At 41.7% G+C, this 57,671-nt stretch carries 61 protein-coding genes and 1 pseudogene (1 of these 62 running past the window's edge); 60 read left to right on the top strand and 2 right to left on the bottom strand.

Going from position 1 to position 57,671, the window contains the following annotated elements; all coding sequences use genetic code 11:
• The 3 genes in view from FYJ53_RS18890 to FYJ53_RS18880 are tightly spaced (at most 9 nt apart) and all read left to right on the top strand, a layout consistent with a single transcriptional unit that may run on beyond the window.
• Nucleotides 1–554 carry the 3' portion of a hypothetical protein gene (locus tag FYJ53_RS18890; RefSeq protein WP_154557636.1) on the top strand. Its footprint begins 541 nt before the window's first position, so only the last 554 of its 1,095 coding nucleotides appear in the window; its start codon lies off the left edge, out of view; the stop codon is at nt 552–554.
• A gap of 9 nt (nt 555–563) precedes the next feature.
• Nucleotides 564–1,346: a hypothetical protein gene (locus FYJ53_RS18885; protein WP_058694803.1), complete on the top strand. Its 783-nt coding sequence runs from the start codon at nt 564–566 to the stop codon at nt 1,344–1,346.
• Nucleotides 1,343–1,792 (top strand): hypothetical protein, encoded by a 450-nt coding sequence (locus FYJ53_RS18880; RefSeq protein WP_090415045.1) that lies wholly within the window; start codon nt 1,343–1,345, stop codon nt 1,790–1,792. Before FYJ53_RS18885 ends, FYJ53_RS18880 begins: the two co-directional genes overlap by 4 nt.
• Nucleotides 1,793–1,858: 66 nt before the next feature.
• On the opposite strand, the gene FYJ53_RS18875 is transcribed toward FYJ53_RS18880, so the two are convergent.
• A complete protein-coding gene (locus FYJ53_RS18875) occupies nt 1,859–2,227 on the bottom strand; it encodes a helix-turn-helix transcriptional regulator (protein WP_013380218.1) in 369 nt (122 codons plus the stop codon).
• Between the two features lie 155 nt (nt 2,228–2,382).
• Between FYJ53_RS18875 and FYJ53_RS18870 the strand changes: the two genes are divergently transcribed.
• The 32 genes from FYJ53_RS18870 to FYJ53_RS18715 all read left to right on the top strand — a co-directional run bounded on the left by FYJ53_RS18870 (nt 2,383) and on the right by FYJ53_RS18715 (nt 32,932).
• Nucleotides 2,383–2,547, top strand: coding sequence for a hypothetical protein (locus FYJ53_RS18870; protein ID WP_154557635.1), 165 nt, complete (start codon nt 2,383–2,385; stop codon nt 2,545–2,547).
• An 11-nt stretch (nt 2,548–2,558) separates the two neighbouring features.
• Entirely contained in the window at nt 2,559–3,380 is an 822-nt protein-coding gene (locus FYJ53_RS18865) for a hypothetical protein (protein WP_123876053.1), read from the top strand.
• 86 nt (nt 3,381–3,466) lie between these two features.
• On the top strand, nt 3,467–5,866 hold the full coding sequence (locus FYJ53_RS18860; RefSeq protein ID WP_154557634.1) for a type IA DNA topoisomerase: 2,400 nt from the start codon (nt 3,467–3,469) through the stop codon (nt 5,864–5,866).
• A gap of 69 nt (nt 5,867–5,935) precedes the next feature.
• Nucleotides 5,936–6,268: a nucleotidyltransferase family protein gene (locus tag FYJ53_RS18855; RefSeq protein ID WP_013380223.1), complete on the top strand. Its 333-nt coding sequence runs from the start codon at nt 5,936–5,938 to the stop codon at nt 6,266–6,268.
• Nucleotides 6,252–6,665 (top strand): DUF86 domain-containing protein, encoded by a 414-nt coding sequence (locus FYJ53_RS18850; protein WP_013380224.1) that lies wholly within the window; start codon nt 6,252–6,254, stop codon nt 6,663–6,665. Before FYJ53_RS18855 ends, FYJ53_RS18850 begins: the two co-directional genes overlap by 17 nt.
• A gap of 66 nt (nt 6,666–6,731) precedes the next feature.
• Nucleotides 6,732–7,046 carry a single-stranded DNA-binding protein gene (locus FYJ53_RS18845; protein ID WP_013380225.1) on the top strand — a complete coding sequence of 105 codons (315 nt, stop codon included), beginning with the start codon at nt 6,732–6,734 and terminating at the stop codon, nt 7,044–7,046.
• 47 nt (nt 7,047–7,093) lie between these two features.
• Nucleotides 7,094–9,211, top strand: a complete 2,118-nt coding sequence (locus FYJ53_RS18840; RefSeq protein ID WP_154557633.1) for a VirD4-like conjugal transfer protein, CD1115 family — start codon at nt 7,094–7,096, stop codon at nt 9,209–9,211.
• Nucleotides 9,212–9,300: 89 nt separating this feature from the next.
• Nucleotides 9,301–9,558 (top strand): hypothetical protein, encoded by a 258-nt coding sequence (locus tag FYJ53_RS18835; RefSeq protein WP_154557632.1) that lies wholly within the window; start codon nt 9,301–9,303, stop codon nt 9,556–9,558.
• Between the two features lie 102 nt (nt 9,559–9,660).
• A complete protein-coding gene (locus tag FYJ53_RS18830) occupies nt 9,661–10,587 on the top strand; it encodes a conjugal transfer protein TrbL family protein (RefSeq protein WP_154557631.1) in 927 nt (308 codons plus the stop codon).
• Between the two features lie 13 nt (nt 10,588–10,600).
• Nucleotides 10,601–10,885 carry a hypothetical protein gene (locus FYJ53_RS18825; RefSeq protein ID WP_013380229.1) on the top strand — a complete coding sequence of 95 codons (285 nt, stop codon included), beginning with the start codon at nt 10,601–10,603 and terminating at the stop codon, nt 10,883–10,885.
• A gap of 8 nt (nt 10,886–10,893) precedes the next feature.
• Nucleotides 10,894–11,262 carry a hypothetical protein gene (locus FYJ53_RS18820; protein WP_154557630.1) on the top strand — a complete coding sequence of 123 codons (369 nt, stop codon included), beginning with the start codon at nt 10,894–10,896 and terminating at the stop codon, nt 11,260–11,262.
• Nucleotides 11,237–12,706: a hypothetical protein gene (locus FYJ53_RS18815; protein ID WP_154557629.1), complete on the top strand. Its 1,470-nt coding sequence runs from the start codon at nt 11,237–11,239 to the stop codon at nt 12,704–12,706. Before FYJ53_RS18820 ends, FYJ53_RS18815 begins: the two co-directional genes overlap by 26 nt.
• Nucleotides 12,707–12,724: 18 nt before the next feature.
• Nucleotides 12,725–14,650, top strand: coding sequence for a DUF6674 family protein (locus FYJ53_RS18810; protein WP_154557628.1), 1,926 nt, complete (start codon nt 12,725–12,727; stop codon nt 14,648–14,650).
• 12 nt (nt 14,651–14,662) lie between these two features.
• Nucleotides 14,663–15,349: a hypothetical protein gene (locus tag FYJ53_RS18805; RefSeq protein WP_154557627.1), complete on the top strand. Its 687-nt coding sequence runs from the start codon at nt 14,663–14,665 to the stop codon at nt 15,347–15,349.
• A complete protein-coding gene (locus FYJ53_RS18800) occupies nt 15,350–17,269 on the top strand; it encodes a VirB4 family type IV secretion system protein (protein ID WP_154557626.1) in 1,920 nt (639 codons plus the stop codon). It abuts the gene before it with no gap.
• 112 nt (nt 17,270–17,381) lie between these two features.
• Nucleotides 17,382–18,341 (top strand): peptidoglycan DD-metalloendopeptidase family protein, encoded by a 960-nt coding sequence (locus FYJ53_RS21330; protein WP_207709053.1) that lies wholly within the window; start codon nt 17,382–17,384, stop codon nt 18,339–18,341.
• 13 nt (nt 18,342–18,354) lie between these two features.
• A complete protein-coding gene (locus FYJ53_RS18790; RefSeq protein WP_154557625.1) occupies nt 18,355–18,984 on the top strand; it encodes a hypothetical protein in 630 nt (209 codons plus the stop codon).
• A gap of 12 nt (nt 18,985–18,996) precedes the next feature.
• A complete protein-coding gene (locus tag FYJ53_RS18785; protein ID WP_154557624.1) occupies nt 18,997–19,524 on the top strand; it encodes a hypothetical protein in 528 nt (175 codons plus the stop codon).
• Complete coding sequence (locus tag FYJ53_RS18780) at nt 19,514–20,371, top strand: MBL fold metallo-hydrolase (RefSeq protein WP_195840277.1); 858 nt, start codon at nt 19,514–19,516, stop codon at nt 20,369–20,371. Before FYJ53_RS18785 ends, FYJ53_RS18780 begins: the two co-directional genes overlap by 11 nt.
• A 129-nt stretch (nt 20,372–20,500) precedes the next feature.
• Complete coding sequence (locus FYJ53_RS18775; protein WP_052237243.1) at nt 20,501–21,355, top strand: Fic family protein; 855 nt, start codon at nt 20,501–20,503, stop codon at nt 21,353–21,355.
• A gap of 245 nt (nt 21,356–21,600) precedes the next feature.
• Nucleotides 21,601–21,843 (top strand): helix-turn-helix domain-containing protein, encoded by a 243-nt coding sequence (locus FYJ53_RS18770; RefSeq protein ID WP_013380241.1) that lies wholly within the window; start codon nt 21,601–21,603, stop codon nt 21,841–21,843.
• 74 nt (nt 21,844–21,917) lie between these two features.
• Nucleotides 21,918–23,120 (top strand): tyrosine-type recombinase/integrase, encoded by a 1,203-nt coding sequence (locus FYJ53_RS18765; protein ID WP_154557622.1) that lies wholly within the window; start codon nt 21,918–21,920, stop codon nt 23,118–23,120.
• A gap of 265 nt (nt 23,121–23,385) precedes the next feature.
• Nucleotides 23,386–24,948: a hydroxylamine reductase gene (gene hcp, locus FYJ53_RS18760; RefSeq protein WP_148430354.1), complete on the top strand. Its 1,563-nt coding sequence runs from the start codon at nt 23,386–23,388 to the stop codon at nt 24,946–24,948.
• 650 nt (nt 24,949–25,598) lie between these two features.
• Nucleotides 25,599–26,348 (top strand): GntR family transcriptional regulator, encoded by a 750-nt coding sequence (locus FYJ53_RS18755; protein WP_013380245.1) that lies wholly within the window; start codon nt 25,599–25,601, stop codon nt 26,346–26,348.
• A 109-nt stretch (nt 26,349–26,457) separates the two neighbouring features.
• Nucleotides 26,458–27,138, top strand: coding sequence for a deoxyribose-phosphate aldolase (gene deoC / locus FYJ53_RS18750; protein ID WP_013380246.1), 681 nt, complete (start codon nt 26,458–26,460; stop codon nt 27,136–27,138).
• A gap of 25 nt (nt 27,139–27,163) precedes the next feature.
• On the top strand, nt 27,164–28,690 hold the full coding sequence (gene xylB / locus FYJ53_RS18745; RefSeq protein WP_154557621.1) for a xylulokinase: 1,527 nt from the start codon (nt 27,164–27,166) through the stop codon (nt 28,688–28,690).
• 132 nt (nt 28,691–28,822) lie between these two features.
• Nucleotides 28,823–29,296 carry a YbaK/EbsC family protein gene (locus tag FYJ53_RS18740; protein WP_013380248.1) on the top strand — a complete coding sequence of 158 codons (474 nt, stop codon included), beginning with the start codon at nt 28,823–28,825 and terminating at the stop codon, nt 29,294–29,296.
• Between the two features lie 2 nt (nt 29,297–29,298).
• A complete protein-coding gene (locus FYJ53_RS18735; protein ID WP_154557620.1) occupies nt 29,299–30,045 on the top strand; it encodes a bifunctional 2-polyprenyl-6-hydroxyphenol methylase/3-demethylubiquinol 3-O-methyltransferase UbiG in 747 nt (248 codons plus the stop codon).
• A 199-nt stretch (nt 30,046–30,244) separates the two neighbouring features.
• Nucleotides 30,245–31,081: an Mrp/NBP35 family ATP-binding protein gene (locus FYJ53_RS18730; RefSeq protein WP_133966047.1), complete on the top strand. Its 837-nt coding sequence runs from the start codon at nt 30,245–30,247 to the stop codon at nt 31,079–31,081.
• A 67-nt stretch (nt 31,082–31,148) separates the two neighbouring features.
• Entirely contained in the window at nt 31,149–31,871 is a 723-nt protein-coding gene (locus tag FYJ53_RS18725) for an AzlC family ABC transporter permease (protein WP_013380251.1), read from the top strand.
• Nucleotides 31,868–32,197, top strand: coding sequence for a branched-chain amino acid transporter permease (locus FYJ53_RS18720; RefSeq protein ID WP_090415064.1), 330 nt, complete (start codon nt 31,868–31,870; stop codon nt 32,195–32,197). Before FYJ53_RS18725 ends, FYJ53_RS18720 begins: the two co-directional genes overlap by 4 nt.
• 30 nt (nt 32,198–32,227) lie before the next feature.
• Nucleotides 32,228–32,932 (top strand): ABC transporter ATP-binding protein, encoded by a 705-nt coding sequence (locus FYJ53_RS18715; RefSeq protein ID WP_013380253.1) that lies wholly within the window; start codon nt 32,228–32,230, stop codon nt 32,930–32,932.
• A gap of 36 nt (nt 32,933–32,968) precedes the next feature.
• Here the strand turns inward: FYJ53_RS18715 and FYJ53_RS18710 are convergent, their stop codons facing one another.
• A complete protein-coding gene (locus FYJ53_RS18710; RefSeq protein ID WP_013380254.1) occupies nt 32,969–33,703 on the bottom strand; it encodes a FadR/GntR family transcriptional regulator in 735 nt (244 codons plus the stop codon).
• Between the two features lie 265 nt (nt 33,704–33,968).
• Here FYJ53_RS18710 and lctB point away from each other — a divergent pair, with 265 nt between their 5' ends.
• The 25 genes and pseudogenes from lctB to FYJ53_RS18585 all read left to right on the top strand — a co-directional run bounded on the left by lctB (nt 33,969) and on the right by FYJ53_RS18585 (nt 57,522).
• On the top strand, nt 33,969–34,760 hold the full coding sequence (lctB, locus tag FYJ53_RS18705) for a lactate dehydrogenase subunit LctB (protein WP_013380255.1): 792 nt from the start codon (nt 33,969–33,971) through the stop codon (nt 34,758–34,760).
• A gap of 15 nt (nt 34,761–34,775) precedes the next feature.
• Nucleotides 34,776–35,999 (top strand): lactate dehydrogenase subunit LctC, encoded by a 1,224-nt coding sequence (gene lctC, locus FYJ53_RS18700; RefSeq protein ID WP_038352355.1) that lies wholly within the window; start codon nt 34,776–34,778, stop codon nt 35,997–35,999.
• 2 nt (nt 36,000–36,001) lie between these two features.
• The gene (gene lctD / locus FYJ53_RS18695) at nt 36,002–37,402 is read left to right on the top strand and encodes a lactate dehydrogenase subunit LctD (protein ID WP_013380257.1); all 1,401 of its coding nucleotides are present in this window, start codon (nt 36,002–36,004) and stop codon (nt 37,400–37,402) included.
• A gap of 12 nt (nt 37,403–37,414) precedes the next feature.
• Nucleotides 37,415–38,941: an L-lactate permease gene (locus FYJ53_RS18690; protein WP_038352356.1), complete on the top strand. Its 1,527-nt coding sequence runs from the start codon at nt 37,415–37,417 to the stop codon at nt 38,939–38,941.
• A gap of 172 nt (nt 38,942–39,113) precedes the next feature.
• Entirely contained in the window at nt 39,114–39,491 is a 378-nt protein-coding gene (locus FYJ53_RS18685) for a TrkA family potassium uptake protein (RefSeq protein WP_013380259.1), read from the top strand.
• Between the two features lie 26 nt (nt 39,492–39,517).
• Nucleotides 39,518–40,477, top strand: coding sequence for a 4-hydroxy-tetrahydrodipicolinate synthase (gene dapA / locus FYJ53_RS18680; RefSeq protein ID WP_038352357.1), 960 nt, complete (start codon nt 39,518–39,520; stop codon nt 40,475–40,477).
• Nucleotides 40,478–40,537: 60 nt separating this feature from the next.
• Entirely contained in the window at nt 40,538–40,882 is a 345-nt protein-coding gene (locus tag FYJ53_RS18675) for an iron chaperone (RefSeq protein WP_038352358.1), read from the top strand.
• A 503-nt stretch (nt 40,883–41,385) separates the two neighbouring features.
• Nucleotides 41,386–42,633: a hypothetical protein gene (locus FYJ53_RS18670; RefSeq protein WP_154557619.1), complete on the top strand. Its 1,248-nt coding sequence runs from the start codon at nt 41,386–41,388 to the stop codon at nt 42,631–42,633.
• A 318-nt stretch (nt 42,634–42,951) separates the two neighbouring features.
• The gene (locus FYJ53_RS18665) at nt 42,952–44,088 is read left to right on the top strand and encodes a DegT/DnrJ/EryC1/StrS aminotransferase family protein (RefSeq protein WP_154557618.1); all 1,137 of its coding nucleotides are present in this window, start codon (nt 42,952–42,954) and stop codon (nt 44,086–44,088) included.
• Nucleotides 44,089–44,111: 23 nt separating this feature from the next.
• The gene (locus FYJ53_RS18660) at nt 44,112–44,732 is read left to right on the top strand and encodes a sugar transferase (protein ID WP_154557617.1); all 621 of its coding nucleotides are present in this window, start codon (nt 44,112–44,114) and stop codon (nt 44,730–44,732) included.
• Nucleotides 44,725–45,339, top strand: coding sequence for an acetyltransferase (locus tag FYJ53_RS18655; RefSeq protein WP_154557616.1), 615 nt, complete (start codon nt 44,725–44,727; stop codon nt 45,337–45,339). Before FYJ53_RS18660 ends, FYJ53_RS18655 begins: the two co-directional genes overlap by 8 nt.
• On the top strand, nt 45,336–46,445 hold the full coding sequence (locus FYJ53_RS18650; protein ID WP_154557615.1) for a glycosyltransferase family 4 protein: 1,110 nt from the start codon (nt 45,336–45,338) through the stop codon (nt 46,443–46,445). Before FYJ53_RS18655 ends, FYJ53_RS18650 begins: the two co-directional genes overlap by 4 nt.
• Nucleotides 46,432–47,750 (top strand): annotated as a pseudogene (locus tag FYJ53_RS18645) (nucleotide sugar dehydrogenase). The gene FYJ53_RS18650 and the pseudogene FYJ53_RS18645 overlap by 14 nt, the downstream one beginning before the upstream one ends.
• Nucleotides 47,751–47,756: 6 nt before the next feature.
• Complete coding sequence (locus FYJ53_RS18640) at nt 47,757–48,740, top strand: glycosyltransferase family 2 protein (RefSeq protein WP_154557614.1); 984 nt, start codon at nt 47,757–47,759, stop codon at nt 48,738–48,740.
• A 79-nt stretch (nt 48,741–48,819) separates the two neighbouring features.
• Nucleotides 48,820–50,127 carry a lipopolysaccharide biosynthesis protein gene (locus FYJ53_RS18635; RefSeq protein WP_154557613.1) on the top strand — a complete coding sequence of 436 codons (1,308 nt, stop codon included), beginning with the start codon at nt 48,820–48,822 and terminating at the stop codon, nt 50,125–50,127.
• 23 nt (nt 50,128–50,150) lie between these two features.
• Nucleotides 50,151–51,305, top strand: coding sequence for a hypothetical protein (locus FYJ53_RS18630; protein WP_154557612.1), 1,155 nt, complete (start codon nt 50,151–50,153; stop codon nt 51,303–51,305).
• A 15-nt stretch (nt 51,306–51,320) separates the two neighbouring features.
• Nucleotides 51,321–52,505 carry a glycosyltransferase family 4 protein gene (locus FYJ53_RS18625; protein WP_195840276.1) on the top strand — a complete coding sequence of 395 codons (1,185 nt, stop codon included), beginning with the start codon at nt 51,321–51,323 and terminating at the stop codon, nt 52,503–52,505.
• A gap of 1 nt (nt 52,506) precedes the next feature.
• On the top strand, nt 52,507–53,742 hold the full coding sequence (locus FYJ53_RS18620; protein WP_154557610.1) for an O-antigen ligase: 1,236 nt from the start codon (nt 52,507–52,509) through the stop codon (nt 53,740–53,742).
• A gap of 169 nt (nt 53,743–53,911) precedes the next feature.
• Entirely contained in the window at nt 53,912–54,337 is a 426-nt protein-coding gene (locus FYJ53_RS18615; RefSeq protein ID WP_133966018.1) for a hypothetical protein, read from the top strand.
• Between the two features lie 28 nt (nt 54,338–54,365).
• Complete coding sequence (locus FYJ53_RS18610; protein ID WP_133966016.1) at nt 54,366–54,584, top strand: hypothetical protein; 219 nt, start codon at nt 54,366–54,368, stop codon at nt 54,582–54,584.
• 167 nt (nt 54,585–54,751) lie between these two features.
• Nucleotides 54,752–55,309 carry a hypothetical protein gene (locus FYJ53_RS18605; RefSeq protein ID WP_013380288.1) on the top strand — a complete coding sequence of 186 codons (558 nt, stop codon included), beginning with the start codon at nt 54,752–54,754 and terminating at the stop codon, nt 55,307–55,309.
• Between the two features lies 1 nt (nt 55,310).
• Complete coding sequence (locus FYJ53_RS18600) at nt 55,311–56,153, top strand: phage antirepressor KilAC domain-containing protein (RefSeq protein ID WP_154557609.1); 843 nt, start codon at nt 55,311–55,313, stop codon at nt 56,151–56,153.
• Between the two features lie 155 nt (nt 56,154–56,308).
• Nucleotides 56,309–56,551: a hypothetical protein gene (locus tag FYJ53_RS18595; RefSeq protein WP_123876058.1), complete on the top strand. Its 243-nt coding sequence runs from the start codon at nt 56,309–56,311 to the stop codon at nt 56,549–56,551.
• A 150-nt stretch (nt 56,552–56,701) separates the two neighbouring features.
• Nucleotides 56,702–56,917, top strand: a complete 216-nt coding sequence (locus tag FYJ53_RS18590; RefSeq protein ID WP_154557608.1) for a hypothetical protein — start codon at nt 56,702–56,704, stop codon at nt 56,915–56,917.
• 26 nt (nt 56,918–56,943) lie between these two features.
• Entirely contained in the window at nt 56,944–57,522 is a 579-nt protein-coding gene (locus FYJ53_RS18585; RefSeq protein ID WP_154557607.1) for an RNA polymerase sigma factor, read from the top strand.
• Nucleotides 57,523–57,671 lie beyond the last annotated feature (149 nt).

Below are 57,671 nucleotides of genomic sequence, written 5' to 3'. Positions count from 1 at the left end.
TGGCCTATTTTGAACCGTGGGAAAGCGGCACGAAGACTTTGGACTTTACAGAAAATGCAAAGTATGATTTTGAACCGGCTTTTAGTTTAGTCGGGGAAGAGGTGGATTATTTTACCAATTATACTGCGATCCACGCATTAAGCCCTGAATTGGCGCAGGAGTATTTAGATATTCTGGCATGTGATGCGTTGTTTTTCAATTTTGACCGCCACACACACAATTATGGCTTTTTGAGGGATTCAGACACTGGCTTATATTTAAAAATGGCCCCTAATTTTGATAATAATCTGGCCCTTATTGCCAATGGCTATCCTTCGCAGGTATCCATAAAGAGGAAAAATGATCTTTTTATCAACGATTTTTTAGATTTACTGGATCAGACAAACAGTACATATTATTTACCTGAATTATCGGAATCAATGATTGATGAAGCTTTTGAATTAGTAGGAATGAACGTACATTACGACACAATTAAAGCCTTTATCTTAAATGGTTATGATCGACTTGCAAAAGAACTGCCAACTAAAGCAGCAGAGGAAGAACCGGAGCGTTAAGAGTGAAAAATGAGGATGCAATTGTTATGTAAAGCTCATAGAGTCTGCGAAATCGATCAGGAAACGGGCGATATTTTTATTTTTAATCAAGCATTAATGCCTTTAAATCTAAGTCTTTCAGATTTCCATGGCACCATTAAACAAAGGATCTCGAATATCAATTCTTTTGACGCCTGGTGTGCCGAACGGGTATTGTCAATTGACCGAAGATATGCAAAGCGAATACTCAATGAACTCGGGTTAACTCAGAGCCAGTCTACAGAGGATAAAGCAAGAATTTCACGGCTATACCGTTGTCTTTCACTGCAAGATAGTTATTGGGTGAAAAAAGAAGACGAGAAGGTTTCATGGAAAGATGTAAATTTATTTTCAAATTCTTTTTCTAACGCTTTTGTATCTGTTTCGTTACTTGGCAGGAGCTTGACACTCAGAAATAAGGATTTATACAGTCGTATGCCGGATATTACGACAAATGGAAGATACGCCAAAGCATGGAATCGTGTGGATGATCAGATCATTATGTATAAAGCTGATGACATCGAAGGCAATGAAACGATAAGGGAGGTAAACGCCAGCAAGATTCTGGATTGCTTCGGCGTTGATCATGTTTCGTATGAGCTCGCTTGTTTTGATGGCCATCGCGTCAGCATGTGTGAGTGCATGACTAACGAAGATCGTTCCATTGTGCCATATCGCCATTTTATTGCAGCTTGCAAGCGTAAAGGAATTGATGATGTGGATGACATTATTAATGAAGTGAAAAAATTGATGCCACAGGTTACTACACCATGAACATCATGACCTATCTGATTGGGAACAGTGATAATCACGATGGTAATTGGGGATTTTTCAGAGATAATGATACAGGTAAACTTTTGAGAATTCATTCACTCTTTGATTTCAATTGCGCATTTGAAAATTATGATAAAAAAGATGGTGGATGGTGCATTCCAGAATTAAAAAAAATTGTGATGGACGAATCAAATGAGTTGTTTTATGAGCCTGACCCTTTGAGTAAAACGCTTCAGGAGGCGTCTTTAGAGGCGGTCAATTATGTTGATATTGAAATGAAGTACCCGATTAGAAAAGATTACTTTTTAAACGATGTTGACTACGAGGTATTTAGAACACGATGTGATGAACTTGGGGTTGAAGTAAAGCTTGAAAGAGAATCGGATAATCGCGAACCTGATATTGATATAGCATTCAATCGCTATGAAGAGGAAGAAGAACGTTAGTAAAAGCACAGGAGGAGTCCTGTGCTTTTTGTATGCGTATAAAACATTGAGGAGGAAGAAAGATAGTCATTTTTTTTCGCTGAACATTTCCATGAATTTGACGATTGATATACGGTCTTGGGGTGATAAATCAATGAAAGCCTGGATCAAACGGATATCGGACGTAGTAAGATGATGTTTTTGTTGAAGTCTGATCAGTAAAGATTCCGTAACACCATATCCGCCTTGTGATTTTTCCCAAATAGGCTCTTTTCCATAGAGTAAGTAATCTCGTCGGATATGAAAAACGGAGCAAATCGTAACAATTGTTCGTTCTGTCGGTCGAGCTTCTTCGCTTTCAATACGACCGACCGTGGCACGGGAAAGGCCAATGCGTTTGCCGAACTCCTCCTGCGACATATTCAGCATCTTGCGAATTTTTTTAATATTATTCATTAATCAATCCTCCACTCAAGCAAATTAAGTTCATTTTTGCACAAGAAAATTGATCTGTCAAATAGTTTGCATTCTTTTAGAAAGGAATGTATAATAATGAGCATAACCATATTAAAAGTGTTGCAAAACTGGCCTTTTTGAGGAAAGGGGGACTTATGAATAAAGAAATCGAATATTTGGAAGTTGAAGCATTCTTTGAAAAATATAAATCCTTGCCAGTTGAAAAACAAAAACTTGTGATGGAATACCAGCAAATGTTAATTAATAAAAAAGAAAAAAATAAGGAACAACATGAAACTGGTGATGTAGGGTCAGAATGAAGGTAAAGGAAATGAAAAAACGTAAAATTTGTTTAATGCTTGTATGTCTGTTTGGAATTTTGATTGCGATGAGCGGATGTAATGCTAGCAGCATTGAAGGGAACTGGTATGAAAACAGTAATCCGGACAAAAATCGTATCGAGTTTAAAGATGAAGGAAAAGCTATGTTTATGGCCAATGGATATAGCGATGAAATTACTTATTCTTTAAGCGAAGATAAAAAAACAGTTTATTTAGAACGAGAGGGGATTTTATTTGATCAGAGTGGTACATTAGCCATGCAGGATGATGGATCGTTAAAAGACATAAATTCTGGATATGCTTATTTTAAAAATATTGAAGATGCGCGTAAAAGCCATGACAAAATTATTGATGAACGATACAATAACGCGTATAAACTAATAACGGAAAATGTATGGCGGACAGATTCTATCAGAGATAACAACAACACGATGCCGGATTGCTATGGCGTATTAGAAGTAAAGAATGACGGCACATACGCCGGTATGGTCTATTCATCCAATGAGGGCGCGGTGCTGGTTCGTGAAGTGGGAACTTATCAGGCGGATAGAGTTGATGAAATCAATGAATTGAAATACAGCCCTGATACAAAGCGTATTTATCTGACTTTTACACCCACTTCGATTGAAGACAGTGGTCTTCAAAACTACCTAGAGAATATTAATGCAGGGCGTAATTTTCAAATGTACATCTATAGTCAACCGGACAGTTTCTTTGTGAGCCCTGGAAAAAAGGAGAATTTAGAAATGGTGGATCAAGGAACCTACTACAATGTTTATTTGAGATCTAAGCAGTATCACTCAGGAAACTAGTTGACTGTCAAGCCAGACATGTGTCTGGCTTTTTTTATTATGAAGGAGGCATTTATTTTGGCGAGACGAAATGAGGGAGATCTTTATTGAAAGATTTAATATTAGCAGAAAAGCCAACCGTGGCAGTGAATATTGCAAAAGCTGTCGGTATGACCAGTCGAAAAGACGGCTATTTTGAAAATAGTCAGTATGTGATTACTTTTGCGGTGGGACATCTTTTAGAATTGTATGATGTAAAAGATTATCATCCTGAATATGGTGAAAAATGGGAAATATCGCATTATCCGTTTGTTCCAGATACATTTAAGTACAAAATAGCAGAATCAACGAGAAAACAGTTTAAGATCGTCAAAGACCTTATCTTATCCGATGAGATCCAGGAGATTATTTCTGCGACCGATAATGACCGTGAAGGACAGTTAATTGCAGATCTGATTTTTCGTTATCTTGGCGTAAAAAAGCCCATACGACGGCTCATAACCAATGAATGGACAACAGATGCCATACGCTACGGATTAAAAAATACGGTACCGAATAAATCGAAGCAGAGTCTTTTCTATGCGGGACTTGTAAGGCAGCAAATGGACTGGCTCCTGGGGATTAATTTAACCAGTGTGGCGACACTGAAGCTTTTAAAAAATGGAACCGGTAAAGATACGCTTCACATCGGAAGGGTCATCCTTCCTACGCTTAAACTTGTTTATGACCGGGAAATGAATGTAAAAAACTTCAAATCCATTCCGATTTACTACTTAAATGCCTATGTTAAGGATGTATCAGGTGAGGAAATCATCTTCCGATATATTGAAGGTGATGAGAAAATCTATAAATTTGATCATGACAGCCATCTGGTTCAGATCCTGCGATTAATAAACACCGAAACGGCTGTTGTCGTGGGTTATGAATGTTCGGAAAAAAAGATGAATCCTCAAAGGCTTTTCAGTTTACCAACACTACAGGGGCATATTACAACGAAGTATGAAGGCTGGAGTTCGGACAAGGTTTTAAAAATCGCACAAAAACTGTATGAGAATAAATTGATTACATATCCCCGAACAGATAGCGTTTATCTGGATGAAACCCTGAAGGAAAACATGTCAATGGTACTGAATATCCATAAAATAGAGAGCCAATATGCTGAGATGCTCCAATTTAAGGATACTAAGCGAATCTTTAACAGTGAAAAGGTTGAAAGCCATAGCGCAATCACAATAACAAAAGAGAAACCCAGAGGACTTTCGCAGGACGAACATATTGTATATGAAGCGATCCGAAATCGCTTTTTAGAACAGTTTATGCCATTAGCCATTGATGAAGAAGTTGAGGTAACACTTGCTTTTGAAGGTAAAGTACCGTCAGAGGATGGTGCTTTTTTATTTTCGGCAAAATCTATTGTAGAAAGAAGTCCAGGCTGGCGGCTTATTGAGAATAGAAACGCCACAAAAAAAGAGACGTTGCTTACGAGGATGCGAGAAAATGAAAGTGTCACGATTGACAGAGTAATGGTAAACAAAGGCGAAACAAAGCCCAATCCGCTTCATACAGAGGAAACGCTGATAAAAGCAATGTTACAGTGTGGTAAAAAATACAAAACAGAGGATGAACTGGAAACATCGATACTTTCCGGATTTACCATTGGAGCATCATCATCGAGAGCAGCTGTGATCAAAAAGCTTTTTGATTCAGATTACGTCATAAAGAAAGGAAAATCACTGGTCACAACAGATCGTGGAAAGTCTTTGATTCAGGCATTTCCGGTAAAGTCTCTTTTTAATGTTGAGACAACCGGGAAAATGGAAATGAGACTAAAAGATATTGAAGATGGGAAAGCAGATCCCAGGGCTTACCTTGAAGACGTTAAAATTAAAACAAAGGAGTATGTACAAATGATTTTAGAAACAGAACAATCCGTATTGAATGCTGGGGAAGATATTTCAATTAAAGAGCTGCGCTGCCCGAAGTGTGGAAAGCCCTTACATAAAACAAAAAGTGGCGTGGGTTGTACCGGCTATGAAAAGGAAGGGAACGGGTGCGATTTTTTTATCGCCAATCCTTTTGCCGGTAAGACACTGTCAAATCGGCAGATAGCACTGCTAGTAATTAACAAAAAAACACCGATTATCCGGGGTTTTAAGAGTAAAAAAGATACTAAATTCGATGCAATGCTGGTTCTGAATCATCAATATGAAATTAAATTTGAATTTCAAAAAAGCGAAACAGATTTAGCCTGTCCCTTATGCGGAAAGCCGCTGAAAAGAAATAAAGCAGGAATGGGGTGTTCAGGTTGGAAAGAGGGCTGTAAATTTATAATTTTCAACCCTTATTGTGGTAAAAGATTATCAGACAATCAGATTGAGCAGCTAATAAAAAGAGGGCATACCGGCGAGATCAAGGGATTCAAAAAGAAGTCGGGAAATGGTACTTTCAGCGCAATTCTTTATTTAGATGATTCAGATCAGTATAAGGTGAAAATGAAATTTGAATAATCAGTTGTAGAAGCGATTGTAACGTGATATGATGAAGAAAATATTACTTCCAAAGGACGTGAACAACAAATGAATGATGTTTTGTATTCAATAGATGAAATACGAAGAAAAGCGAGGCCGATTCTAAAAAAACATGGTGTTAAACGTGCTTTTCTGTTTGGCTCCTATGCTCGAGGAGAAGCAAATGCAGAAAGTGATATTGATATTAAAATCGAAAAAGGGAAAATAGAAACTTTATTTGAACTTGGGGCTTTATATGAGGATCTCAATGATGCGTTTAATACAGATGTGGATCTGGTTACAGATGAAGCATTATCACATCCAATGAATAAAGATATTACGGAGAAGATTAATAGAAACATTATAAAGGAAGAACAACTCATCTATGAAGAAGAATATTGATGTATTGGAACATATTTCAAAATATTGTGAGCAGATCGAAGAGACAAAGGATCGATTTGGGCGGAAATTTGTAGACTTTGAAAATGACAGAGACTATAAAAATTCGATATGTATGAGTCTGATCCAAATTGGAGAGTTATCAGGACATCTTTCAAAAGATTTTAGAGAAAACACGAAAAAAATTATTCCTTGGCAAGCCATAAAAGGAATGCGAAACTTGTTTGCACATAACTATAATGCTGCGGATTTATCAACAGTTTGGGCTACCACAGAACAAGATATTCCAAAGCTTAGTATGTTCTGTAAAAAAAACATCACTATGTACTACTTCATGGTTCAGGATCAAGAAGAATTGATTGATGAAATAGTAAGTGATGATTTTGACGAAGAAAGATAAATAAGGCATAAAGATTCAGGCTCTTGAGTTATCAAGGGTCTTTTTTATTTAAAAGGAGTTGATCGTATGGATAATTACAATGAGGTTAAGCTGTCTGGTGAAATTATTACGGATATTGAAGTGCAAACCTCAAATGCTGGTAAGAAACTCTGTAATTTTTCATTGGCATTAGGCGGCGATGAAAAAGATCATTCCACAAATTTAGGAATGGTAGTGCCAATTTATGCAATGGAAGAAACCGCAGAAGCACTGATTGAGGAGGCTCAGAAGGGAAAATATTTGATTGTTACAAATGGAGAAATTAGTGTGGGATCATATGATACCGGAAAAGAAAAAAGGTTTATGACAACCATTTTAGTCCGAAACTTTCAAATAATATAATAATTCTAAATAAATTCAGAAATAAGCTTTAAGGAGTAACAGATTTAATGAAAAATCACGCAAAGGAAAAAATACGGTTAGGGATCGTATTTTTCATATTAGGCACCCTTGCAATGCCTTGGATCGTTACGTTTACTGATGTCATGATATCGGGAACAGTAACTTCCATCACACTATCAGATTTTTCCTATTTTGAAGCAGTTCAAAAGATTCTATATAAAGAACCTTGTGGGCTGCTTTTTTTATTGTCAGAATGCATCTTGTTAATGACGGTCATTATGTGCGTTATCAAAATGGATACAGAACTTCGATCAGATATGTATCAAGTGACAGATCGAATATCAATCCCCATTCCTTCAGGGGAATATCAGCATGGGAGCGCATGGTTCTTAAGTAAAAAGGAGTACGGCAGAGCATTCGGGGCACACGAGATTGATCCCAACAATCGAACCATTCGTTTGTTGTTAAAGGAAGGCAGAAAAGATTTTGAGGAAATAGAAAATGGTATGATTCCAGACTTTGAAAAAATCAAAAAGATAGATGCAATACAGGAAATATTCGACGAAGCAGGGCTTGTTATCGGGAGAACGCTAAAAGGCAAAAAAGAGGTTATCTATTCAATCGACCATGATTCTCACTTTTTAGCATTGGGTGCAACGCGAAGTGGGAAAACACGCTGCATTGTTCTGCAATCCATCGGTTTGTTGGCCTTATCGGGTGAGTCGATGCTGATAACCGACGTGAAAGGGGAGCTGGCAGATTATACACGTCCTTATTTGGAGCGTCTGGGTTATGAAGTATATATTCTTGACTATAAAGAACCAGAAAAGAGCAACAAATATAACGTGCTTCAATTTGTGATTGAGGCGGCGAGAGACGGTGATTTTGATACTGCGGAAGAACGTGCAGCGGATTTGGCGAAAATGCTGGTACCAGACAATGACAAGTCTGAACCAATATGGTCAAATGGAGAGAGAGCAGTCATTGAAATGGCCATCCTGTCCGTGGTTTTGGAAAATATAGATCATCCCGAGTACCAGAATCTTTATAATATCTATCGGTTTATCGCGGAAATGAATAATCAAGTCGTCATTAATAAGAACCGCATTTCTATCCTGGATCTTTTCATGGAAGACCTGAAACGAAAGAACCCACATCATAAAGCCGTTTTGGCATATGCGACCATTCAGGCGGGAGCCGGATCACCGAAAACAGTGAGTTCTTTTCTTGTCTCAGCAATGACGACACTGAAAATTTTCTCAACCGGAAAGATGAATGCCATGTCCAATACTTCGGATTTTTCCATGAGTGAGCTGGGCGACAAAAAAACTGCGGTTTTTATCATCTTACCTGATCAGAAGGATACCTATTATAAAATTGCGACAGCGGTCGTCGCCAATGCCTATGATGGATTGATCCGTAAAGCAGATCAGCAAGGAGGGCGTTTAGATCGTCGTATCCGATTCCTTTTAGATGAATTCGGCAATTTTGCAAAATTAAATGCGTTTTCAAACATGGAAACTGCCGGTGGATCAAGGGGGGTTCTTTTTGGTATTTTTCTTCAGGACTTTGCACAAACCGACGAAAAATACGGCCATGAGACATCTCGTATCGTTCGGTCTAACTGTGAAACGTGGGCTTATCTGAGAAGCGATGACCCAGAAACACTTAAGAGAATTTCCGATAAGCTTGCGAACTATACCTGTACCGTCTATAATGCATCGTCAAATGCGGGGAACAGAAGCTTTAGCCGCTCTAATTCATCCAATAAAATGACTAGAAAGTTACTGGAAATAAATGAATTGCAGGAAATCGATCGCCCCTATCTCTTGATTACGAGTCGCGTAAAGCCAGCTATTATGGAATCACCTGACTTAAGCGAGTGGTATTTTAATACAATGTTTGGAATGGGCGACAAAGAACATAATATCAAACTCCGAAAATACCGCAATCAAGCTCGCAGGGTTATGGATATTTCTGGAGAGCTCTATTCATGGGGAATATGGAATTCCTACCGGGATATTCAAATGCTGAAGAGTATCAGCTATTTAGAAATGACTGAGCAGAGTTTTGATCCTATAAAGTATCGGGTCGATGAAATCTATCGGACTGAATTGAATAAAAACTACTTTCCAGCAAGTGATATTTCACCTGATACTGATTAAATAATGGCGATGAAAGTTAATCTGGAGCCATTCAATCAAGTGCCAAATCGGCACTTTTTTTATTATCTGAGAAAAGGAGGTGAAAAAAATTGCTTAGTGAAAATATATTGGTAACAGGAACAACTAGACTGGCCAATGATGCTCTGACTGTTTTGATGGGACTTATCTTTGTCATTTGTGCGTGTGTTTTTGTCTATTGTATGATTCGAAGATCGCATTCAGACGAAATGGATCAGAAGAAATGGGAAAAAAGAGCAGGTGTTGATGTGGTTAGTCTACTTGGTGGTGAGCTAACAGTTATATTACTTAAATTAGTGCTGTCCTACTATAATATTAATATTCCTTAATAAAATTAGTATGGTTCCACATTAATATTCTTATGATCCATAGGAATTTGAAAAGCTCCAGGAAAATGCACCCTGGAGCTTTTAGGAAAGTGAGGAGTAACGTTGGATTGGTTAGGAAAACTCATAACAAATCAATTTGTCAATTCTGGTGACGCCCAAAACTCAATAATACAAGTATTTAAGGATCTTGCATCTGGAGTTGGACTTGTAAAGACCATTATGTATCCAGAAGTTTCACTGGGGGACTCAATCAATTCCTTGTTTGGAAATATTTATGGATTGATTCTCGGCATTGCAATTGCATTGATCGTGCTCAAAGTAGTACATAAAGCGACTAAAACATATGGTCTTGGTGATGATGATCCATCTCAAGACCCGATTTTTCTTTTTAAGAAAATGTTACAGGCGGTTATTGTTGCCGTGGGATTTAACAGTATTCTGTATTTTGTTTTATTTGGAATTGTGGCGGGAACTGTAAGCACGATCTCAGGCATGGTAATTGGCAGCTTGGGTCAAGCTTTTCAGGATAGCTTTCTTTCCGGCGATTGGACAGAAACATTATTTAATTTAATCAAAAACATAGCGGATATTTTTTCAGCGCCATTTACGTCGATATTACTGATTTTGTACATTATTTCGTGCATTATCATGTATTTTAAATTCATTATGCGTTCCTGTGAACTGGTCTTCCTGCGCATAGGCTTTCCGATCAGCTGTGTTGGAATCATCGATTCAGACTATGGTGTTTTTAAACCCTATATTAAGAAATTTTTTCAGGCAGCAACGTCAATTATTATTCAAATCGGATTACTCCACTTGTCGTTGGGTTTAATCCTGATGCCGATTGTCGATGCAAATACTTCAATTACAATGACCAATACAATATGGGCCTGTTGTTGCTTATGGACAGCATTTTCAGTGCCGCACATTTTGCAGGAATTCTTGTTGTGGGGTGGTGGATCGTCTGGATTCTCGTCGACAATAAACACTGGCGCAAATGTTATTCGCGCCGTCAATATTTTTAAATAGAAGGTGATGATTATTGGACCCGAACTATGAATTGGTAAAAAACAGTCAGTTCTTTTTTGGTGCTGGCACTGTGCAGGATGGGATTATGCTTTTAGCCAGAGCACTTCTCTTTCTGTTCGACGTTATAATCGTGGTGCGAATTGTTTATCTTTTTATGGAAAGATCGCAAGGAGACGAAAATGGGCAAATTATGAAGCAAATTGTGAATTGCTTCAAAGCGGCGATTATAGCAAATGTACTTGGAGGATTAGCTCTTATTAGCGAGATACTCCAGTATTATTACCACATAAACATTTGAGGTGACACATGGAAAATAAAATTGAAGATCGAAAAAAATTGTATATTCCAGCAAGAATTAAGGTGGAAAATGAACCGCTTAAGGGCTTTAGCAGCCGATCACTGAAATGGTTTCTTATCTCAGGGATCATTGCTTCTGTTTTCTGTTTAATTGTAGGGCTCATAAGCAAGGAGTTTTCATATGGCATTTTATTGTGGATGTTTACCATTGGAGCTTTAGCGGTCGCTTTTCATGAAAATGAGCTAAACATGAATATGGTTGATTATTTTATTGTTTTGTTCCGGTTTGCAGGTGAGCAGCAGAAATATGAGTATTTTTTTTATGATACTTTAGATGATATGGAGGAAAAACATGGCCATCGAAAACAAAGTAAGTAAGAGGATTGACGAAATTTCAGCTTTGCTTGTCGGTGAAGTGATCCGATATAAAGATAACCGAATCAAAGATATTGAAGCACTTGAAAATGCGATGCTGCAAAGCGAGAAAAAAGAAATAAAAAACCATATGGATAAAGACACTCAAGCAGTGAAAGAGCACATAGAAGCGTTTTTATCTGAAAGCGAATCTCTGGTCGAAACGTATGGAATGGATGATACTGAAGATATTTTTGAATATCAGAACGAATCTCATAAAAAGCCGGAAACAGAAAGGTCAGATCCAAACCCGAGACAGATTCAGTCTGCCAGCCCAAAAGAAAGACCTTATGCGTTAACAACGAATGAAATGAGTGTTTACAGCAGACTTCGTCGAGAGGTGGATGCGATACATGCAAGGACAGCCTTTAAAGATCCAAAGGAACAAATGCGTTTTGAATTTGTCGTTATGGACACGATGGCCAACACGGATTATACGGAAAAGGAAAGTGATTTACGCGCTTTGAGTATGATGAGCGCACCCAACACCAGTATCTCTGAAACAATTGAGAATGAAGGCTGGCCAGCAATTAACGCTGGCATGAATTTGAAGGCAGCAAATTATATTCCCAATAATGAAAAGGCAGCTTTATCATTGCAGTGGCTTAAGCTAGAAAAAATGCGATTGGAAACTAGAAAAGAGGAGGTGGAGAAAGCATTAACGTTAAATACAGCAATCACACCTGAGATTTTATATCAATCAGATGCTGAACTAAAATTTCTTGGTGAAAATCATGATCTGTGGCTGGATGACGCTGTTAACCGAAAAATCCAGGAAATTCATGAACGAAATGTCCTAATTCTTGAAAACAAAATATATTATGGTTCGAGAGAAGAAGAATCAGCGTATAAACAGGCCCTTCGAGAACAGATCGAAGAGCGGTACCATGTAGGGAGGGATACCAACCTGACCCAAATGGCTGACAGAATATTGTCTCGTGATCATCATGATTATTGTGCGCTAACCCGTGAGGAAGCAGTCCATTTTCAAAATGAAGAGCAGACCATTTATGATTTTGACCAAAATACCAAAGTTTGGGAACGTGTAGATGCAGTCGAAAAAATTGCCGTGGCGCTTCCAAACCATGATTTTTATATAAGCCGGAGCGACTTGTCCGCTTTTCTGCAGCAGCAATTTGAGGATACGTTGTATGAAAATCGCATGGAGCAGGAAGATCTGTATACAGAAGAGGTAACAGATTACCGGACTGAGATTGATCCGGATGTTGGGACACGGGAATCCATCAATGCCCTTGGAAAGAAAAAACAACCGACTGCTGCCAGTGTTCAGGATGAGCTCGAAGAAGATGTTGAGTATGGCATTGGAGAAGTCGGAGATTCAAATCAGGAGGCCATTGAGGAATACATGGTCGAAGAAATAACAATTGAAGAAGATTTAGAACGATAAAATGATTGGAGGATTGAAATGTCAGTTGATACTGAATTAGGACGGGAAATATCACAGATTATAAATATTATTTTACAGGAAGTTATACAAATGCAAAAAGAACGTCAGTATAACGAAGAACAGGTTAAAAGAAGTAAAGTGGAATCTGAGAAAGCAGCGCTTGTAAAAAAAATGAATGACGATACCCGGAACTCGCTGGAAAAAATAGACTCCCTGCTTAAACAAAATGACGAACTGGTTTCGCAGTACGGAGCGTCCATAGGCGATTATATTGATGAGGGACTTGCAGAAGTGATTGATGGTGAAATGCAGGTAAATAAAGCAATGGAAGGCGTGTACAATCGTGCACAGGAAAACTTGTGGCCGGAAACAGGTCAGCGTACAGATTTACTCACACTCTCCAGACCAGCAATAAACGCTTACGTGGAAATCTGCAGAAATGCCGATGAAAAGTTGGCTTCAGCAGATCAAAAAGCGCGAAAAACCAGACCTTTGGAATTAACACTTTTAGATACCCTTGCGAACAAAGATTATCCCGAAAAAGCTGAGGATTTGGAAGATATTTCCTGGCACTGGATCGCCAATGAAGACATTACAAATACGATCAAGGAAAGAGGAATCTTGTTAAATGCAGCACGCTATTCAGGAAATTTAAGAATGAATCTTGCCGCAACCGAGGAAGGGAAGACCAATCCCCCTGAAAATCCTGCACCAGACGTATCTAGAGAGCCGCTTCAGAGTGAATTCACAACAGAACAGGATAAAAATAAAATAAGTACAATGGAGGTTAAAGCTCCTGAAATGCAAGATAATATGGGCAAAGGTCAGGATTCAGCAGCACTTGTTTCTGAAGATCCTCATGTGACAAATCCAGATCATACGGCAAATATTGGGGATAAAGTTCAGCAATTGCCTCGAAATACTGCTGTGGTCGGCAATACGACAAAACTTAATGATAGAGCAGAAGAATTATCGCTTGAATCCATTGGAAATCAACAAGATATAATGCCCGATAAAAGCGTTCAGGACATACCCGCAGAGAAAAAAGAATTACATGAAGAACCAGAAGTAAAGGCGATCATCGATGTTCTTGACGCCAATGATCCGTTGACACGAAGAACATTTGAAGCACTTTTAACGTGTGTTTCTACAATGGAGGTGCAGGTAAAGTCGCTTTCTGAAGAGACGATTCGCTTAAGACAGGAAATTAAAGAGATGCAGCCATCACCTGAAAAAGAAATGGTGCAGCAGGAAAATCGGAACATGGAAGACCAGGTAGTTGTTATGCAGCAAGATGTTATTGGGCTAAAGAGAGGCATTTTAGAAGGGTGCCGAAAAGCTTTGGATAATTTTAAGCAACATGGCAAGAAAGCCCTGAAAGATTTTTTGAGTTTTCTGCACATTGACAGTGCGTTGGAAAAAGCCCAGGAACATGTTACAGTGAACCTTCGCGAAAATGATCAAACATTAAAAGAGATTGAGGCTATCACAAAAGAATACCATAAATCAGGGCAGCATCTCAAAAATACTGGTCGCATGATCGCGGGAAAAGAGCCGATAGCGGATATTAAGGGGCCAGGTATCATTTCAAAAGCCGTTACGGCGCACTTTAAAGCGGAGCGTTCGTGTTTGAACAAACTGGACAGCAGCATTAGAAAGGTACTGGAAAATATTAAAGGTCTATCACCCGAACAGATTAAAGAAGATTCGTCCATGAACCGAATTTATAACATCATTCAGGGAGACGACGCCGAAGATAGAAATGATGAAGCAGAAGAGATTTTTGATGAAGAAACAGAAGAAAATACTCAGGAAAGCGTTGAAAAAAGCGCTGACGCAGAAGTCGTAAGCCATTGCATATTCAGTGGATTGGAAAATATTGAAGCCATTGATGCTAATATTTTATCGAAGGATAATTCTCAGGATGATGATATTGAAAGGTAGGGTGGTGAAATAATGTATATCATTATTTATCTTATCATTATTGCTTTTGGTGCCTTGTGCCTTTACTTTTTTTATCGGAAAAGAAAGAAAGAAAAAGCAGAAGAAGAAAATATGTACAAAGGTGAAACGGCGAATGATTTTATGAATACCAAAAATATCCGTCGCCAGGTACTTTTTACTAAAGACGATAAAAGGTGCAGTTACATTGAAATCGAACCAGTAAATATCGACCTGTTGAGTGACAAAGATATGGCGAGCATAACCGAAAGCCTGACAGCTGAGTTGTCGGAGCTGTGTTATCCGTTTAAATACTACGCCCTCAGCAAACCAGAAGATAATCGAAGCATCATGGCACAATACAGTAAAATTATTCAGTCAACGGATGATCCAGTAATTCGAAATATTCTGCGTAATGAGATTCAGCAAAGGCAGACGCAGGTACAAAATGCGGAAATGCCGACGCGTAAATATTATTTTCATCTGTGGGCAGACCGTGAAACGGATGAGGAATTCAAAAAACGTGTGGAAAGCTTGCGAGAAAAACTTGATAACTGCGGCATTAAGGCAAAGATTATTTCCCAGACAGAAATCGTTGAGTTTATCGAAATGGTTGCGAATCCACAATATGCTGTTCCTGAAGATCTAAAACCAGAGATTAATTTTTCATTTTTAATCAAGCAATATGGAGGCGATGTGTAAATGTTTAGGAGAAAGCAGAAAGCTATAAAGAAGGATATTCACGGAAGACCAATTATTGAGGAAAAAAAAGAAAAAAAGAAGAGTAAAGCCGTTATTCCAGAAAATCAGGAGCTTAAGAGTATTATCGCACCTATCGGTATAACATTCAATCGTATTAACGCAGTAATTGGCGATAATTTAGCACGCTGTTACGGTGTGATTCGCTATCCGCAGTTTGCAGAGTATGGATGGCTCCGTCGATTGACAAATATCCATGGGACAGTGGCAGCCATTCATTTTACGCCACTCAATACAGATGAAGTGCTGAAAAGTCTAAATAATAACATAAGAAATTACCGGATAGACGCAAATGATGGAAAAAAAGATGAACTGGAACGGCAGCGTGCGGAGCAAAGCATTCGGAATGCAGAGGAAGCGATGCGGCGCATTGATCAAAACGGCGAAGTTGTCGGAAGAATGTGTTTTGTGCTCATGCCGCTTGCAGAAAATGAAAAATCATTTGATAAGATTTGTAAGAATGTCGAAAATGCTTCGTCGATTGCAAACTGTAAATGTCGAAAGCTGGCGAGTGAACAAAAGGAAGGCGTCAAGTTCGTGCTTCCGACCTATACCGAGGAAAATAACGTCCATCGGCAGACAGGGAGGATGATGCCCATCTCATCCTTTGTCGGTGGCTTTCCTTTTGCATCCTCTGGCTTTAATGATCATTCTGGTTTTTACCGCGGTCATGACGGCCTTGGCGGAACGGTTTATCTTAACAGCTGGTATCGAGGAAGGGATCGAACTAATTCAAATTATGTCATAGCTGGTAACGCTGGCGTGGGCAAATCGGCAACGATCAAGGCCATGGCCATCATGGAGCGGGCACTAGGCGCATCCATCTTTTTTGTTGATCCGGAAGGTGAGTACAAAGATTTGACGTTGAATCTAAATGGAGAGTGGCTGAATGCTTCTGGGGGAAACGGAAAAGTGATTAACCCCCTGCAGGTCATTGGAAACACTAAGTATCTCAGTAAGGATGATGAAGATGGTGATGAGTACGATGATGATTCTGAAACCATCACGAATGACCTGGAAAATCATATGAAGCTCCTGGAAGTATTTTTAAGTCTTTATCTGAAAGAAATCACCCAATATCAGATGGCTTTGCTGAAACAGGAAATAGAAGAGCTTTACCTCAAATTTGACATCACCTGGGACACCGATGTCTCAAAACTAAAGAATACAGATTTTCCGCTTTTTAAAGACCTCCATCAACACTTGATCGATAAATCAAGAGAAGCGGAAGAGCGTGACAATATGGGTCTTAGCAAGGAATATGCAGATCTGGCGCTTTTGCTGAGGGATATCTCCATTGGATCGGACAGCTTTCTATGGGGCAGTTATACGACACTGGAGATCAACGCTGATGTGGTCTGCGTTGATACCTTCGGCTTGAATTCCAGGCCGGACAACATCAAATCTGCTCAGTATTTTCTATTGCAGAACCTTGCCTGGCAACGAGCGACGCGGTCGAATAAAGAGAGATCCATCATTGTTTACGAAGAAGCGCATATGATCATTGATAAGGATGTTCCGCAGCCGATGAAAACTCTCAGCCAACAGGAAAGACGCGCAAGAAAATATGAAGCAGCGATCTGGGTAGCCAGCCAGCAGGTCAACGATTTTGTCGATCCGGCCATCAAGCAATATGGATCGGCCATTCTAAATCAGCCAACCTACAAACTGATTCTTGGGATGGACGGTCAGGATTTGGTCGATGTTGCCAGGTTATATCGACTCAAAGAGGCAGAACGAGAGCTGGTCGAGCAGAAAACAAGAGGGCGTGCTTTGTTTATGATTGGGAGCAGACGGTTAGATTTAAGCATTAAAATTGACGATTTCAAATTAAGTTATTTCGGAGATAAAGGCGGGAGGTAATCTTTTGTCCATTGCAATAAAAGCGGCCTTAGCTCTCTTGAAGAACAGAAGAACCCGAGAGGTAATCATTGAATTACTTGTCGGGTTCATTTTATTTGTCGGATTTGTATCAATGCTGACACCAAAAAACAGCGGAACCGGCGGTGGCGTTTATGGTTATCCATGCAGCACGGAATATGGTATATCCGATGGCACAGCTGGCCTTGATCCAGAAACCTATGCCGTGATCGATCCATACGTTTTTCATAGTGGATGGGGTCAAAGAAACTGTGAATATCATGGCATGGAATTTCATGATGGCATTGATTTGTCCTGTCCGCTGGGATCAGAATTATACGCTGTCTGCGACGGTACAGTCACTCTGGCTGGTTATACCGGCGGCTACCAATATGTCGTTGGCATACTCGCCGGAGATGGATCTGGTTACTGGTTTTTCTATGCGCACATGAATTCACAGAGCAGCATCACCGTTAAGGCTGGCGATCACGTCACGAAGGGACAGATTGTGGGATATTCTGGTGATGGCCTGAGTAATTATGCCCCTCATTTACATTTTGGATGTCATAAAACCGACACAGGTAACACGGCCTATCGTGATATTTATGATACTTCCGAAACATCAACCGTGAATCCCTGGCCGCTCATTAATCCCGCCAATAACGGAACGCCTGGTGATGTTGAGTCGTGGCGACAGTTGGTTGTTAAGGCACTGGCAGCCAACGGATTAAGCACAGACAATGAACTAGTAGAAAAGGTACTAAGGCAGATCGAAACAGAATCTGGTGGAAATCCATTGGCAGTGCAAGGGATCAGCGACATCAACAGTGGAGCGTCGATTCCATTTAACAATGGTATCTGTCCATGGTGTCCGAATAGTGCCGGGGACAGCTGTGGCAATACCAATATTGGCCATGGTTTGATGCAGACCATACCGGGAACCTTCAACGGGCACAAGCATGATGGCCATGATAATATTTTCGATGGTTACGACAATCTGCTGGCAGCACTTCACTATGCAAAAAACAGATACGGAAACAACCTGGATGGACTTGGAGAAGGCCATGGATATTAAATAGGAGATAATGATGGATATAGTTGTTGAAAATAGTAAAAAGTTAATACGAGATCTGTATTTGCTATTAAAAGATAATAAGAATTTAAATCTGGAAGAACCTGCGGATCAGGAAGAAGAACAGAAAATCAGACGCAAAAAATATTCACTCTACAAGGAGATGAATAAAAGCGTCAAAGATTTTTTAGTGAATTTGGTAAATTTTGAAGACAAAAAAGATGAAGAAAAACAGGAGAAAAAAATGGAATATAATCAGAATGTTTCAGTGAAGCAGACGATGTTATTAGAAAATGTCAATGATAATCTGGAAAAAAATATTGATGCCTGTAAAGTGATCAATCAAAATATAAAAGAGTTGATCGAGGCGCTTCCAAAGTATGAGATCGAAAAATCCATTCAATCACTCAATGATACATTCGGCATTGTTAAAGAGAATATGAAGGAGCATAAAACGGATTTTAAAGAGGTTTTGACAGATCTCAAGAATCAAAATAAGGAAATGGAAGCTGTATCGAATCGGATTAGAGAAGAAGCCGCTGAGACAATCCGTAAAGAAGGATGGAAACAGATTTTAGTGTATGGCAACTCGGTAATAGGATTGATCAACTTGATTTTACTTTTAATCGTGCTCTTTTTACGATGAGAGAGGTAGAAAATGATTTTATATATTTGTGGAAATAAAAAAAACGCCCATGATATGGACTTCCTAAATGATTTTGATAAAGTAGACTGTAAAATTGCATCTGAGTTTTCGGTGCGACGCTTTTTAGATGAAGCAAATACATATGTGAACCTCGAATATTTAATTTTGGATATCATGGTCGTTCATGACACACAGGAGGAATTAATCAACAGCTTAATTAATCTGCATTCATTTTGTGGCACCACGCCGGTTGTTTATCTGCCGAGCGCAAATGATAAAGACCTATCGGGTACCCTGGCAGAGATAAAGAAGCACGGTATTGATGTATTTAGTAAAAAAGACTATAAAGGAAAACTCACCAAAATTATAAATTCACACTATATGAAAACAGCAAAGCCCGCTCATGAGAACGCGGATGCGAAGCTGATCCGCACAGTGTCACAGGAAAATAATAAGGAAAGCTTATTAACACGAGAAGATCAGATGATTATTGATAAACTTAGAAAGACAATATTACATGAGGTTCAAAATGAACGATAAAAAAGCAATAATACTGTACAGCATCCTTGGCTTAATCGTCATATTTTCTACGCTTGTAACGAGTGCTTTGTTAATGAACAAGGACTCTGATCATTCTGAAGACACGAGTAAGGCAGCAATTACGACTGAAGTTCAGGGAAATGTCACCTTTACTTTTATGAATAACGGCGAAGGCATGGCGTCCGTGATCGAGACTTCAAAGGGAGGAATTGCGGTTATTGACACTGGGACTGGAGAGAATCCTTTTTTGCAGGACTACATACAAGGGAGGAAAGTCGATATTCTTTTACTAACCAGTCTGGACGTTGGCCATATTGGCGGATTGACATCCTTGCTGGACACTTGCCCGGTCGAAAAATGCTTCTTTCCCGGTAGCAGTGGTCTTGCCGCATATGATGATGTTTCAGCGTTAATTTCAGCGCATGAAATTTCAATCTCGAATGATGAGCAATATGAAATGGATGATGTGGTCATAAAACCCATTGATATTACAGAAAATAACATTGCATATATGGTTGTTCACGGAAGTGACCGATTAATTTACCAGGGGGATCAAACGCCTGAAAATGCAACGAAAATGCTGCTCTCTGATGACTTGAAGTATTCAGGTATTACAGGGATCGTTGCAGCTAAGAATGGCGAAAATGCTTATTTTTGCAGCGATTTATTGCGAAAACATCCAAAGTTTGTCGTTGCTAATATTACAGAAAACAATGATGGAAATAATCAATTAACCACATATTGTAAAGAAAATAATACTGATCTGTATACCTTCGTGGCAAACCCGATGATACCACTTCATTTTTCATCATCAGGAAATGAAATGAAGTTAGTTGGATTTGAATAAGAATGGAGCAGACACACTAATTTCTTGACTATTCTATTCCAATCGATATAATAGGATCATAAAGTAATTGACAAGCTGAGAGCAAGTGGTTTCACAAAAGCAAACCACAGTTTGAATGGAGGCTAAAATATGGATGAACACATTCCTTACACTTATGAAGAAAAACATGAAAGCTATGATACCTGTGAAAAACAGCTTTATTGGGATGTTGCAATTGGGTTGAATCAAGTGGATGCTTTAAAACCATCACAATACTTAAAGAAACTCATTCCTAAAAATATTTATGGCGCAGCATCAAATAAGGAAGTCGAAGATTCTTTAAAAGCCTATTACCGTGAAAAGAGCATTGTCAATCATGACGAAATGGAATGTGACTTAGTATCTGCGCGAATCGTTTCATTGCTGGAGACAGGTGGTTTTTCGTTTTCGCCTGTAGCCCTTAAGAGTATACACAGAATTTTATTTGATAGTATTTATGATTTCAATGGCATTTTTAGGGATACAAATATCTGGAAAAAAGAGCCGATCCTCGGTGGGGAATCCGTAACCTATGGAGATTTCCGTATGCTTGAGGATACCTTGGATTATGATTTTGCGCAGGAAAAAAAGCAAAATTACGTATCAATGGACAACGAATCGGCTATCCGCCGTATTTCAGAATTTATAAATTCGATCTGGCAGTTGCACCCCTTCAGGGAGGGAAACATGCGGACTATCGCTGTTTTTCTAATACAATATTTAAACCATTTAGGTTTTTCTGTGAACAATGAACCCTTCAAAGAAGGCTCCCTGTATTTTAGAAATGCCTTGGTGAGGGCAAACTATTATAATATGAATGAAGGGATTCAGCCAACAAGTGAGTACCTTGAAAAATTTCTCACAACGGTTCTTTCTGGCGATACGGTCAAAGATTTAGACAGTTGGGAAATGGCAGTGGCCATCGGAGAAAACAAAGAAAAAGACGAATATGAAGCTGATCGTTGATCAAAATAATGTTTTACAGAAAAAAGCCATTAGAGTTATCTAGTGGCTTTTTATATTGGAGAACGGAAGATGTTTTTGAGTAAAAATAATGAATGGAGAGTGCAATGGAAAATTTAAATCCTGCATTAATGACGTTTAAACAGTTTATTGAATATCTTGGTATTAAAGAAAGAATGAGAAGACTTTGCATTTTTCCTCAACTGGTAATGGCTTAAAATTAGTTGGTTACAAATAAGGTAAAAGCTATGAATCGAAATAATGATAGACAAACTTGTGAAAATACTAAACTTCAAAACAACATGTTTAAAGATCTTGATGATGTTGTAAATGTTAAAGATATACAAAAAATGCTTCATAATGTAAGCAGACAATATGTATGTAAATTAATAAGAACTGGCAGGATTCCAGGTAAAAAAATTGGCAAGGGATACTTGGTTCCCAAAATATATGTTATTAAATATATCTTAGAAAACGAAGAAAATGCATAGACAAATAGACCATATTCATATAAAATTTTAGATATTAACAAGTATCTGTTTGTCCATGAGTTGGAGGTAATTTCATGGTAGCAGGACATTTAGAAGAAAAAAACGGATTGTATTATTGTGTTATTAGTTATTATGAGCGACCAGGTAAAAAAAGGATCAGAAAGTGGATACCAACTGGTTTAAGAGTAAAGGGGAATAAGAAAAAAGCAGAAAAGAAGCTACTGGAAGTAAGAAGTAAATACATTATTCCAAATGCGGCGAATGATCTCAATACGGAGATGCTTTTTGGTGACTATTTAAGAAAGTGGCTGGAATACAGAAAATCGGCTATTGCGATTACAACTTACCACTCGTATAAAACTAGGATCGAAAGAAAAATTGCCCCCTATTTTGATGAGCGCAAGATGAAGCTGGGGTCTTTAAAAGCTGCGCATGTGCAAGAGTTTTATATTCATTTAGAAAATGAAAAATTGAAACCTTGTACAATTAAGTGTTATCATGAATTAATGAATACCGCACTAAATTACGCAGTTCGTTCTGAGCTGATTTTGGCTAACCCGCTTCGTCTGGTATATAGACCTTCAGTTAGAAAATCAATTGAACCACACAGCTGTTATAATGAGCTTGAACTCGAAAAATTATTCAAAGTAAGTGAAGGTACATTACTGGAGATACCGATATTATTAGGTGCATTTTATGGCCTGAGAAGATCAGAAATTATAGGGTTGAAATGGAGCGCGGTTGACTTTGAGAATAACTTAATTAATATTAACCATACGATTGTTCCGGTATATAGTGAGTCAAGTTATATCTATGTCAAGGAAAACAGGACAAAAACGATTAGCAGTAGAAGGACACTTCCTTTGATTGATCCGGTAAAGGGTAAGCTGATCAAGCTAAAAGCAATCCAGTTAAATAACCGCCTGGTGTGTGGTAATGCTTATGAAGATACGGAAGGATATATATGCGTAAATGAAGTAGGAAGATTGTATACTCCAAACTGGCTTACGACCTCTTTTGGAAAACTATTAAAAAAACATGGATTACGACACATTCGGTTTCATGATCTCAGGCATAGTTGTGCTAGTATTCTTTTGAGAAAAGGTGTTCAAATGAAATACATACAGGAATGGCTTGGGCATAGCAATATTGCAACAACAGCTGATATTTATTCGCATTTGGAAGTATCCGATATGATCCCACTGGCATCAACGATTGAAAAAGCGATGCAGGTTCCGGATAATCCAGAAAGCAGTAACCTGTTATCGTTTGTTTGATAAAAACAGGAAAAGATGTTAGAATATATGAAATAAATATTTGGGCAGAAATCTTGGGCAGAAAAAGATTGATATCGCTTGAAACTTTCAGTCAAGGCTAGTTGATTTTAAAATGTAGCAAAAGAAAAATAGAAAACAAAATATTGAAAAACCCTAAAAAAATCAAGCTTTTTTAAATATCATTGCATATGCAACATACATTTTCGTTGCAGATGGGTATACTTGATAACAAGTCAAAGAAATAAGTTATCAAGGAGGAATACAAATGTCCATGTTTTGTTTTCAATGCGAACAGACTGCTTTAGGAAAGGGCTGTACCAAGCACCAGGGAGTTTGCGGCAAGAAGGATCACACCGCGCATCTGCAGGATGAGCTGACAGGCGCTATGATCGGTCTGGCGCGGGTAATGGAAAAGGAAGAAGCGCCCAATGATGAAGTCAGCAGGCTGGTAATGAAGGGGTTATTTACCACTGTGACCAATGTTAATTTTAACGATCCCACCATTAAAAAACAGGTGGAGGACCTGCACAATCTGCAAAAGGCCATTGGCGGTGAGATCTGTGATTTTGATATGCAGGAGCTTTGGAGCGCCAATGAAGATATCCGTTCCTTAAAATCGCTGATCCTGTTTGGTCTGCGCGGTATGGCAGCCTACGCCTATCACGCCGATGTACTGGGGTATCACAATGAGGATGTCAACGCTTTTTTCCTGACTGCGCTGCGCGCCATTGGCGGTGAAGAGGATATGGACACGCTGCTGGCGCTGGTCATGGATACCGGCAATGTCAATCTGCAGTGTATGGCCATGCTGGACAAAGCCAACACAGAAACCTACGGGACACCTGAGCCCACAGAGGTTTCCATGACCATTGAGAAGGGGCCGTTTATCATCATCACAGGCCATGACCTGCATGATCTTTATCTGCTTCTGGAACAGACAAAGGACAAGGGAATCAACATTTATACTCACGGTGAAATGCTGCCCACCCATGCATATCCCAAGCTCAAGGCTTACCCGCACCTTAAGGGAAACTTTGGTACCGCATGGCAGAATCAGCAAAAGGAATTTGACGGTGTACCAGCGCCCATTCTCTACACGACCAACTGTCTGATGCCAGTCAAGGATTCCTACAGTGATCGTGTTTTCACCACCGAAGTGGTTTCTTATCCTGAAATGGTGCACATCGGACCAGATAAAGATTTTACACCTGTTATTGAAAAGGCACTGGAGCTCGGCGGTTATCCGGAAGATCACAAAATGACCGGCATCAACGGCGGCTCTGTATTGACAACGGGCTTTGCAAGGGGAACTGTGCTGTCTGTGGCCGATAAGGTTGTGGAGGCTGTAAAAAGTGGCAGCATCTCCCATTTCTTCCTGGTTGGCGGCTGTGACGGTGCGAAGCCAGGACGGAACTACTACACAGAGTTTGTTAAGCAGACACCGGATGATTCCATTGTCCTGACACTGGCCTGCGGCAAATACCGGTTCAACGATTTAGATCTTGGAACCATCGCCGGCCTGCCCAGAATCATGGATGTTGGACAGTGCAATGACGCTTACTCGGCCATCCAGATCGCTCTAGCCCTGGCAGATGCCTTTGACTGCACCGTCAACGAGCTTCCGCTCACACTGGTATTGTCCTGGTACGAACAGAAAGCTGTCTGTGTGCTGCTGACGCTGTTGTCCCTTGGCATCAAAAATATCTACCTTGGACCAACACTGCCGGCTTTTGTATCTCCGAATGTATTAAATGTGCTCGTTGAGCGTTTTGGCCTGACACCAATCTCCACGCCGGAAGAAGACCTGAAAAAAATTCTTGAAAAATAAGTGGCACGTCTAAAGCCCGGATATTCATTCGGGATTCAGGCGGTCAAAGAAGTGGCGCAGGCCAAGACTGCGCCTTTTATCCAGATAAGAAAAAAGGTTCAGGCGCTGCGGTAAACGGCGGGGAATCATGCTTCTTTACCGGAAATGCCGGACACAGGAGAGATCAAAAATCATTTTTATTGAAGAAGATACAAATGTTAAGGCAGTGCCCGCAGAACACTTTTTTCTTCCTTAGGTAAAAGACTCCGTTTCATGAGGTTTTTCGACACACAAAAGCCCGGATATTTATCCGGGATTCAGGCGGTCAAAGAAGTGGCGCAGGCCAAGACTGCGCCTTTTATCCAGATAAGAAAAAGGTTCAGGCGCTGCGGTAAACGGCGGGGAATCATTCCTCTTTACCGGAAATGCCGGACACAGGAGAGATCAAAAATCATTTTTATTGAAGAAGATACAAATGTTAAGGCAGTGCCCGCAGAACACTTTTTTCTTCCTTAGGTAAAAGACTCCGTCTCTTGAGGTTTTTTTGACACACTGAAGCCCGGATATTTATCCGGGTTTTCCTTTATGGGCTGGCAATGTCATGACATATGGACATTTTGTAAAAAATGCGCTATACTAGATGGTAATGACATAGGAAAGGCGATTATAATATGGGATTATTTGATCATCAACTCGATAAAAATATACCGGTGCCGCTCTATTACCAGCTCAAAACATTGCTGGAGGAGTATATTGAAAAGGAACATACCAGCTATGAAGAACCCATTCCAACAGAAATGGAGATCAGTGAGGCTTTTGGAATCAGCCGTCCAACGGTACGTCAGGCGATCAACTCGCTGGTGGTGGAGGGAAGGCTCTACCGCAAAAAGAGCAAGGGCACTTTTGTGACCCGGCCTAAGATTCACCAGAATTTTCTGGAGTCGATCCAGAGCTTTAATGAGGAAATGGAGGAAAAGGGCCTGACGCCTAAAACTGAAGTGCTCGGCCTGGAGGTAGTGGCCTGTGACGAAGAGGTGGGGCGCGCTCTGCAGCTGGAGGTGGGGACAGAGGTCGTGCGGCTTGAGCGCCTTCGCTACGCCAACGATGAGCCCATCGTCCATGTGGTCAGCCATCTGCCGCACAGCCTGTGCAGTGAAATGCTGGAAAAAGACTTTACCAGGGTTTCCATGTATCATGTGATGGAGACAGAGCTGGGGTTGACCATTGATTATGCCACCAGGAGGCTTGAAGCCATACTGGCTGACAGCACTACAGCTAAAACCTTGAGCATCAGCAAGGGCTCCGCGATCCAGTATATTCAGACCATCGCCTACCTGACCGACGAGACGCCGGTAGAGTACTCCAAAGCCCATTACCGCGGGGACAGGAGCCATTTTACGTTTAGATTAAAACGCAAGTAACCTTAAAAAGACCAGCATCCGCTGGTTTTTTCTTTTTTGCTCTTGACACTTATACAATAGGATGTTATTATGTAAATACATAAGAACAATAAATGAAGTGAGGATTTACATGAAAACACTAACTGTTAAAGAACTGGCAGGCTATTTTGATCATACACTCTTAAAGGCCTTTGTCACTAATGAGGATTTTAAGAAGCTGTGTGATGATGCCGATAAGTACGGCTTTAAGATGGTTGCCATCAACTCGGCTCCGGTAGCGCTGTGTAAGGAGTACCTGAAGGATTCACCTGTGCATGTGGGCGCAGCCATCAGCTTCCCCCTTGGACAGACAACCATTGAAACCAAGGTTTTTGAGACTAAAAATGCCATTGAAAACGGCGCGGACGAAATTGATTATGTCATCAATATCGTGGAGCTGAAAAACAAGAATTATGATTATATCAAACGTGAAATGGAAGCCATTGTGGCAGTCTGCCGTGAAAACGGCGTGCTGTCAAAGGTTATTTTTGAAAACTGCTATCTGACAAAGGATGAAATTGCAAAGGTAGCCGAGATCGCCAGAGAAGTGAAGCCGGATTTTATCAAGACTTCAACAGGCTTTGGTACAGGCGGAGCGACTGTGGAGGATGTAAAGCTCATGAAATCCATTGTCGGCGACGACGTGAAGGTCAAAGCCGCTGGCGGCATCCGCGATCTTGAAACCTGCCTGGCCATGATCGAAGCCGGCGCAGAACGGATCGGCAGCAGCAGCAGTATTGAAATTACAGAAGCTTACGCAAAAACATTATAACAATCATTTTTGAGGAGAGGTTAAAATGAAAAAATATTTACTGGCACACGATTTGGGAACATCTGGAAACAAGGCGACTCTGTACAGCACAGAAGGGGAACTGGTCAAAAGCTGTGTTCACAGCTATGACATGCTTGTCAGCAATAACAACTGGGTTGAACAGCGTCCGGAGGATTTTTGGAACGCTGTCTGCATCTCCACAAAAGAGCTGGTACAGGACATCGACGTGAATGACATTGCCGCCATATCCTTCAGCGGCCAGATGATGGGGTGCATCTGTGTGGATAAAGAGGGCAGGGCGCTTAGAAACGCTTTGATCTGGGCAGACATGCGCGCTACTAGAGAAGAAGAAATGATCCGTGAGCGCATCAGCGAGGAAGATTTTTATCATCTCACAGGCCATAAGATCAGCCCGTCCTACGGCGGACAGAAGCTAATGTGGGTTAAAAATAACGAGCCTGAAATTTATGAAAATACCTATAAAATGCTCAATTGCAAGGATTATATCATCCTGAAGCTTACCGGTGAATTCGTCACGGAGTATACCGACGCTTCTTCCACCAACCTGTTGGATTTAAACAAGCTGGAATGGTCTGACCGCCTTCTGGAAGTCATGGGGATTGACCGTGAAAAAATGCCGGCACTGTTAAAATCCACAGACGTTGCGGGGACCGTCACAGACGAAGCGGCAAAGGCCTGCGGACTGGTTTCAGGAATTCCTGTTGTCTGCGGCGGTGGCGACGGTGTCTGCGCGGCCGTTGGCACGGGCTGTACCAAGGAAGGCATTGCCCACAGCTGTATGGGTACATCCTCATGGATTTCCATCACAACAGAAAAACCAATCTACGATGAAGAAATGCGCACCTTTACCTGGGCGCACATTGTGCCAGGCTATGTACTGCCAACAGGAACCATGCAGTGCGGAGGCGGCTCCTACAGCTGGTTTACAAAGGAGCTGTGTAAGTACGAAAGCCTGCTGGGCGAACAGCAGGGGGTCAGCAAATATGACCTTCTGGAACAGGAAATTAACGATTCTAAGCCAGGAGCCAATGGACTGCTGTTCTTACCTTACCTGATCGGCGAGAGAAGCCCGCGCTGGAATCCAAAGGCAAAGGGCGCCTTTATCGGTCTTAAAATGGAAACCGAAAAGAAGGATATGGTGCGCGCGGTGCAGGAAGGCGTTGCCTTTAACCTGGGCGTAGTCATGGATGTTTTCAAGGGTAAGGGCGTTGCGATTGACGACATGATCGTCATTGGCGGCGGCGCACAGAGCGATGCATGGCTCCAGATTTTAGCGGATGTTTACAATATCAATATCCAGAAACCAAACTACCTGGAAGAGGCGACCTCAATGGGTGCAGCCATTACGGCAGGTGTGGGCGTCGGCGTCTTTGAAAACTTTGACGTCATTGACAAGTTCCTGAAGATTGAAGAGACAAAGACACCAAATACAGATAATCAACCGGTTTACAGTGCTATGAAGCCAATTTTCGACGAAGCTTATTTTGCGCTGACCGGGGTATTTGACAAGCTTTCTGAATTCACGAAATAAATAAAGAGAAATATAAAGCAGCACACAGGCAAAGCCGTGCTGCTTTTTTGTGTGCAGAGACATGATACCGCTTGCATTTGAGATGAATTCGCGGTAAACTGGTAGAGTATTATGAGGATTGGAGTAAAGAAAATGGCAGTAGATAAGGTAAAGGCATATTTTAAACAGTACGGTATGGAGGAACAGGTTAAGGAGCTGACCGCTTCAACCGCGACCGTTGAGCTGGCCGCAGAGGCTGTAGGTGTGATCCCTGCCCGCATCGCAAAAACACTGTCCTTTAAACGGTATGACGAGTGCGTTCTCGTCGTGGCGGCAGGCGACACAAAGATTGATAATCGAAAATTCAAGGAAGCGTTTGGCGTAAAAGCAAAAATGCTGTCGCCGGATGAGGTTTTGGAATTTACAGGCCACGCAGTTGGCGGTGTATGCCCCTTTGGCATTGAAAACCCGGATGTGGAGGTCTATCTGGACGACTCTCTCAAGCGCTTCGATACAGTATTTCCGGCCGCTGGCAGCAGCAATTCCATGATCGAGCTTTCCTGTGACGACCTGTTTCAGTATTCCGGCGCACTGAGCTGGGTGGATGTGTGCAGGCTTAAGGAGTGAGCATGAAAGAAAATAAATACGATGATGATGTGTTTTTTAAAAAATACAGCGAAATGAACCGCTCCCGTCAGGGCTTGGCAGGCGCAGGGGAATGGTCTGAGCTGCAAAAGCTTTTGCCGGATTTTAAGGATAAGCGCGTGCTGGACTTAGGCTGTGGCTATGGCTGGCACTGTCTGTATGCCGCAGAGCACGGCGCGGCCAGCGTGATGGGCGTGGACATTTCTGAGAAGATGCTGAATACAGCTAGGGAAAAGAACAGCCACGAGCGAATCTGCTACAGACAGTGTGCTATGGAGGATCTGGATTTTGCAGAAAACTCCTTTGATGTGGTGCTCAGCTCGCTGGCGTTTCATTATATACAGGATTTTTCTGCGCTGGCGGAGAAAATAAGCCGTTTTACGGCCCCGGGCGGCGATTTTATCTTTTCGGTGGAGCACCCGGTGTTTACCGCTTACGGCACACAGGACTGGTATTATGATGACGCGGGTGAAATTTTACATTTTCCGGTAGACAATTATTATTATGAAGGTAAGAGGAAGGCTGTTTTTCTGGGGGAAGAGGTGACCAAATACCATCGGACACTCACCACCTATCTTGATACATTGCTGCGAAATGGTTTTGAGCTGCAGCACATTGTCGAACCCCAGCCTTCGGCGGAAATGCTTGATTTATCGGGTATGAAGGATGAAATGCGGCGCCCTATGATGCTGTTGGTGTCCGCAAAAAGAAATAAGCTGCCAATGTGCTGAACCTTCTGCCAACCGTTCTTTATATCGGCCCGGAAGGAAGCCGTTCTTTACATTGATTTGGGCAAATGCCCAAAAAGTAGTTAACAAAACCTGAAAGATATGTTATAATAAGGCTCAAATGAGTTTAACCATTGCCGTCAGGAAGCTCTTTCTGACGGCGATGTCATTTTATAAGATTTTGTTTGAAGGAGTGAATGAAATGGTTGATGAAGAAAACTGCACCCATGACTGCAGCACCTGCGGATCAGACTGTGCTGACCGCGAAGGCGGGGCACCGGACTTTTCAGTCAAGGCGCATCCCTGGAGTCAGGTTAAAAAAGTAATCGGCGTTGTCAGCGGTAAGGGGGGCGTTGGTAAATCCCTCGTAACCTCCACAATGGCGGTACTGCTCAGACGCAGAGGCCTGTCCACCGGTATTCTGGACGCCGATATCACAGGCCCGTCCATTCCCAAGGCTTTTGGAATTACCCAGAAGGCCCAGGGGAGCGACAAGGGTATTTATCCGGTTAAGACAAAAACCGGCATTGATTTAATGTCTATGAACCTGCTTTTGGAAAACGACACCGATCCTGTTGTTTGGAGAGGCCCGGTAATCGCCGGCGCGGTAAAGCAGTTCTGGAGTGATGTTATCTGGGAATACGAAGATTATCTGTTTGTGGATATGCCGCCAGGAACAGGCGATGTGCCGCTCACGGTATTTCAGTCACTGCCCATCAATGGAATCATCATTGTGACCTCTCCGCAGGAGCTGGTATCCATGATCGTTGAAAAGGCTGTAAACATGGCAAACATGATGGACATTCCTATTTTAGGCGTTGTTGAAAACATGAGCTATGTGGAATGCCCGGACTGTGGTAAAAAGATTGCTGTTTTTGGCGAAAGCCATATTGACGAAGTCGCAGCGGAAAAGGGCCTGAAGGTTCTGGCCAAGCTGCCAATCGACCCGGAAACCGCCTCACTGGTGGATGCCGGAAAAATCGAAGACTTTAAGGGAAACTGGCTGGACAGCGCCGCAGACGTTGTTGCAGCTTTATAAAAACATCTGAGCAACGGGGCCTGAGGGTCTCGTTGTTTTTCTCTATCCTGAAAAATGCGGAGGGCATATGAAAAAAACACTTGAAAGCGCCTTTGTCACCACCCTTCCTGTCCTGTTTGGCTATCTGTTTACCGGCATTGCCTTTGGTCTGCTTTTAAGTAAGGCCGGCTACGGCGTGCTGTGGGCAGCGCTCATCAGCACGGTGGTATACGCGGGCTCCATGCAGTTTGTACTGGTAACCTTTTTTGACGGCGGTCTGAGCCTGTTCACCATGGCCATGATGACTTTTGCCATCAATATCCGCCATTCCTTTTACGGGCTGTCCTTTATTCAGAAGTTTAAGGAAATGGGGAAAAAACGCCTGTACATGATCTTTTCACTGACCGACGAAACCTATTCGCTGCTTTGTTCGGCAAAGACACCGGAGGGGGTGGATGAAAAGCGGTATTACATGGCCATCGCTCTGATGGACCAGATTTACTGGATTATCGGCAGTGTGCTGGGCTCGGTGGCTGGCGCGCTCATCACCTTTGACACCACAGGGATCGACTTTGCCATGACCGCCCTGTTCATTGTTATTTTTGTTGAGCAGTGGCTGGAGGCGAGAAACCATCTCCCGGCCCTGGTCGGCCTGGCAGCTGGGATTATCTGCCTTTTGATCTTTGGCCCCGGCAATTTTATTCTGCCTTCTCTTTTGAGCTCAGTGCTTTTGCTGATGCTGCTCAAGGCGCGGCTGGATGTAACAGAGGAAGCCGATAAGGCAGATAAAGAACAGGAGGATGTGCAATGATTGGAACCTCACAGGCTTTTTTGATCGTGGCGGTGGTGGCAGTCTGCACCTTTATCACCAGAGTGCTGCCCTTTGCGCTTTTTGGGCGTAAGGACCCGCCGGAGTGGGTGCTGTACCTTGGCAGGATTCTGCCGCCGGCAGTCATTGCGATTCTGGTGGTATACTGTTACCGCAACGTCACCCTGAACGTGTGGCCCTTCGGACTGCCCGAGTTTATTGCCATGGCAGCCGTGGTGGCGCTGCATGTCTGGAAGCGGAATAATCTTATCAGCATTGGTGTGGGAACCGTTTTGTATATGGTTTTAATTCAGGTTGTTTTTGTATAATAAGGAAAACAGCGATAAGGGGTAGAATAAATGAGAAAATTTGTCGAATTTAACGATGTATATAAACGCTATAAAATGGGCGAGGTGACCATCAACGCTGCCAATGGCATTTCCTTTGGCATCGAGGAGGGGGAGTTCGCTATTGTGGTTGGTCCCAGCGGCGCCGGAAAGACAACCGTGCTCAACATATTGGGCGGTATGTCCGGGTGTGACGAGGGCCAGGTGTTTGTGGGCGATAAGGAGGTCTCATCGCTGAGCGCCAGAGAGCTGGCAACCTACAGGCGCTATGATACCGGCTTTGTCTTTCAGTTTTATAACCTGATCCAGAATCTGACGGCTGTGGAAAATGTTGAGCTGGCAACCCAGATCTGCAAGGACCCAATGGACGCGCGGGAAACGCTGGCGAGTGTTGGGCTTGAGGACCGTATGGATAATTTTCCATCTCAGCTGTCCGGCGGGGAACAGCAGCGTGTGGCCATTGCGAGGGCGCTGGCAAAGCGGCCAAAGCTGCTGCTCTGTGATGAACCCACCGGAGCCCTGGATTACAACACTGGTAAAAATATTCTGAAGCTTTTGCAGGATACCTGCCGGCGGGAAAAAATGACCGTTGCCCTTATTACACATAATCAGGCCATCACCCCCATGGCAGACCGGGTTATTAAGATGAAGAACGGCAAGGTTGAGGACATGTATCTGAATGCTGAGCCCATGCCGGTGGAACGGATCGAATGGTAAAAAACAAGGTACGTCGAAACGACGTACCTTGTTTTTTTAGTCTTCCTCTGTATTCTTAATGTCGATGGCTTTTTGCACCTCGGTCACAAAATCCTCAATAAAGCTCATATGGGTGAGCATGGCGCGGGCGGCGGCATCAGGGTCGTGCTTACGGATACTGGCGACGATGTCGCGGTGCTGTTTGTTGATGGCCGAGGCGCTCACTTCCTCCATGAGGATAAGGGTGCGCATGTCCTTGATCAGCTCTTCGATCAGGGTAGAGGCTGAGTTTAAGACATCTTTGATGAGCTTGTTGCGGGAGTACAGTGCAATGGAGTCATGGAGCTTTTTATCCAGCTCAGCGCTTTTAGCTTCGTTTGGCTCACTCTCGATGGCAGCGCAGATTTCCTCCAGGCGCAGGATATCCTCCTTGGTGGCGTGGAGGGCAGCCAGCTTGGCAGCCTCGGTTTCCAGAGAGCGCCTGAGCTCGTGGATTTCTGTGACCTTTCCGTCGTTCAGCCAGAACATAATGGATAAGGGCTGGGTGAGGGTGTTGTCAAAATCCTCGGTGATAAAGTTGCCCTCGCCCTGGCGGCAGTGTACCAGGCCGATCATTTCCAGAGCGCGGATGGCCTCCCGCACAGTTGCGCGGGAAACACCCAGCTGTTCGGACAGCTGGCGTTCGGAGGGGAGGCGGTCGCCACTTTTTAACTGCTTTGTGACGATGTTATTTTTTATCTGCTCTAAAATCTGCAAATATATTTTTTTCTGTGGTATCTCAGTATACATCATTCATTCTCCTAAGTTTATCAATTTATTCTATCATAGGAGCAATTATTTTACAAATATTAAAAGAAAATAAAAATGCCTGAAAACGGCTAAATCATGCGGATTTTTGTGATTTTATTTCGTAAAAACAAAAGATTGTTAAAAAATAAACATGAAAACGAGTAAAAAAGTCTTGACATTCCTTTACAAAGATCCTATAATGAAATCAACTTAAGTGGTCAGACCACTTACCATTGAAAGTTTAAAAAGGAGTAATTAAAGAGTCATTATGAAAACTTTAGTGTGTATCAAACAGGTGCCGGGCACTTCCAATGTCGAAGTCGATCCGGAAACAGGTGTATTAATCCGTGATGGTATTGAATCAAAAATGAATCCCTATGATTTGTACGCTTTGGAAACAGCGCTGCGTCTGCGTGAAGACCTTGGGGGGACAATCACCACATTGTCCATGGGACCCATGCAGACAAAAGAAGTGATTTATGAATCCTTCTACATGGGCGCCGATGACGGCTGCCTCTTGTCAGACCGTAAATTCGGCGGCGCCGATGTGGTAGCCACCAGCTATACACTGGCCCAGGGAGCCAAGAAGCTGGGCGATTTTGACCTGATCATCTGCGGTAAGCAGACAACGGATGGCGACACTGCACAGGTTGGCCCGGAAATGGCTGAGTTCCTGAGCATCCCGCATGTTACCAACGTTGGTAAAATACTACAGGCCGATGAAAAGGGCCTGACGGTTCAGATGAACATGGAGGACACGGTTGAGATCCAGCATGTGCCGTATCCTTGCCTGATCACCGTTGACAAAGACATTTATACACCAAGACTGCCCTCCTACAAGCGCAAGCTTGATCTTGAAAAAACACAGGAAATCAAGGTTCTGACCCTTAAAGATATGTATGACACCGATGAAAAGAACTATGGCTTAAACGGCTCCGCCACCCAGGTTGAACGGATTTTCCCACCGGAAAGCAATGTGGAAAAAACAACCTATGAGGGTGCTGGAAAAGAAGTTGCCAAGGCGCTGTATGGCATTTTGGCTGAAAAGAAATACGTATAAAAGGGGAGAGATAAAATGGCTGGAATTAAAGTAATCAATGAAAACTGCGGACAGGAGATTTTTGATCAGTTTAATGAAATCTGTCCCTTCGGCGCCTTTACTTTTGAAAATAACAAGATGGAAGTAAGCGCTGCCTGTAAAATGTGTAAGCTGTGCCTGAAAAAAGGCCCTGAAGGCTATGTAGAGCTGGAAGAGGATGAAAAGGAAGAGATTGACAAAAGCAAATACCGCGGCGTCACCGTCTATGTAGATCATGTGGAAGGCAAGATTCATCCGGTAACCCTGGAGCTGATCGGAAAAGCCAAGGAGCTGGCTTCTGTCATCGACCATCCGGTATATGCCCTGTTCATCGGCCATAATATCGGTGAAAAGGCCAAAGAGCTGTTACACTATGGTGTTGATAAGGTTTTTGTGTACGACGACGCCCGGCTGGCCCATTTTTCCATCGAGCCGTACACCAATGCTTTTGAGGACTTCATCCGCAAGGAAAACCCATCCTCCATCCTGGTGGGCGCTACCAACGTTGGCCGTTCGCTGGCCCCGCGTGTCGCGGCCCGCTTCCGCACGGGCTTAACCGCAGACTGTACCATCCTGGAAATGAAGGAAAATACCGATTTGGTCCAGATAAGACCTGCTTTCGGCGGGAACATCATGGCTCAGATCGTCACCGAAAACAACCGCCCGCAGTTCTGCACAGTGCGCTACAAGATTTTCTCAGCGCCAGAACGCTCTGAAGAGGCCAAGGGTGAGATTGTGAATATGGCATTAGAAGAAAAACGTTTTGCCTCAGCCATCGAGGTTCTTGAAATCATCAAGAAGGAAAAAGGCTTTGACATCTCCGAGGCCGATGTCATCGTCGCGGTTGGCCGTGGGGTCAAGAGTGAAAAAGACCTGCCGATGGTGCAGGAATTCGCTGACGCCATCGGCGCGAAAATGGCCTGTACCCGCCCGAACATTGAAAACGGCTGGTTTGACCCGCGCCTGCAGATCGGCCTGAGCGGTCGTACCGTTAAGCCTAAGCTGATTATCGCAGTGGGTGTGTCCGGCTCAGTCCAGTTCGCCGCTGGTATGCAGAACTCCGAATACATTGTGGCCATTAATAATGATAAGAACGCATCCATCTTTAATATTGCCCACTGTGGTATTGTCGGGGATTTGTACGAAGTCATCCCTGAGCTGATGGAAGAAATACGAAACAATAAAAATGTGAACGAAACCCTGGAAAGTGAGGCTGTATAACCATGGATTACAAAAAAGTTGATGAAAAGGACGTTGAATATTTAAGAACCCTGGTGGACGCGGACCGCATCCTGGTAGGGGATGAAATCTCTGAGGATTACAGCCATGACGAGCTGGGCACTGTCGCCAATTATCCGGAAGTGCTGATGCGCGTGCTCTCCACCGAGGAGGTTTCCGCCATCATGAAATATGCTTATGAACAGAATATTCCTGTGGTGGTCAGAGGCTCCGGCACTGGTCTGGTGGGCGCGTGCGTGCCGATCTATGGCGGCATCATGCTGGAAACCACACTGATGAACCATATCCTTGAGCTGGATACTGAAAACCTGACAGTGACCGTCGAACCCGGCGTTCTGCTCATGGAGCTTTCCAAATTTGTGGAAGAAAACGACCTGTTCTACCCACCGGACCCAGGTGAAAAATCAGCGACCATCGCGGGCAATATCTCCACCAACGCCGGCGGTATGCGCGCGGTAAAATACGGCGTCACCCGTGATTATGTCCGCGGGCTTACGGTGGTCATGCCAAATGGGGAAGTGCTGGAGCTTGGCGGCAAGATTGTTAAAAACAGCTCTGGCTACAGCTTGAAGGATCTGGTCATCGGCTCTGAGGGAACCCTGTGTGTGATTACCAGGGCTGTGCTCAAGCTGCTGCCCCTGCCTAAAAAAACCCTGAGCCTTCTGGTGCCCTTCGATACCTTTACAGAAGCGGCTGCCGTAGTGCCAAAGATCATCAAATCCAAGGCTATTCCAACAGCCATTGAGTTCATGGAACGCCAGACCATTCTCTTTGCCGAAGACTTCCTGGGCAAGAAATTCCCGGATACCAAGAGCAATGCCTACATCCTGCTTACTTTTGACGGCAACACCAAAGAACAGGTGGAAGCAGAGTACGAAGTGGTGGCAGACCTCTGTCTGAGTGAAGGGGCAAAGGATGTATATATTGTCGATACTGACGAGCGTAAGGACTCTGTCTGGAGCGCCCGCGGCGCTTTCCTGGAAGCCATCAAGGCATCTACCACTGAAATGGACGAATGTGACGTGGTGGTTCCGAGAAACCGTGTGGCAGAATTTATCAACTACACCCACGACCTTGAAAAGGAACTGAATATCCGAATCCCGAGCTTTGGCCATGCCGGCGACGGCAACCTGCACCTCTACATCTGCCGTGATGAGCTGGGCCAGAAGGAATGGGAAGAAATGCTGGATACTGCCATGGATAAGCTCTATGCTAAATCCCTTGAGTTTGACGGGCTTGTCTCGGGCGAGCACGGCATCGGCTATGCCAAACGAAAATACCTCTTTAACGATTATGGCGAATATGAAATGGGTCTGATGGACGGCATCAAGCATGCCTTTGACCCGAAGAATATTCTGAACCCTAAAAAAGTCTGCCAGATGTAAGGGGGTATGGAGATGGACAACATTTATGTTCTTTTCATATTGGCGCTCATCCCCATCATTTGGTTAATTGTTTCACTGGGTGTGATGAAAATACCAGGGCATAAGGCCTGTCCCGTGGCCCTGGTGATCACTCTGGTTCTCAGTATAATTGTCTGGAAAATGCCGGCGCTTGACAGCTTTACCGGTGCCCTTGAGGGCATCGTCATGGGGCTTTGGCCCATTGTCTACATCATCATTGCGGCGGTGTTTACCTACAACCTTACCACTTATTCGGGAAGTATGGAAACCATTAAAAACATGATGACCGGCGTATCCTCAGATAAACGCATCCTCGTACTCATACTGGCCTGGGGCTTCGGCGGCTTTCTGGAAGCCATTGCAGGCTTTGGCACTGCGGTGGCCATCCCTGCCGGCATTATGGCATCCCTTGGCTTTAACCCGGTCTCGGCAGCGGTCATGTGCCTGATTGCGAATACCACGCCGACTGCCTTTGGGGCCATCGGCCTGCCAGTCACCACGCTGGCCCAGGTAACAGACCTGAACGTTATGCAGCTGTCCTATACGGTTTCCATTCAGCTTTTTGTGCTCATACTCATCATCCCGTTTGTGCTGGTCATGCTTACCGGCGGGGGATTCAAGGCCATTAAGGGTGTGTTCGGCATCACGCTGATCTCCGGCCTGTCCTTTGCGGTTCCTCAGATTTTTGTGGCGAAGTTCCTTGGAGCAGAGCTTCCTGCCATTGTGGGATCGCTGATCTGTATGGGCGTGACCGTACTGGTCGCCAAAAAATTCTATAACAGAGAAGAAGCTGCCGGGGCTGTGAAGGTCCCCCTGAAAACTGCCTTCATGGCCTGGCTGCCCTTTATTCTGGTTTTTGTTTTTATCATTCTCTGCTCATCGCTGTTCCCGTTTATCAGTGAGCCGCTGGGCAGCATTAAAACTTCAATCCCCATTTATACCGGAGAGGGCGCGAAGCCCTACACCTTTGCATGGATCGCCTGTCCGGGAACCCTGATCATCCTCGCCACCTATCTGGGCGGCCTGCTGCAGGGGTTAAAATTCAGAGAAATTTCCGTTGTGTTTGGTAAAACCATCAAGCAGATGGGAAAGACAGCAATCACAGTTTGTTCCATTGTAGGCCTGGCCAAGGTTATGGGCTACAGCGGAATGATTACTTCCATCGCCATGGTACTGGTGGCCGTGACAGGCAGTTTTTATCCCCTTATCGCGCCCATCATCGGTGCGCTCGGTACCTTTGTGACAGGGAGTGATACCTCAGCCAATGTCCTTTTCGGCGAGCTGCAGGTACAGGCTGCGGGTTCCATTGGGGCAGACCCATTCTGGATCGCGGCAGCCAATATGGCTGGCGCCACAGCCGGAAAAATGATTTCACCCCAGAGTATCGCTGTTGCTACAGCGGCCACTGGGTTAATTGGTCAGGAGGGCAAGATCCTAACCTCGACCATGAAGTTCTGCGCGGTGTATGTCGTGATTATCGGCATCGTAGTATTCTTCGGAGGCCCACTCTTAGGCTTCTGATAAAATCGTATGACAAATTTTACCTGAGAGAAGGAACCGTCAAGCGCAACTGACGGTTCCTTTTCTTTTTAGAACTTTTTAATGCGGCGCCCCAGATTTTAATCCCATCTTTACAGAGAAGACCCTATAATAAGAAACAACAAAAATCTTATCAAAGTGAGGAAGTATCAAGTTGAAAACAAGCGTGAAGAAAACAGCTGTCATTGTGGGGTGCAGCCAGATGGGCGCCCGCCTGGCAATGTCTTTATCGGACAAAGGCTATAAGGTTGTGATCATGGACAAGGATTACCACGCCTTTGAAAGGATTGACCGGCATTTTCTGGGAACAGAGTTCCTGGGCGATGGCCAGGATCTGGCAGCGCTTCGTTCTTTAGGGGTTGACAATATTAAGCTTTTCGTGGCCGCGACCGGAAACGATGCCGACAACCTTACCCTGTCACGCAAGGCCGAAAAGCTTTATCACCTGGGCCGCGTCTACGCAAGGCTGAGTGGAAACCAGAGCCGTGAACAGCTGAAACGCTGTTCCGCAGACCATGCTTCGGCAATATAGCCCAGTGGACGATAAGAGGAAAAATCATGAAAGCTAAAATTTTTAAGGGGGCAGCCACCGCGCTGGTAACCCCGATGAAGCCCGACGGGTCCATTTCCTACGAGACCCTGTCAGGACTGATCGACTACCAGCTTAAGCACCATGCCGACGCGGTGGTTATCGGCGGCACCACGGGTGAGTCCGCGTCTCTTTCGGAAAGGGAACTGCTTGAACTGACGGCATTTACCGTTAAGGCGGTAAGAGGGCATATCCCTGTCATTGCCAATATGGGCAGCAACAATACTGCCCACAGCGTGGAGCTGGCCGGCAAAATGGAAAAGCTCGGAGCCGATGCTCTGCTTTCGGTAACACCCTACTACAACAAGGCGTCACAGCAGGGACTTTACGAGCATTTTAAGGCAGGGGCCGCGGCTACCGGACTGCCCATCATTCTCTACAATGTGCCCTCCCGCACTGGCGTCAATATCGCTGTGGATACCTATAAGCGTTTGTCTGAGATTGACAACATTGCCGCGGTCAAAGAAGCCAGCGGCAATTTCAGCCAGATGGCGCAGATCGCTGCTGAGTGCGGCGATGCCCTGGACATTTATTCCGGCAATGACGACCAGATTGTCCCGGCGCTGGCGCTGGGGGCTGCGGGCGTCATCTCGGTGCTGTCCAACCTGATCCCCGGCCAGGTTCATCAGATCTGCGCCAGCTATTTTGAGGGTAATGTGGGTAAAAGCCGTTATTTCCAGCTTTACTATCTGGAGCTGGCAGAGGCGCTGTTTTCAGACATCAATCCCATTCCGGTCAAGCAGGCCTTGAACTTTATGGGGCTGGATGTGGGAGGCTGCCGTCTGCCGCTGTGCGACATGGCCCCCGCCGAGGCGGCCAGGCTGCTAAAGTGCATACAGAAGTATGGGCTCTGCCGCTTTCCGGAAAGGCCAAAAGAAAAGCGCTTCCATGGGAATCGGCGTTTATCCCTGATATCTGATGTGTTTTAAAAACGAGCGCTCCGGGGTATAATAGAGGCATTAAATAATGCCAAACCGGAGGATAAAACAATGAACGCAATAGATGGCTACATCGACCAGTTTACAGGTGATAAGCGAAAAAAGCTGGAGGAAATCCGCGCGCTCATCAGAGAGAACGCGCCAGAGGCCAGTGAAAAAATCAGCTGGAATATGCCTACTTTTTTCCTGAACGGTAACCTGGTGCACTTTGCCATGAACAAAGCGCACCTTGGCTTTTATCCCACACCCAGCGGGATAGAGCACTTTGAGAAAGAGCTGAAGGACTACCGGCATTCCAAGGGAGCGATCCAGTTTCCGCTGGACAAACCCTTACCAAAGGATCTGATCGCAGCGATTGTCCAGTTCAGGGTAGCGGAAAACACAAAGAAAAAATAAGATAAAAAACGCCCGCTGCTGTGAAGGCAGCGGGCGTTTTTAACGTTTGTAGATATATTTTTAATGGGGTTGGTGTGCTGGGAACCAATTGAAAAAGACTCGTAGACTATTCATGGTCTGCGAGTCTTTTTGACTTCCAAATTCTTTTATAATTTAACTGCGTTACCTATTATAACATTGCCTAATGAAAAAAGCATCAACTTTTTTATAAAAAATTAAATATTTTTCTTCAAAGGCAATTTACAACTATATTTTACCAATAAATCAAATTTTCGTCAAACAAATCTTCCTAATTATATAAGAGTGAATTTGGTCTGAAGTCTGGTCAAAAACATACGAAAAATGGCTGATTTACTTGATTTTTTCTTTTAGTTTTAAAATTTCTTTCTTAACCACTCTGGTCAGAAAAATGGTCAGGATTGTCTAAAGCTCTCATATCCTCTGGTTTTTCAGGCAACTGCTCGCAGACCATGAATAGTCTGCGAAGAACAGAGGAGTTAAAAATGAAAGCCGGATACGCCATTACGACGTACAAAATACAGCTGAATTACAAGCATTTAGACTGGTTTAAGCAAACCCAGTCTCTCTTTGACGCTGTTCTGGCATTCTACTATAAACTGCTCGAGAAGCAGCCCGAAACCCTCGAACTTTCCAATCAGAATTTACTGCGTTATTTAGAGCTGCAGACAATAAAACAGCGTGATGGCACCAAGCCAGAAATACCGCTGCCCTTTGAAAAAATACCCCTGTATTTTAGACGTGCTGCCATCAACGCAGCCATCAGTATGTACAGAAGTTATATGGGCAAGCTAAAAACCTGGGCAGAAAAACAAATTAAAAATGAAAAGCCAAGCCCGCCAAAGCGCCTGCACATGTCCATGCTCTACTACAAAGGCATGTATAAGGACTTTGACGAGAAAAGCATTCTGCTCAAGCTCTACACTGGCAGAGCCTGGGCCTGGGTTAAGCACCGGTATACCGGCAGACCTTTTCCTGAAAATGCCGAGCTCATGAGTCCGACTGTTGTCATCAAGAAGAAAAAAGTCATGCTCCATATCCCCGTCAAGGAGATCGTGGAGGATGGCAGAACCGCTAAAGCGCGCGTAAAACAGCACGAAAGTTTTGTCGCTGTGGCACTCACCACCTCCGACAGCCTTGCCGTTTGTACCACCATACAAGCTGACGGTCGCGCCAGCCACCCTTATTTCATCAAGGGCGGAAAAGAACTGGCACACCGTAGGAAGCAGCTTCTGGGATATACCAAACGCAGCAGCGCACCAGAGAATGTGAATGGCCGCCCCAACGCAAAATATTATCAAAAAATCACCCGCGTCACCGACCACTATGCCCATGAAGTCTCAAGGAAAATCGTTGACTACGCCGTCCGTCAGAGCGCCAAACTCATTGTCATGCCCGGCTACAGCAATAGCTTCGCCAAAGGCACACTGCCATACCTTAAGACAAACGTCATGGACTTCATCGGTCGTCGGATCATCCGTTACACCAGTTACAAAGCCTGGCAGGCCGGCATTGTCGTCACCTTTAACAGTGTGGGGAATGCCAAAAAAGAATGCTACCATTGCGGCAGCGTGATCTATAAATACAATGCCGAATATCAACCGCCAAGCCAAAACTTTTACGGCGGAAAAAACTTCCGGTGTAAGGAAGGTCATAAGGGCAGCACAGCCCTGAACACTGCCAGAAATATTGGTAAAAGTTTTTATGGCGCTTTTTATGAAAAGGCTGGTTGATGGTCTTGTCTGTATAAATAGATGAGTAATGTTTTAATAATGAAATTTTAGTTGTTGTTTAAATCCTGTGGAGAAATTCATGGGTGTGCTCTTCGTCTATAGGACCAAAAGTACGGGTTTAGCACCACCTGTTTTTATTTCGCGTCGCATTGTGGTTGGTTTCTTCCTTATATATATTGAAGAAAGTAACTACAATGCGATGAAAGTAAGGATCAAAGGATCAGTTAATGGTCATGAGTGCTACGAGTTTTAATAACAAATTGGATTAAATTATTTGTAGGGAACGGTGCCCTCACCGTTCCGCAAAGAGGAACTATCATGGAAAAAGAAGAAAAAATATACCTTTCCTCGCCCCACATGGGCGGCGAGGAAATGAAATACATACAGGAAGCCTTTGACACCAACTGGATCGCCCCCCTGGGTAAAAATGTCAACCAATTTGAAAAAGAAATGGCAGCCTATGTAGGTGTTAAGACAGGCGCCGCCCTGTCCGCCGGGACAGCCGCCCTGCACCTTGGCTTAAAAGCCCTGGGAGTAGGGGAAGGCGACGTAGTCTTCTGTTCCAGCCTGACCTTTTCAGCCAGCGCCAATCCGGTTATCTACCTGGGCGCAAAGCCCGTTTTTATCGACAGCGAACCCGAAACCTGGAATATGAGCCCGATTGCTCTTAAAAAAGCCTACGATAAATATCCTAATCCCAAAGCCGTGATCATTGTGGATTTATACGGTCAGGCCGCCGATTATGAAGAACTGTCAGTCCTCTGTAAAGCACCCCCCACACCCGTGTTAGAAGACGCCGCCGAAGCCTTAGGCGCGACCTATCAAGGACAGAAATGTGGCACCTTTGGCGACCTGTCCGTTCTGTCCTTTAATGGGAATAAAATCATCACCACTTCTGGCGGTGGGATGCTCCTCGGAAACAATGAAGCCCTTATTCAAAAAGCCCGATTCTGGTCCACCCAGTCCAGAGAAAATGAACGCCACTATGAACACAAAGAACTGGGCTACAACTACCGCATGAGCAACATCGTTGCCGGTATCGGAAGGGGACAGTTAAAAGTCCTTGATGGAAGAGTCACAAAGAAAAAGCAAATCTTTGAGGCCTATCAAGAAGCTTTTAAAGATATTGAAGATATCCAGATGATGCCCATTTCCGATAAAGGCAAACCTAATTACTGGCTCAGCTGTATGACTTTAAAAGAAAGCAGTTCAGTCAAGCCCTTGGATATCATGCTGGCTCTGGAAAAAGAAAACATTGAATCCCGGCCTGTCTGGAAACCCATGCATCTGCAGCCTTATTTTAAAGAATATTTTTTCTTCAGCCATTGCGACCCAGAGAATGAACAGAGCATCGCAGAAGACATCTTTAACCGGGGCGTCTGCCTGCCAAGTGACACCAAAATGACTGAGGCAGACCAGCAGCGTATTATCAATATTATCAAAGCACTCTTTTAAAAAGCCAAATACAGAGGTTCAAAATGATCTATCAGAAATACGTCAAACGCATACTCGACATCACCCTGTCCGGCGCAGCCATCATCGTGCTGTCACCCGTGATGGGGATCACTGCCATTCTGGTTAAACAGAAGCTGGGAAGCCCGGTGATTTTTAAACAGAAGCGGCCCGGCAAGGATGAAAAGATTTTTACGATGTACAAATTTAGAACCATGACCGATAAGTGGGATGAAAAAGGCGAGCTGCTACCGGATAATATTAGGCTAACCAAGTTTGGAAAGATGCTCAGGAGTATGAGTTTAGATGAATTGCCCGAGCTGTTTAATATTTTTAAAGGCGATATGAGCATCATCGGGCCACGGCCTTTACTCGTGCAGTATCTTCCTTTATACAACGAAAGACAGAAAAGAAGACACGAAGTAAGACCCGGCCTTTCCGGACTGGCACAGGTCAATGGCCGCAACGCCATTACCTGGGATGAGAAATTCAACTACGATGTCGCGTACGTTGAAAAAGTCAGCTTTACCCTTGATGTCCGCATTGTTCTAAAAACCATCATTAAAGCCTTCAAGCAGGAAGACATCAACGCAGATACAGCGGTAACAATGGAAGTATTCAGAGGAAGTGAAAAAGCCAATGCCTGAGAAAAAAGTTATGATCATCGGAGCCAGCGGACATGGAAAAGTGATTGCCGATATCATCCATCAATCAGGAGACCAAGTCATGGGCTTTTTAGACGATGATCCGACAAAAAAAGAAATCCATCAGATTCCCGTGTTGGGAAAGATAAAAGATATACAGAAATACAAAGACGATTTCTATTTTATCATCGGAATTGGGGATAATCAAATCCGTAAAAAAATCGCAGAAAACAATCCAGCATTAAACTACTATACAGCTATTCACCCCACCGCGGTTATCGGGGAAGGCGTCCATATTGGTAACGGCACAGCCGTGATGGCAGGTGTCGTGATCAATGTCGACACCGACATTGGCGAGCACTGCATCATTAACACATCAGCGGTTGTTGAGCATGATGTCACTATTCAGTCTTTAACTCATATTTCTCCCAATACGACAATTTGCGGTTCTGTAAAAATAGGTAAATCCTGTCATGTTGGAGCAGGTTCAACAGTAATAAATAATATATATATATATGATGATGTGATTTTAGGAGCAGGAAGTACTACAATAAATAATTTAATACAACCAGGAATATATATCGGAATACCATCGAGGAGAATAAAATGAAAAAGGTTTTGATTGTAGCTTCATTAAGTACATTTCTTAGCTCTTTTGAAAAAAGCAATATCAGAATATTACAAGAGTTGAAGTTTGAAGTGCACTGTGCTGCGAATTTTGAAAATGATGGTGGTGAGTTGGATGATATGGGAATTATCAAACATCAAATTTGTTTTCAAAGGTCCCCATACAAAATGGAAAATATGAAGGCATATAGGGAGCTAAAAAGGCTAATAAAAGAAAATAAATTTTTTTTAATACATTGTCATACACCTATTGGGGGGGTAATTACAAGACTAGCCACACGAAATAATAAATCAATTAAAGTTATCTATACAGCACATGGTTTCCATTTTTATGAGGGTGCTCCTATCATAAAATGGGCTATTTATTATCCTATTGAAAAATATCTATCAATGTATACGGATGCTTTAATAACAATAAATACAGATGATTATTTATTAGCCCAAAAAAGATTTCTATCTAAAAACATATACTATGTTCCAGGTGTAGGAATCGATATAAAAAGGTTTGCGGGTATCGATAAAAAAACAAATAATAATAGTAAAATTGTTTTACTTTCTGTTGGGGAATTAAGCAAAAGAAAAAACCATAGAGTTGCTATTGAAGCAATAAAAGAATTGAAAGATAAAAACTTAGTCTATTATATCTGTGGAAAAGGTGAATTAGAAAATAGCCTTAAAAATTTAGTTGAAAAATATAATTTATCTTCACAAATACAATTTTTAGGCTTTAGGAACGATATTAATAGAATATGTTCTACATCTGATATTTTTATTTTTCCATCCATCCAAGAAGGTTTACCTGTTGCTCTAATGGAAGCAATGTCTGTAGGTTTACCTGTTATCGCTTCAAAGATTAGAGGTACAAGTGATTTAGTAGATGATGGAAAAGGGGGATTTTTGATAGAAGGAAATAAGATCAATGAATATATAGAAAAAATACAAATACTACTTAATTCCCCCAAACTGAGAAAACAATTTGGAGAGTATAATAGAAAAAAAATTAATCAATTTGAGATTACAAAAATAAGAAAAATTATGAGTAATATATACATAGAAACTTTAGGAGATTACAAAAATGAGCCTTTATAAAGATATAATAGAAAAAAAAGAAGCTATAGCAGTAATTGGATTAGGTTACGTTGGTTTACCAATAGCAGAATCCTTTGCTCAAAAAGTTCGAGTGATTGGGTTTGACACTAATAAAAAGAAAATTGAATTATACAAAAAAGGAATTGATCTAACAAATGAGATTGGTGATGATACTATAAAAAACACCAAAATTGAGTTTACAAGTGATGAAGATAAATTAGAAGAGCAAAATTTTTTATTATAGCAGTGCCAACACCAATTAACTTAGATAAAACACCAGATTTATCTCCAGTTATAGATGCAACAAAGATTTTAGGGACTAAAATTAAAGAAGGAAGCATTGTTGTTTACGAATCAACTGTATACCCTGGCGTAACAGAGGATATCTGTATACCAATACTTGAAGAAGAGTCAAAATTAAGATGTGGCAATGATTTTAAAGTTGGTTATTCTCCAGAAAGAATAAATCCAGGAGATAAGGTTCACAGACTTGAAAACATTAAAAAAATTGTATCAGGAACAGATGAAGAAGCGTTAGAAGAAATAACTAATATTTATACTTTAATTATAAAGGCCGGTGTCTTTCCAGTATCTTCTATTAAAGTTGCAGAAGCTGCAAAAGTTGTAGAAAATAGTCAGAGAGATATTAATATTGCTTTTATGAACGAACTAGCGATTGTCTTTGATTATATGGGTATTGATACCAATGAAGTAATAGAAGCGATGAACACAAAGTGGAATGCATTAAATTTTAGACCAGGCTTAGTCGGGGGACATTGTATAGGCGTTGATCCTTATTATTTCATATATAAAGCAGAGAATTTAGGATATCACAGCCAAATAATCGCATCAGGAAGGAAAATTAATGATGATATGGCTTCATTTGTAGCTGATGCAATTATAAAAAAACTCATATCAACTGATAAGATTGTAAAAAAAAGTAAAATCGCAATATTGGGGATTACATTTAAAGAAAATTGCACGGATATCAGAAATTCTAAAATTATTGATATTATAATGAAATTAAAAGAATATGGGATAAAACCTATTGTAGTGGATCCTTTGGCATCAAAAGAAGAAGTAAAAAAGGAATACAAAATTGAACTTTCAGATTTTAATGAATTAAGAGAAATGGATTGTCTGGTCTTTGCTGTTGCACATAATCTTTTTAAAAGTTTTAGTTTTTCTAAAATAGATTCTATGTATGGAAAAATAAGTCCCAAAGAAAAGATACTAATTGATATCAAAGGAATGTTTTCAATTCCGGATTTAGAAAAAAGTAATTACACTTATTGGAGGCTTTAGTTTGAAATGCCAAATAATATTATTCTTTCTGTAATAGTTCCTATATATAACGCTGAAAACACATTAAATGATTGCCTGAGTTCTGTTTTAAATAATAACATTGAAATTATTCTAATTAATGATGGTTCAACTGATAAAACAGAAAAAATTTGTATGGAATATTGCAAAAAAAATAAATTAATAAGGTATTATTACCAGGATAATAAAGGCCCAGGCGCTGCTAGAAATTATGGAATTGATCTTGCGAAGGGAGAATACATACTTTTTTTAGATTCTGATGATATGATTGATAGAAATATTTTGTTAAGTATATTGAATAATGAGTTGAGGCAAAGCCCTGATATACTCTATTATAATTTTGAACAAGTTAGTCAAAACGGAAAGCTAATAAGAATACATAAACTGGATGCTTTTTCAAACATGTCAAAAAGAGACTTAATAATTAACACATTATCGTGGAGTCTTCCATGGGGACAATTTAAAATAGTAAAAAGTGTATTGTTAAAAAAAAATCAGATATATTTTGATGAAGAACGACGGGACTGCGAAGAATTATTTTTTACTATTCGTTGTTTAGAGTTTGCAAACAAAATTGAGTTTACAGAAAAGATTCTTTACAAGTACATAAAAAGATATGAATCATTATCAAATACTATTAATATTAACGATATGTTAAAAAGTAGATTAAAATTAATAGCAAATTTAAAGAAGAAATTTTATGAAAAGTATAAAGAGGGAGTAAATAATTTTGCTTTTGTATCATACGTACAAATTTATAAGCTTCAATCTGAGAAAAAACAAATAGGTATAAAAGATTATAAATTAAAAAAAATTTTAGAACAAAAAATAAATGAATACCTAAAGATGGTAGATATAAGCTATTGCGAAAAAAGATATCAAATTATATATCATTTTTTTAAATATAAACTAAGTTCAGTTATTTATTTACTTTTTAAATTAAGGAGGAGTTTGTATAGACTTACAAAATGAACAAAAAAAGTATACTAAAGGGGCTAAGTTAATTTTAATTATTTCTTTACTGGCCATCCCTTTACAATTACTGACATCAATGCTGGTTAGCCGGGTTTCTGCTGAAGCTGCTGGAGAATTAGGTTTAATTGAACTTTTTTACAATGCTGTAGTTACTTTTTTCTTATTTGGTGGAGAGACAGCTGTTGTAAAAATACTTTCTGATATTGAAAAAATAAATCAAAAAAAATCTTTTTTAATTTATTATATGGCAGTATGTATATTATACTTAGTATTACTTACTGTAATACTAAGTATATTTCGAATAGATATTATAAAGTTAGTTACTAATTCACCAAATAAAACTTCACTAATAATGTACGTAGCAGCAGCTTTTATAATAATTCAAAATATCTTATTGGCATATCAAAAAGAGAGAGAGATGTTTCTTGAGTATTCTATTGGTAGTAAATTGTTTAATATTATAGTTTTTTTTGCCTCTCTCTATATAGTTTTTATTACTAGAAATAATATTAACAGTATTTTTTACATATTCATTATTATTGGATATTTCATATATGTGTTAATAATGTTTTTTAGACTAAATATTACCGATATAAAAAAGGAATTGTATAGACAAAAATTTTTTAAATTCGCTTTCTTTTTACATGCTTCGACCATTGTTGCTTTCTTTTTTGATAGAATAGATCAATTATTAATTATAAATAAGTTTAGCATAGAAGTATTAGGGGGATATTATTTGGTGATAAAAGTAGTTAATATGGTCAAATTAATTCCCAATATATATAATTCGGCTTTTTATCCTTTTTTTTGTAAACAGCTAAAAAAGAATAATATTAATTTATTAGCAAATAATTTGTTAAAAAATAATTTACTTATTCTCTTTCCAATATCCTTTACGATTATGTTGAATTCAGATTTATTTATAAAAATTTTATTTGGAACCCAATACATTGAATATAAAAATATTTTAGAATTTTTTATGTTTATAATAGTAATTGGAACTCCTGGAATGATTTTAAATTATTGTTTGTTTGCAATTGGAAAATCAAAACAATATTTTTATATCAGTTTTGTTGTGGTCACAATACAAGTAATTGTTTCATTTTTGCTATTACCTTATTTTGGAATTGTTGGCTTGGTAGTAGCGAAAGGTATAACGTTTGTTTTACTTAATTGTTTTTGTTTGTTGTACATGAAATCAATAAAATATAAAGTAAAACTAATAAAACGGTATTATATTGCTGTTGTTATATCTGCTTTTGTGTTAGTTAGCATTAATTTAATTGAGTTTTCAATGTTACTTCGATTAGTTATTTCTTTAACTTTTCTTATAGTTTTTTTAATTATTAACTATAAAGATATAATTAAACTATTTAAAAACTAAAAAATATAGAAGGTAAAAAGAATATGTTTCGTGAATATATACTTAAGATTATAAACAAACCAATAAATAATATAAAAAGTTCTCAAACGTTATATGAAGCTTTATTTACGGCCATTAATATGGACTTGGCTTATAAGAAAAGTATTTATAAAAATCAGGCGTTTGATTTAGCAAAAGAGATAATAGAATCTCAATTAGTAGATGGAGGATTTGATATTGGTTATAATTTTAGTTTTGGAAAAAATATGTCGAAAAAAAACTCTGTAGAATCTACTACTCCTGAAATATTATCTATATTTGCGTTAATAGAATTTTATGATGTTTATCACGAAGATTTTGTTATCCAATCTATCTTAAAAGGAATAGATTGGATAAAATGTAATAGCTATCTAATTGAAAATCATAGTTATGCCATACCGTATGCGCCTAATTCTTTTTATGAAGTTCATATTTCAAATGGGGTTTCATTTGCTGTAGCAACATTAACTTACTACATGAAGGTTTTTAATGATTTTTCTGTAAAGCATTTGTGTGATGGGATGTTTCACTACTTAAGAAATGAGTTAATTGTTAAGGAAAATATTGGGTACTGGAATTACTTTGAAAAAAAATTAATTAAGGATAATTACTATATTAAAATTGATAATTATCATATTGCTCAGCAATTATATTATCATATGTATGTTGATAAGCTATATAGAAATAATGATAACAAAGAAATAATAGATTTGGTTTCGCGGTATTTAAAAAATGAATTGAAGAAAAATATTGCGGTGCCATATATAGTAGCAGATGGTAAGTGCTCTAAAGATATTCATACGTGGGGTTACTGTGCGTTGCTGTTATGTGCATTGGAGTGGAGTGATCAAAATTTAATTGATGAAATCAAAAGATTAATTATGGAAAAGATGTGGAATGGAAGTCATTTTATTCCTATTATTCAAGAAAATGGAATAGTCGTTGATGCATCTTATTATCCGAGGTCAGATGCTTGGGTGTTACATTCGCTGAGTGGATATTTATGCATAAGTAACAAGGATGATCTAAAAGTTAAAAATGCTGTTGATTATGGATTGAATAGATTAAGCAGCAGTGGTTATATAGGATGCGAGAATCATGTTTTGACTTTCAGAAAAAAATTATTTAACAAGGTAGTAAATATTGTGAAAAAATACTAAGAAATGGAAAATAATATGAAAATCTGGATCTTATCAAATGCATATAAACCCGAAAAAGGCGGATTAGTTTCATACTGTAGATATTTAGCTCTTTGTGCAAAGAAAAAAGATAAAAAAGTGGAGATAGTAGTCTCAAATCTAAAAAATAAACAGTTGGAAGCAAAAGAGGTTCTAGAGGGAATTAATATTTCAAGAATTGATTACTCTGGTATACCTTTGATTTTATCGATATTTACGCCAATTATTTTTTATTTAAAAACTTTATATTATATAAAGAATAGCAAAATAGATTCTGAAGACATAGTGATTTCAAGGTATTATAGCTTTGCGCTAGCCTTAGAAAAAAGTTGTAAGACTAAAAAACATATATTTATTGCACCTTTAGTTGCACCAGAACTCCATAAAATATCAGTAAAAAAAGCTAAAGGGATTAAAAAAATATACTACTATATTATTTTACCTCAAATATATTTACTTGACAAGCTTGCGATGCGAAAGTCTCGAAATTTAGCAACTTTAAGTAAATCTAAAAGAGAAGAAATTGCGAAGTATTATAATATTGATTCGAAAAAAGTTTGTGTTTTGCCGCCTGGTATTGATTATGAAAGATTCAGAATTGCTACTTTTAAAGAAAAATCTGATTTAAGAAAAGTATGGAATTATGATAGTGATGACAAAATAATGGTTTGTGTAAGTAGATTAAGCAGTGAAAAAAATTTAGAAATACTTATTAATGCAGTTGACAATATATATGATAAAAAAATAAAGTTGATTTTTATCGGAGATGGTGATCAAAAAAGGGTATTGCAAAAAATATGTTCAAGTAAGAAGTTGGAAAATCGTATTAGATTTTTAGGTTTTAAAGAAAATGTTGAAGATTTTTATAAAATGTCTGATGTGTTTATTTTGCCAAGTAAGTACGAAGGATTTGGACATGTATATTTAGAAGCGTTAGCGAGTGGATTACCTTGTATTGCTGCAAGAAATAATCCACCCGAAAGCATTACGGCAAGTGAAGAAATAATTACAAATGAAAAATTAGGAATAATCGTTAATTATAATAGTTTAGAAGAAATAGTACAGGCTATTTCTGAAAGTTTTAAAAACTCTGAAAAATATAAGTTTGATAGAAGAAACCACGTTATTAAAAATTATAGTTGGGAAACGCATTTAGAAATGATTGAAAGGATTTTATCATAAGATGGAAAAAAACATAAAAAAAAGAGAGATATTTACAGAGATATTTCTAATAATAATTTTTTTCCCGATACCATCACAAATTTTAGGCTATGGTGTTTCTTTATACTTAAATGAAATATTTATAGTTTGTTTTTTATTGGTACTTTTTTATAAAAGGAATTATACAATAAATTTTACAGGTACTATAAAATATCTTTTTGCTTTTTTATGTTTAAATTTTGGGGGAATAATTGTAGCAATTGTTAAAGGTAACACAGTAAATTTAAATGTTTTTTCTGGAGTTTTTCGTATTTTTTTGTGGGTGCTTTTATATAATTTTTTTCTAAATTATCTTAAAAAAGAAATTTCTTCTTTAGTAGAAATTAGTCGTGTACTAAAAAAGACATTAATTATTGTCCTTTTGTTACTACTTCCATTTATAGCTGTTGAATTGTTTGATTTACCAGGAAAGATTATTCTTGAAAAAATATATGAAATGTCAAAATCAGGTAATATATTCCAATTTTACAATCGTATTGTTGGCCCTTTTAGAAACCCCAATTTTTTTGGAGTGTGGATATCCATTGTTTTAATATATTTTTTGATTGAACGATTAGATTGGAAATTCAAAGTGTTTTTTTTACTTGAATGTTTAATTTTTATTTATTTTAGTGGATCAAGAACAGCGTTTGTTGTATCAGTATTTTCTATAATATTCATTATTTTTACACAAAACATTGTGAATTTTAAAATTAGCAATTTAAGGATATTCTTAACTTTAGCAATTGTTTTTTTAATAGTTTTTTATTTATCTAGTCGGTACACAGATCTTTTTTATTCTGTTAGATTTCAATCCAACAATTTATCTGATTGGTATACATTAGGTGGAAGGGATGTACTTTGGAACCAATACGACGAATTAATAAAAGAAAATATGATAATAGGAAATGGCTTAATTAAAAATATAGATATAATTTTTGACAATATTTATCTTCAATATATTTTTTATTTTGGGTTGCCTGGACTTATTATATTGGGGCTATTTTTAGTGAAAAATTTTCTTTTTAATTTATATTTAATTTTTACAAATAGGTCAGATATTATTCTCTTATTTTGTTTAGGGATACAAATGATAATTATTATTTCAGGATTTACTATTCAAATTTTGGATGCAACCCAAATTTCCGTTTGGTATTGGTTTGCATTAGCTTACATAGACTACTATAAAGAAAAGAAAGACAATAAATTAAGTATTTAACTTATTATCAAAAAAATCAATGTCAATAAAATTTATTGTATAATTTCGGTGACACACCCCACCCGGCAGGCGGCCATCTCCCGTCTGCTGGTTTTTTTACAGTATGTAAACCGTTTACCTCACAGGTTCAACCGGTTTTCACATAAATAACAAACATTGGAGGCAAAAAATGTACAATTTCAACAATCTTGACTGCTTTCCAGGCATTGATCTGGAGCATGCGGCTTTTGGGCTGGGGGACGGGCAGTTTTACCTGACGGAGGAGCAGCTGGAGCGTTTGGTGCGCGATCCGGAGCTGGGGCTGCCGGTGGCGTATATCAACCTCAGCAGTGTCACCGATCCCATGACGGGCATTGTGTACCGTGACGGCTCGGTCACGCTCTGGCCCTGCACGCCTAAGCGTCTGATTAACCTTGTCGGGCGTCTCTTTAAGAAGGATATGGGGGCCTGTGGACGGGCTAACGCCAAGCGTTTTAAAACAAAGCGGAACCTCTGCTTTTATATTGGCAAGAACCTTCAGGTTATGCCTGCTCACACGAGCCTCCCCGGTGACGGAACGGGAAACAGTTACGTCGACCGGATTTTTTTTAATTAAAGAGCACGACCGAGAGCGTGGGTGTGTTGTGGCTGAGAGCGGAATGGCGGTCTGTTATGCCGGCACCAGCATGGCCATGGAGCGGAAGATCGAACAGGGTTCTGCGCTGTGCAGGGCGCTTTTGCCAGCCCAGGTCCTGCTGACAGGCAGTGGGTTTTCCGTTGTGCGGGACGGGGAGTGCCTGCGGTGTGAGTATTTTAATGTTTGCCTTCAGGAAGAGAAAAAGCTCAAAAAGGCTGCTTTTTAGACAAAATAATACCTTTTTGAAGCAAAAAAGTCTCGGGAACGGGGCTTTTTTGCGTTTTAGAGTTCTTTTTAGGGGCTGAATGAAAGGTGACGGCGGTGGAGCAATTTCGTATAATGATCTCAACCTCAGCGGTGAGCGCTGAAGAAATATTTTAAGGGGGTTCTGATATGAACCAAAACAAACCATCATCCACCACGGCAGCTGCGAGCGAAGGGAAAAAGACCCATATACCAGCCAGAGAGCTGACACCGCTTCCGAGCTTTTTAAAGTACCTGGGTCTTTCGAGTACAGAGGAAGTACCGGGCTTTATCCCGCCGGTCTTTTCGGTGGACAACCCCAGGGTCTGCCGTCCGGAGGGCTGGAAGCCTGAGGCGACGCCGCCGTTTTTAGAGGGGATGAACCTGGTGCGGGAAATCTCAAAGGTTCGCATGTTTGTGAGCAGCAATCCTTATGATTTATATGTGACGGCCCCTGGCGGCGGGTGTGTTCTGGAAACCGTAAAGCCTGACGGCAGCCGGGAGTGCTGTACGGTTACCGAGGTGCCGGGCACAGAGACAAATCATCTTTTTGAAAAGGACTGGGAGGCGCTTCGAAACCCTGCTCTGCGGGCCACCACCGACGTAGAGCTGCTGCTGGACAGCGTTGAAATGGGGCGCATGGTATTTAAGACAATCCTCGACCATGAGGAGCAGTATTTTGTCATGATCGAAAAGGAGGAAATGTAAAATGGCCGCGGCAATCTTTACCCAGACCTTTGAGAGCGCCCTTTTCGGAAAAATCCGCACGCTGGTGGAGCGGGAGGCTGCTGACGGCGCGGAGGCCCGGGAATGGCTGGTGGCCGCGGATGTGTGCGTTGCCCTGGGCTACAGCAAAGACGCTTCAAGCATTGTAAAGCGCCATGTCAACCCGGCAGATACGTCGAAACGGCGTATCTCCGACGCCAACGGGCATCATCAGAGCATGCTGGTCGTCAACGAGAGCGGCCTGTACGCCCTGATCTTTGGCAGCACACGCCCAGAGGCCCAGACCTTCAAGCGCTATGTGACCGCGGTCATTCTGCCCAGCATCCGCAGGCACGGGGCCTATATGGAGGCCGACGTGATGGACCGGGTGCAGGACGACCCCGGGGCCATGCAGGAGCTGATGGCCATGCTGAGGGCGGAGACCGCTAAAAACAAGGCTTTGGGCGCAAAAGTGGACAAGCTGGAGATGCGGATAAAGGCGCTTACGCCAAACGCCGTATTCGGCGAGGCCATCACAGCCTCAGAGGGCAGCATCTCCATGGGAGATATGGCTAAGCTCCTGCGCCAGAACGGCGTGAACATCGGGCGGAACCGCCTGTTTACAAAGCTGCGCGAAGGCGGTTTTTTAAGCACCCAGAAAGGCAGCTGGAACAAGCCGCTTCAATGGACCATGGAGCAGGGCTATTTTGAGATTGAGGAGGGTTTCTTTGACAGGCCCCTGGGCGGGGAGGGCAAAATGCTCTGGTCGGTGACCCGTGTCACACCTGTGGGCCAGGCCTGCCTGGTAGACTGGTTTGTAGCCCAGGACAGGGAGGCGGCGTTATAAACTATTTCACAGAGCTCGACGCCTTTTATGAATGGCACGCCAGTCTGCCCGACGAGAAAAAGCTGTCGCCCGGGGCCATTGCTCTGTGGCACTATCTGCTGTACCGCTGCAATGCCTGCGCGCTGCCGTCCTTAGACGGGCGGTGGCTGTGGCGGGTGGCATTCTGGGTGCGGCCTGAGCAGCTGGAACGGGTATTAAAATGCTCTGAACGCCATATCCGCCGCTATCGCAGTGAGCTGGAGGCCTCGGGCCGTCTGAAATACCAGCGGGCCGTTAAAAACAAACAGGTAGGATTTTATACCCTGATTCCCTTTGCCGACAACGTGGCCCCTGTAATCCTTGAAAATCTTTCCGGTGAGCAGGTGTCCGTTTATGGGCATGTGGATAAGTCGGGCTGAAAATTTCACAAAACAGGATTCGGGGACATTTATGTCCGCAATATTGTTAAAAAAGCAAAAGTGGCGGCAGAATCACGGACGCCCGTGTCCGCCATTAATAATATATTAATAATATACTATATTAATCTTTTATTATTCAGGAGGTGCAGTTTGTCCACAAATCGTTACGGTATCGGAGGAAGTCTGGTGAGGCGGAAAAGAGACTACGTGGTCACAGCAGAGTGCCGTGTCCGGGTTGGCTTTCACGCCAGAGATGCGGAGGACGCGGAGGATCAGTTCAACGATTACCTGGCCGCCCTGCAGGGCACCCATCCCGAGGTGATGTTTGCCATACAGGATGTCCGGGAGGATGACGTGCTGTTTTAAACGAACAGCCCAAAAGGGGGAATTACTTGAAGGATGAAAAATACAGCGCCCTGGACGAGTGGGTGCGCATGGCCGGCGAGGGCGACCAGACCGCCAGGGAAATGCTGCTCATGAGCTTTAAGCCGCTGATTTACAAGCAGGCCGCCAAATACAGGCACCATCACGACAGCCTGGAGGACGCTGTGCAGTACGGGGGTGTGATCCTGCTGGAGGCCGCAGCCGATTACCGGGCCGGGAGCAGCCAGCCCTTTCCGGCCTTTTTAAGCGCCCGCCTGCGCTACCGCTTTGCCGACGCGGGCCGCAGGGCAGCGAGAAGCGGCAGGATGGAGACAAGGCCGCTTCTGCCGGGGGATGAAGCCATCCCAGACCCGGGCCCCACGCCCGAGGAATGCCTGCTTGACAAGGTGTCTGACCGCAGCGCCCGGCTTCGGGCCATGGTGGACGCCCTGCCGCCAGAGCGGGCTGAGGTGCTGCGCCTGCACTACTATGGCGGCAAAAGCCTGAAGGCCATCGCCGGTATTCAGGGTGTTGCGCCCGCCACCGTCAAAACCCGGCTTCACCGTGGGCTTCAGGCTCTTCGGCGGCAGCGGGATGCGCTGGAATAGCTGAAAAAGCCGGAGCGTGTGGTGAAGTGAACCCCATTTGTTAGACATGTGGTATAATACTAACAAGTGGGGTGATTTTATATGCCAAAAGGAATACCAAACAAGAAATACACCGGTGAATTAAAGCAGAAGCTGGTTGAATTAGTGCG

The sequence above is a fragment of the Eubacterium sp. BL-380-WT-2B genome (genome assembly GCF_009696115.1).
Lineage (GTDB): Bacteria > Bacillota > Clostridia > Eubacteriales > Eubacteriaceae > Eubacterium > Eubacterium callanderi.
This window is presented reverse-complemented; position numbering and strand designations above follow the sequence as displayed.

Bases quoted from the DNA above. Each gene is read 5' to 3' on its own strand.
- FYJ53_RS18885 (WP_058694803.1), top strand. From the start codon at position 564: ATGAGGATGCAATTGTTATGTAAAGCTCATAGAGTCTGCGAAATCGAT.
- FYJ53_RS18880 (WP_090415045.1), top strand. From the start codon at position 1,343: ATGAACATCATGACCTATCTGATTGGGAACAGTGATAATCACGATGGT.
- FYJ53_RS18875 (WP_013380218.1), bottom strand. From the start codon at position 2,227: ATGAATAATATTAAAAAAATTCGCAAGATGCTGAATATGTCGCAGGAG.
- FYJ53_RS18870 (WP_154557635.1), top strand. From the start codon at position 2,383: ATGAATAAAGAAATCGAATATTTGGAAGTTGAAGCATTCTTTGAAAAA.
- FYJ53_RS18865 (WP_123876053.1), top strand. From the start codon at position 2,559: ATGAAAAAACGTAAAATTTGTTTAATGCTTGTATGTCTGTTTGGAATT.
- FYJ53_RS18855 (WP_013380223.1), top strand. From the start codon at position 5,936: ATGAATGATGTTTTGTATTCAATAGATGAAATACGAAGAAAAGCGAGG.
- FYJ53_RS18850 (WP_013380224.1), top strand. From the start codon at position 6,252: ATGAAGAAGAATATTGATGTATTGGAACATATTTCAAAATATTGTGAG.
- FYJ53_RS18845 (WP_013380225.1), top strand. From the start codon at position 6,732: ATGGATAATTACAATGAGGTTAAGCTGTCTGGTGAAATTATTACGGAT.
- FYJ53_RS18840 (WP_154557633.1), top strand. From the start codon at position 7,094: ATGAAAAATCACGCAAAGGAAAAAATACGGTTAGGGATCGTATTTTTC.
- FYJ53_RS18820 (WP_154557630.1), top strand. From the start codon at position 10,894: ATGGAAAATAAAATTGAAGATCGAAAAAAATTGTATATTCCAGCAAGA.
- FYJ53_RS18815 (WP_154557629.1), top strand. From the start codon at position 11,237: ATGGCCATCGAAAACAAAGTAAGTAAGAGGATTGACGAAATTTCAGCT.
- FYJ53_RS18810 (WP_154557628.1), top strand. From the start codon at position 12,725: ATGTCAGTTGATACTGAATTAGGACGGGAAATATCACAGATTATAAAT.
- FYJ53_RS18805 (WP_154557627.1), top strand. From the start codon at position 14,663: ATGTATATCATTATTTATCTTATCATTATTGCTTTTGGTGCCTTGTGC.
- FYJ53_RS18800 (WP_154557626.1), top strand. From the start codon at position 15,350: ATGTTTAGGAGAAAGCAGAAAGCTATAAAGAAGGATATTCACGGAAGA.
- FYJ53_RS21330 (WP_207709053.1), top strand. From the start codon at position 17,382: ATGCTGACACCAAAAAACAGCGGAACCGGCGGTGGCGTTTATGGTTAT.
- FYJ53_RS18790 (WP_154557625.1), top strand. From the start codon at position 18,355: ATGGATATAGTTGTTGAAAATAGTAAAAAGTTAATACGAGATCTGTAT.
- FYJ53_RS18785 (WP_154557624.1), top strand. From the start codon at position 18,997: ATGATTTTATATATTTGTGGAAATAAAAAAAACGCCCATGATATGGAC.
- FYJ53_RS18780 (WP_195840277.1), top strand. From the start codon at position 19,514: ATGAACGATAAAAAAGCAATAATACTGTACAGCATCCTTGGCTTAATC.
- FYJ53_RS18775 (WP_052237243.1), top strand. From the start codon at position 20,501: ATGGATGAACACATTCCTTACACTTATGAAGAAAAACATGAAAGCTAT.
- FYJ53_RS18770 (WP_013380241.1), top strand. From the start codon at position 21,601: ATGAATCGAAATAATGATAGACAAACTTGTGAAAATACTAAACTTCAA.
- FYJ53_RS18765 (WP_154557622.1), top strand. From the start codon at position 21,918: ATGGTAGCAGGACATTTAGAAGAAAAAAACGGATTGTATTATTGTGTT.
- hcp (WP_148430354.1), top strand. From the start codon at position 23,386: ATGTCCATGTTTTGTTTTCAATGCGAACAGACTGCTTTAGGAAAGGGC.
- FYJ53_RS18755 (WP_013380245.1), top strand. From the start codon at position 25,599: ATGGGATTATTTGATCATCAACTCGATAAAAATATACCGGTGCCGCTC.
- deoC (WP_013380246.1), top strand. From the start codon at position 26,458: ATGAAAACACTAACTGTTAAAGAACTGGCAGGCTATTTTGATCATACA.
- xylB (WP_154557621.1), top strand. From the start codon at position 27,164: ATGAAAAAATATTTACTGGCACACGATTTGGGAACATCTGGAAACAAG.
- FYJ53_RS18740 (WP_013380248.1), top strand. From the start codon at position 28,823: ATGGCAGTAGATAAGGTAAAGGCATATTTTAAACAGTACGGTATGGAG.
- FYJ53_RS18735 (WP_154557620.1), top strand. From the start codon at position 29,299: ATGAAAGAAAATAAATACGATGATGATGTGTTTTTTAAAAAATACAGC.
- FYJ53_RS18730 (WP_133966047.1), top strand. From the start codon at position 30,245: ATGGTTGATGAAGAAAACTGCACCCATGACTGCAGCACCTGCGGATCA.
- FYJ53_RS18725 (WP_013380251.1), top strand. From the start codon at position 31,149: ATGAAAAAAACACTTGAAAGCGCCTTTGTCACCACCCTTCCTGTCCTG.
- FYJ53_RS18720 (WP_090415064.1), top strand. From the start codon at position 31,868: ATGATTGGAACCTCACAGGCTTTTTTGATCGTGGCGGTGGTGGCAGTC.
- FYJ53_RS18715 (WP_013380253.1), top strand. From the start codon at position 32,228: ATGAGAAAATTTGTCGAATTTAACGATGTATATAAACGCTATAAAATG.
- FYJ53_RS18710 (WP_013380254.1), bottom strand. From the start codon at position 33,703: ATGATGTATACTGAGATACCACAGAAAAAAATATATTTGCAGATTTTA.
- lctB (WP_013380255.1), top strand. From the start codon at position 33,969: ATGAAAACTTTAGTGTGTATCAAACAGGTGCCGGGCACTTCCAATGTC.
- lctC (WP_038352355.1), top strand. From the start codon at position 34,776: ATGGCTGGAATTAAAGTAATCAATGAAAACTGCGGACAGGAGATTTTT.
- lctD (WP_013380257.1), top strand. From the start codon at position 36,002: ATGGATTACAAAAAAGTTGATGAAAAGGACGTTGAATATTTAAGAACC.
- FYJ53_RS18690 (WP_038352356.1), top strand. From the start codon at position 37,415: ATGGACAACATTTATGTTCTTTTCATATTGGCGCTCATCCCCATCATT.
- dapA (WP_038352357.1), top strand. From the start codon at position 39,518: ATGAAAGCTAAAATTTTTAAGGGGGCAGCCACCGCGCTGGTAACCCCG.
- FYJ53_RS18675 (WP_038352358.1), top strand. From the start codon at position 40,538: ATGAACGCAATAGATGGCTACATCGACCAGTTTACAGGTGATAAGCGA.
- FYJ53_RS18670 (WP_154557619.1), top strand. From the start codon at position 41,386: ATGAAAGCCGGATACGCCATTACGACGTACAAAATACAGCTGAATTAC.
- FYJ53_RS18665 (WP_154557618.1), top strand. From the start codon at position 42,952: ATGGAAAAAGAAGAAAAAATATACCTTTCCTCGCCCCACATGGGCGGC.
- FYJ53_RS18660 (WP_154557617.1), top strand. From the start codon at position 44,112: ATGATCTATCAGAAATACGTCAAACGCATACTCGACATCACCCTGTCC.
- FYJ53_RS18655 (WP_154557616.1), top strand. From the start codon at position 44,725: ATGCCTGAGAAAAAAGTTATGATCATCGGAGCCAGCGGACATGGAAAA.
- FYJ53_RS18650 (WP_154557615.1), top strand. From the start codon at position 45,336: ATGAAAAAGGTTTTGATTGTAGCTTCATTAAGTACATTTCTTAGCTCT.
- FYJ53_RS18640 (WP_154557614.1), top strand. From the start codon at position 47,757: ATGCCAAATAATATTATTCTTTCTGTAATAGTTCCTATATATAACGCT.
- FYJ53_RS18635 (WP_154557613.1), top strand. From the start codon at position 48,820: ATGCTGGTTAGCCGGGTTTCTGCTGAAGCTGCTGGAGAATTAGGTTTA.
- FYJ53_RS18630 (WP_154557612.1), top strand. From the start codon at position 50,151: ATGTTTCGTGAATATATACTTAAGATTATAAACAAACCAATAAATAAT.
- FYJ53_RS18625 (WP_195840276.1), top strand. From the start codon at position 51,321: ATGAAAATCTGGATCTTATCAAATGCATATAAACCCGAAAAAGGCGGA.
- FYJ53_RS18620 (WP_154557610.1), top strand. From the start codon at position 52,507: ATGGAAAAAAACATAAAAAAAAGAGAGATATTTACAGAGATATTTCTA.
- FYJ53_RS18615 (WP_133966018.1), top strand. From the start codon at position 53,912: ATGTACAATTTCAACAATCTTGACTGCTTTCCAGGCATTGATCTGGAG.
- FYJ53_RS18605 (WP_013380288.1), top strand. From the start codon at position 54,752: ATGAACCAAAACAAACCATCATCCACCACGGCAGCTGCGAGCGAAGGG.
- FYJ53_RS18600 (WP_154557609.1), top strand. From the start codon at position 55,311: ATGGCCGCGGCAATCTTTACCCAGACCTTTGAGAGCGCCCTTTTCGGA.